Source organism: Aureimonas sp. SK2 (assembly GCF_029813115.1).
GTDB lineage: Bacteria > Pseudomonadota > Alphaproteobacteria > Rhizobiales > Rhizobiaceae > Aureimonas.
Genome location: NZ_JAPZDS010000009.1, coordinates 56,405 through 113,024, shown reverse-complemented (window position 1 = coordinate 113,024; position 56,620 = coordinate 56,405). Strand labels below are relative to the sequence as shown.

The 56,620-nt window shown below is 69.0% G+C and carries 50 protein-coding genes and 1 pseudogene (2 of these 51 cut by a window edge); 29 read left to right on the top strand and 22 right to left on the bottom strand.

What is annotated here, in order from left to right; translation table 11 throughout:
• Both otnC and otnI read left to right on the top strand, forming a co-directional pair.
• Positions 1–126, top strand: partial view of a 3-oxo-tetronate 4-phosphate decarboxylase gene (gene otnC, locus O5O54_RS12915; RefSeq protein WP_279482202.1) — the end only. The gene continues 522 nt to the left of window position 1, outside the view; the window shows 126 of its 648 coding nt (coding positions 523–648); its start codon lies beyond the left edge, outside the window; it ends in the stop codon at positions 124–126.
• A gap of 25 nt (positions 127–151) precedes the next feature.
• Positions 152–937: a 2-oxo-tetronate isomerase gene (otnI, locus tag O5O54_RS12910; protein WP_279482201.1), complete on the top strand. Its 786-nt coding sequence runs from the start codon at positions 152–154 to the stop codon at positions 935–937.
• A 268-nt stretch (positions 938–1,205) separates the two neighbouring features.
• Here the strand turns inward: otnI and O5O54_RS12905 are convergent, their stop codons facing one another.
• Both O5O54_RS12905 and O5O54_RS12900 read right to left on the bottom strand, forming a co-directional pair.
• A complete protein-coding gene (locus O5O54_RS12905; protein WP_279482199.1) occupies positions 1,206–2,147 on the bottom strand; it encodes a 3-hydroxyacyl-CoA dehydrogenase in 942 nt (313 codons plus the stop codon).
• Between the two features lie 36 nt (positions 2,148–2,183).
• The gene (locus tag O5O54_RS12900) at positions 2,184–3,608 is read right to left on the bottom strand and encodes an Nramp family divalent metal transporter (protein ID WP_279482198.1); all 1,425 of its coding nucleotides are present in this window, start codon (positions 3,606–3,608) and stop codon (positions 2,184–2,186) included.
• Positions 3,609–3,857: 249 nt separating this feature from the next.
• On the opposite strand from O5O54_RS12900, the gene O5O54_RS12895 reads away from it, so the two are divergent.
• The 9 genes and pseudogenes from O5O54_RS12895 to O5O54_RS12855 all read left to right on the top strand — a co-directional run bounded on the left by O5O54_RS12895 (position 3,858) and on the right by O5O54_RS12855 (position 11,857).
• The gene (locus tag O5O54_RS12895; RefSeq protein ID WP_279482197.1) at positions 3,858–4,562 is read left to right on the top strand and encodes a FadR/GntR family transcriptional regulator; all 705 of its coding nucleotides are present in this window, start codon (positions 3,858–3,860) and stop codon (positions 4,560–4,562) included.
• Positions 4,559–5,728: a PLP-dependent transferase gene (locus O5O54_RS12890; protein WP_279482196.1), complete on the top strand. Its 1,170-nt coding sequence runs from the start codon at positions 4,559–4,561 to the stop codon at positions 5,726–5,728. Before O5O54_RS12895 ends, O5O54_RS12890 begins: the two co-directional genes overlap by 4 nt.
• A gap of 35 nt (positions 5,729–5,763) precedes the next feature.
• A complete protein-coding gene (locus tag O5O54_RS12885) occupies positions 5,764–7,014 on the top strand; it encodes a sugar ABC transporter substrate-binding protein (protein ID WP_279482329.1) in 1,251 nt (416 codons plus the stop codon).
• A 142-nt stretch (positions 7,015–7,156) separates the two neighbouring features.
• Positions 7,157–8,017, top strand: a pseudogene (locus O5O54_RS12880) (carbohydrate ABC transporter permease); the annotation flags it as partial.
• Positions 8,018–8,020: 3 nt separating this feature from the next.
• Positions 8,021–8,863 (top strand): carbohydrate ABC transporter permease, encoded by an 843-nt coding sequence (locus tag O5O54_RS12875; protein WP_279482194.1) that lies wholly within the window; start codon positions 8,021–8,023, stop codon positions 8,861–8,863.
• 14 nt (positions 8,864–8,877) lie between these two features.
• Complete coding sequence (locus O5O54_RS12870) at positions 8,878–9,978, top strand: sn-glycerol-3-phosphate ABC transporter ATP-binding protein UgpC (RefSeq protein ID WP_279482193.1); 1,101 nt, start codon at positions 8,878–8,880, stop codon at positions 9,976–9,978.
• A gap of 141 nt (positions 9,979–10,119) precedes the next feature.
• Positions 10,120–10,422 carry a hypothetical protein gene (locus tag O5O54_RS12865; protein WP_279482192.1) on the top strand — a complete coding sequence of 101 codons (303 nt, stop codon included), beginning with the start codon at positions 10,120–10,122 and terminating at the stop codon, positions 10,420–10,422.
• Positions 10,423–10,627: 205 nt separating this feature from the next.
• On the top strand, positions 10,628–11,443 hold the full coding sequence (locus tag O5O54_RS12860; protein ID WP_279482190.1) for a cyclase family protein: 816 nt from the start codon (positions 10,628–10,630) through the stop codon (positions 11,441–11,443).
• A 246-nt stretch (positions 11,444–11,689) separates the two neighbouring features.
• Positions 11,690–11,857 carry a hypothetical protein gene (locus tag O5O54_RS12855; RefSeq protein WP_279482189.1) on the top strand — a complete coding sequence of 56 codons (168 nt, stop codon included), beginning with the start codon at positions 11,690–11,692 and terminating at the stop codon, positions 11,855–11,857.
• Positions 11,858–12,145: 288 nt separating this feature from the next.
• Here the strand turns inward: O5O54_RS12855 and O5O54_RS12850 are convergent, their stop codons facing one another.
• The 3 genes from O5O54_RS12850 to O5O54_RS12840 are packed head-to-tail and all read right to left on the bottom strand — an operon-like array spanning position 12,146 to position 14,993.
• Complete coding sequence (locus tag O5O54_RS12850; RefSeq protein ID WP_279482187.1) at positions 12,146–13,879, bottom strand: pilus assembly protein TadG-related protein; 1,734 nt, start codon at positions 13,877–13,879, stop codon at positions 12,146–12,148.
• A gap of 31 nt (positions 13,880–13,910) precedes the next feature.
• Positions 13,911–14,456, bottom strand: coding sequence for a pilus assembly protein (locus O5O54_RS12845; RefSeq protein WP_279482186.1), 546 nt, complete (start codon positions 14,454–14,456; stop codon positions 13,911–13,913).
• Positions 14,457–14,468: 12 nt separating this feature from the next.
• Positions 14,469–14,993 carry a pilus assembly protein gene (locus O5O54_RS12840; protein ID WP_279482185.1) on the bottom strand — a complete coding sequence of 175 codons (525 nt, stop codon included), beginning with the start codon at positions 14,991–14,993 and terminating at the stop codon, positions 14,469–14,471.
• 252 nt (positions 14,994–15,245) lie between these two features.
• On the opposite strand from O5O54_RS12840, the gene O5O54_RS12835 reads away from it, so the two are divergent.
• Complete coding sequence (locus tag O5O54_RS12835; protein WP_279482184.1) at positions 15,246–20,732, top strand: alpha-2-macroglobulin family protein; 5,487 nt, start codon at positions 15,246–15,248, stop codon at positions 20,730–20,732.
• Between the two features lie 2 nt (positions 20,733–20,734).
• Positions 20,735–22,810, top strand: a complete 2,076-nt coding sequence (pbpC, locus tag O5O54_RS12830) for a penicillin-binding protein 1C (protein WP_279482183.1) — start codon at positions 20,735–20,737, stop codon at positions 22,808–22,810.
• A gap of 1 nt (position 22,811) precedes the next feature.
• Here pbpC and O5O54_RS12825 read toward each other — a convergent pair whose 3' ends face one another.
• From O5O54_RS12825 to ribA, 5 genes are read right to left on the bottom strand one after another with little or no spacing between them, the layout of a single operon-like run.
• Positions 22,812–23,570: a dihydrofolate reductase family protein gene (locus O5O54_RS12825; RefSeq protein WP_279482181.1), complete on the bottom strand. Its 759-nt coding sequence runs from the start codon at positions 23,568–23,570 to the stop codon at positions 22,812–22,814.
• Positions 23,567–25,198 carry a sulfatase-like hydrolase/transferase gene (locus O5O54_RS12820; RefSeq protein WP_279482180.1) on the bottom strand — a complete coding sequence of 544 codons (1,632 nt, stop codon included), beginning with the start codon at positions 25,196–25,198 and terminating at the stop codon, positions 23,567–23,569. The genes O5O54_RS12825 and O5O54_RS12820 overlap by 4 nt, the downstream gene beginning before the upstream one ends.
• Positions 25,195–25,974 (bottom strand): FkbM family methyltransferase, encoded by a 780-nt coding sequence (locus O5O54_RS12815; protein ID WP_279482179.1) that lies wholly within the window; start codon positions 25,972–25,974, stop codon positions 25,195–25,197. Before O5O54_RS12815 ends, O5O54_RS12820 begins: the two co-directional genes overlap by 4 nt.
• Positions 25,971–26,771 (bottom strand): CDP-alcohol phosphatidyltransferase family protein, encoded by an 801-nt coding sequence (locus tag O5O54_RS12810; RefSeq protein ID WP_279482178.1) that lies wholly within the window; start codon positions 26,769–26,771, stop codon positions 25,971–25,973. Before O5O54_RS12810 ends, O5O54_RS12815 begins: the two co-directional genes overlap by 4 nt.
• Before the next feature lie 6 nt (positions 26,772–26,777).
• Positions 26,778–27,899, bottom strand: coding sequence for a GTP cyclohydrolase II RibA (gene ribA, locus O5O54_RS12805; protein WP_279482177.1), 1,122 nt, complete (start codon positions 27,897–27,899; stop codon positions 26,778–26,780).
• Between the two features lie 238 nt (positions 27,900–28,137).
• On the opposite strand from ribA, the gene O5O54_RS12800 reads away from it, so the two are divergent.
• From O5O54_RS12800 to O5O54_RS12785, 4 genes are read left to right on the top strand one after another with little or no spacing between them, the layout of a single operon-like run.
• A complete protein-coding gene (locus O5O54_RS12800; protein ID WP_279482328.1) occupies positions 28,138–29,061 on the top strand; it encodes a zinc-binding alcohol dehydrogenase in 924 nt (307 codons plus the stop codon).
• 27 nt (positions 29,062–29,088) lie between these two features.
• Positions 29,089–29,487: a 6-carboxytetrahydropterin synthase gene (locus O5O54_RS12795; protein ID WP_279482176.1), complete on the top strand. Its 399-nt coding sequence runs from the start codon at positions 29,089–29,091 to the stop codon at positions 29,485–29,487.
• Entirely contained in the window at positions 29,484–30,542 is a 1,059-nt protein-coding gene (locus O5O54_RS12790; protein ID WP_279482175.1) for a glycosyltransferase family 4 protein, read from the top strand. The genes O5O54_RS12795 and O5O54_RS12790 overlap by 4 nt, the downstream gene beginning before the upstream one ends.
• Positions 30,539–31,324 (top strand): hypothetical protein, encoded by a 786-nt coding sequence (locus O5O54_RS12785; RefSeq protein WP_279482174.1) that lies wholly within the window; start codon positions 30,539–30,541, stop codon positions 31,322–31,324. Before O5O54_RS12790 ends, O5O54_RS12785 begins: the two co-directional genes overlap by 4 nt.
• Positions 31,325–31,332: 8 nt before the next feature.
• Here the strand turns inward: O5O54_RS12785 and O5O54_RS12780 are convergent, their stop codons facing one another.
• Positions 31,333–32,298: a lysylphosphatidylglycerol synthase transmembrane domain-containing protein gene (locus tag O5O54_RS12780; protein ID WP_279482173.1), complete on the bottom strand. Its 966-nt coding sequence runs from the start codon at positions 32,296–32,298 to the stop codon at positions 31,333–31,335.
• A 448-nt stretch (positions 32,299–32,746) separates the two neighbouring features.
• On the opposite strand from O5O54_RS12780, the gene O5O54_RS12775 reads away from it, so the two are divergent.
• Genes O5O54_RS12775 through O5O54_RS12760 form a run of 4 tightly spaced genes read left to right on the top strand, consistent with a single transcriptional unit; the run spans position 32,747 to position 38,107 of the window.
• Positions 32,747–34,342, top strand: a complete 1,596-nt coding sequence (locus tag O5O54_RS12775) for a peptide ABC transporter substrate-binding protein (protein WP_279482172.1) — start codon at positions 32,747–32,749, stop codon at positions 34,340–34,342.
• A 57-nt stretch (positions 34,343–34,399) separates the two neighbouring features.
• The gene (oppB, locus tag O5O54_RS12770) at positions 34,400–35,323 is read left to right on the top strand and encodes an oligopeptide ABC transporter permease OppB (protein WP_279482171.1); all 924 of its coding nucleotides are present in this window, start codon (positions 34,400–34,402) and stop codon (positions 35,321–35,323) included.
• Complete coding sequence (locus tag O5O54_RS12765) at positions 35,316–36,482, top strand: ABC transporter permease subunit (RefSeq protein WP_279482170.1); 1,167 nt, start codon at positions 35,316–35,318, stop codon at positions 36,480–36,482. Before oppB ends, O5O54_RS12765 begins: the two co-directional genes overlap by 8 nt.
• Positions 36,483–36,484: 2 nt before the next feature.
• A complete protein-coding gene (locus O5O54_RS12760; RefSeq protein ID WP_279482169.1) occupies positions 36,485–38,107 on the top strand; it encodes an ABC transporter ATP-binding protein in 1,623 nt (540 codons plus the stop codon).
• A gap of 60 nt (positions 38,108–38,167) precedes the next feature.
• Here O5O54_RS12760 and O5O54_RS12755 read toward each other — a convergent pair whose 3' ends face one another.
• The 6 genes from O5O54_RS12755 to O5O54_RS12730 all read right to left on the bottom strand — a co-directional run bounded on the left by O5O54_RS12755 (position 38,168) and on the right by O5O54_RS12730 (position 45,132).
• Positions 38,168–39,670: a tripartite tricarboxylate transporter permease gene (locus O5O54_RS12755; RefSeq protein ID WP_279482168.1), complete on the bottom strand. Its 1,503-nt coding sequence runs from the start codon at positions 39,668–39,670 to the stop codon at positions 38,168–38,170.
• A 13-nt stretch (positions 39,671–39,683) separates the two neighbouring features.
• Positions 39,684–40,229: a tripartite tricarboxylate transporter TctB family protein gene (locus O5O54_RS12750; protein ID WP_279482167.1), complete on the bottom strand. Its 546-nt coding sequence runs from the start codon at positions 40,227–40,229 to the stop codon at positions 39,684–39,686.
• Positions 40,230–40,308: 79 nt separating this feature from the next.
• Positions 40,309–41,295, bottom strand: a complete 987-nt coding sequence (locus O5O54_RS12745) for a tripartite tricarboxylate transporter substrate binding protein (protein ID WP_279482166.1) — start codon at positions 41,293–41,295, stop codon at positions 40,309–40,311.
• A gap of 78 nt (positions 41,296–41,373) precedes the next feature.
• Positions 41,374–43,086: a dihydroxyacetone kinase family protein gene (locus O5O54_RS12740; protein WP_279482165.1), complete on the bottom strand. Its 1,713-nt coding sequence runs from the start codon at positions 43,084–43,086 to the stop codon at positions 41,374–41,376.
• A complete protein-coding gene (locus tag O5O54_RS12735; protein ID WP_279482164.1) occupies positions 43,083–44,036 on the bottom strand; it encodes a sugar phosphate isomerase/epimerase in 954 nt (317 codons plus the stop codon). The genes O5O54_RS12740 and O5O54_RS12735 overlap by 4 nt, the downstream gene beginning before the upstream one ends.
• A gap of 58 nt (positions 44,037–44,094) precedes the next feature.
• Positions 44,095–45,132, bottom strand: a complete 1,038-nt coding sequence (locus O5O54_RS12730; protein WP_279482163.1) for a 4-hydroxythreonine-4-phosphate dehydrogenase PdxA — start codon at positions 45,130–45,132, stop codon at positions 44,095–44,097.
• 192 nt (positions 45,133–45,324) lie between these two features.
• Here O5O54_RS12730 and O5O54_RS12725 point away from each other — a divergent pair, with 192 nt between their 5' ends.
• Entirely contained in the window at positions 45,325–46,023 is a 699-nt protein-coding gene (locus O5O54_RS12725) for a GntR family transcriptional regulator (protein WP_279482162.1), read from the top strand.
• A 4-nt stretch (positions 46,024–46,027) separates the two neighbouring features.
• Here O5O54_RS12725 and O5O54_RS12720 read toward each other — a convergent pair whose 3' ends face one another.
• A complete protein-coding gene (locus tag O5O54_RS12720; RefSeq protein WP_279482161.1) occupies positions 46,028–46,684 on the bottom strand; it encodes a hypothetical protein in 657 nt (218 codons plus the stop codon).
• Between the two features lie 25 nt (positions 46,685–46,709).
• Positions 46,710–47,414, bottom strand: coding sequence for a hypothetical protein (locus O5O54_RS12715; protein ID WP_279482160.1), 705 nt, complete (start codon positions 47,412–47,414; stop codon positions 46,710–46,712).
• Positions 47,415–47,544: 130 nt separating this feature from the next.
• On the opposite strand from O5O54_RS12715, the gene O5O54_RS12710 reads away from it, so the two are divergent.
• The 7 genes from O5O54_RS12710 (at position 47,545) to O5O54_RS12680 (ending at position 54,229) form a co-directional block, all read left to right on the top strand.
• Positions 47,545–48,516, top strand: a complete 972-nt coding sequence (locus tag O5O54_RS12710; RefSeq protein WP_279482159.1) for a sugar-binding transcriptional regulator — start codon at positions 47,545–47,547, stop codon at positions 48,514–48,516.
• A 110-nt stretch (positions 48,517–48,626) separates the two neighbouring features.
• The gene (locus O5O54_RS12705) at positions 48,627–49,058 is read left to right on the top strand and encodes a transcriptional regulator GutM (protein ID WP_279482157.1); all 432 of its coding nucleotides are present in this window, start codon (positions 48,627–48,629) and stop codon (positions 49,056–49,058) included.
• A 73-nt stretch (positions 49,059–49,131) separates the two neighbouring features.
• A complete protein-coding gene (locus O5O54_RS12700; protein WP_407061704.1) occupies positions 49,132–49,983 on the top strand; it encodes a PTS glucitol/sorbitol transporter subunit IIC in 852 nt (283 codons plus the stop codon).
• Positions 49,984–50,006: 23 nt separating this feature from the next.
• Positions 50,007–51,050: a PTS glucitol/sorbitol transporter subunit IIB gene (locus tag O5O54_RS12695; protein WP_279482156.1), complete on the top strand. Its 1,044-nt coding sequence runs from the start codon at positions 50,007–50,009 to the stop codon at positions 51,048–51,050.
• Between the two features lie 67 nt (positions 51,051–51,117).
• Positions 51,118–51,498, top strand: a complete 381-nt coding sequence (locus O5O54_RS12690; protein WP_279482155.1) for a PTS glucitol/sorbitol transporter subunit IIA — start codon at positions 51,118–51,120, stop codon at positions 51,496–51,498.
• Between the two features lie 32 nt (positions 51,499–51,530).
• Complete coding sequence (ptsP, locus tag O5O54_RS12685; RefSeq protein WP_279482154.1) at positions 51,531–53,465, top strand: phosphoenolpyruvate--protein phosphotransferase; 1,935 nt, start codon at positions 51,531–51,533, stop codon at positions 53,463–53,465.
• Between the two features lie 614 nt (positions 53,466–54,079).
• Positions 54,080–54,229 carry a lmo0937 family membrane protein gene (locus tag O5O54_RS12680; protein WP_279482153.1) on the top strand — a complete coding sequence of 50 codons (150 nt, stop codon included), beginning with the start codon at positions 54,080–54,082 and terminating at the stop codon, positions 54,227–54,229.
• 144 nt (positions 54,230–54,373) lie between these two features.
• On the opposite strand, the gene O5O54_RS12675 is transcribed toward O5O54_RS12680, so the two are convergent.
• The 3 genes from O5O54_RS12675 to O5O54_RS12665 form a co-directional block, all read right to left on the bottom strand.
• Positions 54,374–55,075, bottom strand: a complete 702-nt coding sequence (locus O5O54_RS12675) for an HAD-IA family hydrolase (protein WP_279482152.1) — start codon at positions 55,073–55,075, stop codon at positions 54,374–54,376.
• A 117-nt stretch (positions 55,076–55,192) separates the two neighbouring features.
• Entirely contained in the window at positions 55,193–56,590 is a 1,398-nt protein-coding gene (locus O5O54_RS12670) for an acetoin dehydrogenase dihydrolipoyllysine-residue acetyltransferase subunit (RefSeq protein ID WP_279482151.1), read from the bottom strand.
• A gap of 3 nt (positions 56,591–56,593) precedes the next feature.
• Positions 56,594–56,620: the 3' portion of an alpha-ketoacid dehydrogenase subunit beta gene (locus O5O54_RS12665; protein ID WP_279482150.1), read on the bottom strand. The gene runs 987 nt beyond the window's last position; only the last 27 of its 1,014 coding nucleotides appear in the window; its start codon lies off the right edge, out of view — the gene reads right to left on this strand; the stop codon is at positions 56,594–56,596.

Below are 56,620 nucleotides of genomic sequence, written 5' to 3'. Positions count from 1 at the left end.
CAGAGCGCCATGGAGGAACTGGAGGAAACGGCCCGGCTTGTGCTTCTCCTGCGGGGGCAAGCGGTGCGCACGCTCGGAGATGCGGAGATCCAGCCTCTGCGCGAAGCCTTCAACGCCATCTGGTAGCGACAGTCCCAGCAAGGAAGTCACGATGCCGCGCTTTGCCGCCAATCTCACCATGATGTTCAACGAAGTACCCTTCCTGGAGCGCTTCGCCGAGGCCGCTGAGGTCGGCTTTTCCGGCGTCGAGTTCCTGTTCCCCTACGAATGGGATGCGTCCGAGATCGCGGACGCACTGAAAGCCCATGGTCTGACGCAGGCCCTGTTCAATCTACCGCCAGGCGACTGGTCGGCAGGTGAGCGCGGCATTGCGGGGCTGCCGGGCCGGGAAGCCGATTTCGCCGACAGCGTCGAGACCGCGATCGACTACGCGAAAGCGCTCGGCTGCCAGCGTCTCCACGCTATGGCGGGCATTCTGCCTGAAGGCGCCGACAGGAATGCGCATTTGAATGTCTACAAGGCCAACATCGCCCATGCGGCGCATCGGCTCGCCGAAGAAGGGCTGACGCTTCTGATCGAGCCGATCAACACGCGCGATATGCCGGGCTACCTTCTGAACCACCAGCGCGAAGCGCATGCACTCGTGCGCGAGATCGGCGCGCCGAACCTCAAGGTCCAGATGGACTTCTACCACGCCCAGATCATGGACGGCGATCTGTGGCGCCTGTTCGAGGCTCACCGCGAAACCGTCGGTCACATCCAGATTGCCTCGGTACCGGAACGGCACGAGCCGGACCAGGGCGAGGTCAACTACCCCTGGCTGTTCGAGCGTCTGGACGCGGCGGGCTACGACGGCTGGATCGGCTGCGAATACCGCCCGCGCGCCGACACGCGGGCCGGGCTGGGATGGTTCCCGCGCGCGCAGCAGGAGCCCTGATCGAAACGCTACCGATCGTGCGGTAGATCCCGGTGCCGCTTGGGTGCGCGGGAGTTTACGGCGGCCGGCGGCCTTTGATCCCCATGCCGTCGGGCTACCGCCGCAGGACCTCGACTTCCCGGCATCGGCTGCCGCGCTTCGCCTTGCGGCTGATCCCTACAAGGCGCATTTGACGATCGACCGCCGCTCGGACCGGGAACGGGCCGACCTCTTGGGGGATCGAGGCTTCAGATGAAGCCTCGACGGCTCTGATCGGCGGAACGGGGGATCAGAGGTCCGTCGGCTTGCCGCCGCCGGCTGCGGCGTTTCCCAGCGCCTGCCGCTTGGCCTCCACAAGAAGCGTCAGGCAGCGGTCGCGCCATTGCCGCCGGGCGGCAAGGTCGTCGGCCTTCGTATAGAGCCGTCGTTGCCGCTCGACGTCGGCGACAAGGGTCTCACTCCAATCGCGCGGGTCGGCCTGCTCTTCGGCGAGCGTGCGATACATCGGCCCGAGGTTGCGGCAGTACTCCGCGATGCCCTCCCGCGCGTTGAGGTCGATCGTCTCGAACGGGCCCATGAAGAACCAACGCAGTCCAAGCCCGTCCGAGACGGCGCGGTCGACGTCGTCGACGCTGCAGATGCCGTCCTCGACCAGCCGGAACGCCTCGCCGAGAATGGCGCTCTGCAAGCGGTTTACGAGAAAGCCATTGATCTCGCGTGACAACCTGACCGGTGACTGACCCACGTCGCGCATCAGCGCGGCCGAGCGCTCCACGACGCTCGGGTCGGTCCAGGGCGCGGGCACGATCTCCACCAGCGGGATCAGATGCGGCGGGTTGATCGGGTGGACGACCAGGCAGCGCCGGCGGTGGGCCAGGGGCTCGGTGAAGGCCGAAGCCGGAAACCCCGATGTCGAACTCGCCACGATCGCGGTCGGCGGCACGAGCGTATCGAGGCGCTGATGGAGCGGGCGCTTGATCTCCAGCCGCTCGGGTGCGCTTTCCTGCACGTAGTCGCAGTCGGCGACCGCCCGTTCCAGGCAGTCGGCCACGGTTATCTTCGCCGTCATAGGGCCGCCGTCGGCGTCGAGCCGACCCCGGACGCTCTCGTGCGCCCGATCGGCTGCGCCGGGCGCCTCGTCGAAGAGCATCACCTCCAGTCCGGCCCGAGCGAAGACGAGCGCCCACGAGGCCCCGACGGTTCCGCAGCCGACGATCGCAATTCGTTTCATGGACGCCTCCGATATGAATGCGCGTCGGTCGCCATGCTAGCGCGCGACGAGCCCGAGGACGTTGGCGCCGGTGTAGATGCCGAGGAGCACGATCGCGACCGAGGAGATGGCGAGAAGGATGTTGAAGCCCCTGCCGCCCCGAATGGCGGGATCGGTCTCGGTGTTGCGCAGGTACCAGGTGGCGATCACGGCCGCGAGGAGGAAGATGCCGGTCGAGACGCCGCCGATCTGGATCATCAGGACGGGCGACTGGATGAACAGATACGCCGTACCCCAGACGATCGGTAGGCCGACCGTGAAGATCCGGATCCACTTCAATCGCTGTCGCGTGTTGCGCCAGTCCACCACGCCGAACTCGGCCAGGAGGTTGGTGTACATACGGGACCAGCTCGGGATCGAGGCCCAGAGCGTCGAGCCGAGAACGGCGACCGCGCCGACAAGGAAGAGCGTCCCCGCCCAGTCGCCGAGCGTGTCGGTATACATGCGCGACACGGTCCCGATCATGTCGTTGCCCGCCGGCACGAGCCCCTGCGGATGCAGCACGGCGGCACCCATGATGTAGAAGGCAAGCGTGCCGAACGTGTAGATGCACCAGGACACGAAGGCGTCCTTGTACATCACCGAGATCCAGCCCCGCGCGCGCCGCTTCCAAGCCTCCGACCCGTCGTTCGGGCCGACATAGCGGGCGTATCCCTTTTCGACGCACCAATAGGTGTAGAAGGTGAGTTCGTCCGCCCCGACGCCTGTGATGCCGAACATCGCGATGGCGATGCCGATCGCGCCGGCGGGAATGGCCAGCGTCAGCCCCGACAGCACGTCGTCGACCGAATAGGCGTAGGGCGTCGCGGGCAGGCCGAGCGCGATGACGATGGTGCCGATCGAGAAGACGACGACGAGAAGCACGGCGCCGCGTTCGATAAGCGAATAGCGATTCGAATACAGAAGGACGATCGAGGTGAAGACCGTGACGAGCGTCCAGATGGTGATCGACGTGCCGCCCAGGGGATCGCCGCCGATCGGCAGAAGGATCGACAGGGCCACGGCGGCCCCGCCGACGACACCGCCGATCTGCAGGATCTTGGTCAGCGCCATGATGGCCCAGAGCACGTTGATCCAGCCGACCCGGCCGAAATGCGGGGGCACCTTGTTGTAGCCGGTCAAGGCTGGTTGGCCCGTCGAGATGGTCCAGCGGGCGAGCTCGATCTGCACCGCGACCTTCACGAAGGTCGAGAAGATGACCATCCAGAGAAGAACGAAGCCCGTCCGGGCGCCGAGCGTCGTGGTGGCGATCAGTTCGCCCGAACCCACGATCGATGCCGACAGGATCAGGCCCGGCCCCAGATGTTTCAGCGAATGAGCCCAGCCGGTCGGGGGCTCCATGATGCCCTCGCTGGTCAGGTGATAGGGGTCGTCGCGATCGGCGACGACGTGCGCGGGCGCAGCGTTCGCGGTGGTGCTCATATGGTCCTCCCTGCGTCGCCTTCAGGCAACGTCGTTGCCATCGGCCTAGCACGCGGCTCACGTGTAGCTCGAATCAACCAAAACTGATTCCCTGCGACGGAACCCGCAAACCAGCTGCCTTCCTGCGCTTTTGAAGAAGTTGCAGACCGCTGAGTCCCGCCGACCCAATTCCAGCCGGTTGACTCCGCCAGCGCCACGATGTCTGCTGTCTGACAACTTTTGCCGAACTGGTTGTGGAAGGGATCGAACGTGACCGACGGGCTCGCCCGCCTGCCCCCTGCCAACCGCACGCGCGCCGCGATCGACATCGTCGCGAACTACATCGCGCAGGCCGGGCTCAAGCCGGCCGAGCGCCTGCCGACGGAACACGAGCTGATGGGTGCGCTGGGCATCGGGCGCTCGACGGTGCGCGAGGTCATGCGTCACTTCCAGGCGCTGGGCGTGATCGAGACGCGGCGGGGCAGCGGTTCGTTCCTGCGTCGGAGCATTTCGGCCGCGACCGTCCACCTTCCGCTTTCCTTCGATCCCGGACCGGTACGCGACGGCCTCCTGCGCACCCTCGACGTGCGGCGCGGGCTGGAGGTCGAGGCGAGCATGCTGGCCGCCGTCCGTGCCAAGGCGGCCGACATCGAAAGGATGCGCGAGACGCTGGAGGAGATGGAACGCGTCCACCTGGAAAAGGGGACCGCGGGTCGCGAGGATCTCGCCTTCCATCTTTCGATCTACGAGGCGACCCGCAACCCGCTTTTCGGCCAGCTTCTGGAGCAGATGCGGGAGGCCTTCGAGCTCTTCTTCGACAAGCCCTTCGACCGGCCGGACTTTGCCCGCCGCTCCTTCCCGTTCCACCGCGAACTCTTCGACGCCATCCAAGCCCGCGATCCGGCGGCCGCGCGCGAGAAGACGCTCGAAATCCTCGCCATCGTCGAGGAAGACATCAAGGACATGTCCCAATGATCGACGGGATGGACTGGCTCGACCATGCGGCCGGCATCGTCGCACACGATGCACCCAACGCCTATGCGGCGGTGGTGCCCCCCATCGTGCAGACGTCGCTCTTCACCTTCGAATCCTACGCGGAAATGGAAGAGGTCTATCGCGGCCTCAAGCAGCGTCCGGCCTATTCGCGCGGGTTGAATCCGACGACGCGCATCTTCGAGGAGAAGGTGGCAGCGCTCGAAGGCACGGAGGACGCCTTGTCCTTCGCCAGCGGCATGGCGGCGATCTCCTCCACGGTCCTGACCTTCGTTTCGCCGGGCGAGCGCATCCTGGCGGTCCGCAACGTCTATCCCGACGCCTACCGCCTGTTCGAGACCTTCGCCCGGCGCATGGGCATCCAGGTCGACTATGTCGACGGGCTGGACGAGACGGCCGTGAAAGCGGCGCTGCCAGGCGCCAGGCTCTTCTACATGGAGAGCCCGACGAGCTGGGTGATGGAGGCGCACGACGTCGGCGCGCTCGCCGCCCTCGCGCGCGACGCTGGCGTCATGACCGTCATCGACAATTCCTGGGCCTCTCCGGTCTTCCAGAACCCGATCGCGCTCGGCGTCGATCTCGTCCTGCATTCGGCCTCGAAATATCTCGGCGGCCATAGCGACGTGGTGGCGGGCGTGGTGGCGGGTCCGGCACCCCTTGTCGGGCGCATCCGGGGCGAGACGCATCCCTATCTCGGCGGCAAGCTGTCGCCGTTCGAGGGCTGGCTCCTGATCCGGGGCCTTCGCACGCTCCCCATCCGCATGAAGGCGCACGAGGCGTCGGGACTGGCGGTCGCCCAGCGCCTGAAGGCGCATGCGGCGGTCGAGAGCGTCGCCCATCCCGGTCTCGGCAACGCCCTGCCGCCTGGCCTGCGCGGCACGTCCGGCCTGTTCTCCTTCGTGTTCCGCGAGGGCATCGACATCGCCCGTTTCACGAACGCGCTCTCGACCTTCAGTCTCGGCGTCAGTTGGGGTGGGCACGAAAGCCTTATCGTGCCGGGCGCCATCGTCCGCGCTCAGGCGGCGCAGCCCAACTCGGCGGTCGCCTTCGGCATCCATCCGAAATCCGTGCGCCTGCATGTCGGCCTCGAAGGCACCGAGCTTCTCTGGGCCGACATCGAAGCGGCCATCGCGGCCGCCACGCTCTGACCCGACACCACGACAACCCAAGGAGGAATGGCATGATCAGGACGCTTCTCACCGCCACCATGCTGGCCGGCCTCGGCGCCGGCCCGGCGTTGGCCCAAACCCTCAAGTTGACGGAGGTGATCACCAGCCCCGAGCGCACGGCCACGCTCCGGGAGATCGTGAAGGGCTTCGAGGCCGAGAACCCCGGCGTCACGGTCGAGATCACGTCGCTGCCCTGGGGCCAGGCCTTCGAGCAGTTCGCGACCACCGTCTCGGCCGGCGAGACGCCGGACGTCGTGGAGATGCCCGACACTTGGCTGGCGCTCTACGCCAAGAACGGCGCGCTGGAGAATCTCGAGCCCTACCTGAAGGACTGGCAGTACACGGCCGGCCTGAACGACCGGGCGCTCCAGTTCGGCCGCGCGGTCGACAACACGGCCTATATGCTGCCCTACGGCTTCTATCTGCGGGCCATGTTCTACAACAAGGACGTGTTCAAGGCGGCCGGCGTCGAGGCGCCGCCGAAGACGCTCGACGAGTTCACGGCCGCCGCGGAGAAGATCAAGGCGGCCGGCAAGGCGGCCTACTGCCTCCGTGGCGGCCCGGGCGGGCTCAACGGCTGGGTGATGTTCGGCGCGACCGCGAACGGCGACAACACCTTCTTCAAGGAGGACGGAACCTCGACCTTCACCGAACCCGGCTGGGTCGAGGGCCTGACCTACGTGGTCGATCTCTACAAGAACGGCCATGCGCCGAAGGACTCCATCAACTGGGGCTTCAACGAGATCGTGGCGGGCTTCTATTCCGGCACCTGCGCGATGCTCGATCAGGACCCGGACGCGCTGATCGCCATCGACGAGCACTTGACGCCCGAGCAGTACGGCGTCGCGCCCATGCCCAAGGGTCCGTCCGGCAAGGCCTTCCCGACCATCGGCTATGCCGGCTGGTCGATGTTCGCCGCCAGCGAGCACAAGGACCTCGCCTGGAAGCTGATCGCGGCGCTGGAAGGCCCCGAAGGGAATCTCGCCTGGAACAAGCGCACGGGCGCCCTGCCCGTCCACAAGTCGGCCGAACAGGACCCGTTCTACGCGCAGGACAAGTTCAAGGGTTGGTTCGAACAGCTCTCCGATCCGAACGTCGTGCCGACCGTGATGCCGACCGACCTCGAGGAATTCGCCTTCTTCAAGGATTCGCTGGTGATCAAGACCAGTCAGGAAGCGCTTCTGGGTTCGATCTCGCCGGAGGACCTTGCCAAGCAATGGGCGGACTACCTCACCGCCGCCAAGAAGAAGCAGATGGGCAACTGATCCGCACCATCGCCTGCGGGAGGCGGCCCGGCCGCCCCCCACCTCTCCTCCAGACCTCGGCGAAGAGCCCATGACCGCCATAGGCCAGACAGGCGTCCCGCCTGCCCCGCAAGCCCTGCGCCGGAGCTGGACGACCAGCCTGCAGCCCTATCTCTATGCCGCGCCGGCCGTGATCCTGATCGTCACGGTGATGCTGGTGCCGCTGGTGGTCGGGATTTCCTACGCCTTCCGCGACATACGGCTGCTCAATCCGTTCAGCGGCGGCTTCGTCGGCCTCCAGCACTTCGTGACGCTCGCCTCGGACCGGAACTTCCGCCTGGCCCTCGGCAACACGGTGTTCTGGACGGTCACCTCGGTGACGCTTCAGTTCGTGTTCGGCCTGATCCTTGCGCTTCTCCTGAACCGCCCCTTCGCGGGCCGAGGGATCGCGCAGGCGCTCGTCTTCCTGCCCTGGGCCGTGCCGAGCTTCCTGTCCGGCCTCGATTGGGCCTGGCTGTTCAATCCCGTGGTCGGGCCGATTCCGCACTGGCTCACGGCACTCGGCCTGATGGACACACCGTCGAACATCCTCGCCGATCCCGACCTCGCCATGTGGGGACCGATCGTCGCCAACGTCTGGTGGGGCATACCCTTTTTCGCGATCACGCTGCTCGCCGCGCTCCAGTCCATCCCGCGCGACATCTACGAGGCCGCCGCGATCGACGGGGCGGGCGCGATCGAGCGCTTCCGCTCGATCACCCTGCCGTTCCTGGCGCCGACGATCGCGATCACCATTCTCCTCCGCACCGTTTGGATCGCCAACTTCGCCGACCTCATCGTCGTGATGACCAATGGCGGGCCGGCCGACCGGACGCAGATCGTCGCGAGCTACATCTTCACCACCGCATTCCGTCGCCTCGATTTCGGCTACGCCTCGGCCATCGCGCTCGTGTTGCTCATGCTCCTGATGATCTATTCGCTGCTCCTCGTGAGCCTGCGCCAGATGCTCCTGAACAGGTCCTGACCCATGGCCGCCGTCGCACACCGGCGCCTTGCCGGCACCATTGCCCACCGCACCGCCATCCTCCTCTATATCGCCGTCGCGCTGTTTCCGCTGTTCTGGCTGCTCAAGGTCTCGGTCACGCCGAACGCCCTTCTCTACAGCGAAGGGGTGCGGCTGTGGCCGTCGCGCACGAGCTTCGAACACTTCGCCTTCGTGCTCCGGAACAGCGATTTTCCGCTGTTCTTCCGAAACAGCTTGATCGTCTCCCTGTCGACCGCCGTGATCGTGACCCTGATCGCGGCCGGCGCCGGCTACGCGATGTCGCGCTTCCGGTTCCGCGGCAAGCTGTGGCTGATCGGGCTGATGCTGGTGACGCAGATGTTCCCGCTAGTGATGCTGATCGCTCCGATCTTCCGCATGCTGGCGCCGCTCGGCCTCACCAACAGCCTGACCGGCCTCGTCATCGTCTACACCGCCTTCAACGTGCCCTTCGCCGTCTTCCTGATGCAGTCCTTCTTCGACGCCATCCCGAAGGATCTCGATGAGGCGGCGATGATCGACGGTGCCAGCCGCTTCCAGGCCTTTCGCGAGATCATCGTGCCGCTGACGCTGCCCGGCATGGCCGCGACGCTCGGCTTCGTCTTCACGGCTGCCTGGAGCGAACTCCTGTTCGCGCTCATGCTGATCTCCAAGACGGATGCCAGCACCTTTCCGGTGGGGCTCCTGTCCTTCGTGTCCAAGTTCGGCGTCAACTTCGGACAGATGATGGCGGCCGGCGTCCTGGCGCTGATCCCGGCGCTCCTCTTCTTCCTCCTCATCCAGCGCTTCCTCGTGCAGGGCCTTACGGCCGGCGCGGTCAAAGGCTGAAGGGCACGAACGACATGGCCACGATCGATCTCAAAGCCGTCCAGAAATCCTTCGGACCCATCCATGTCCTGCAGCCGGTGGACCTCCAGATCAGGAGCGGCGAGTTCGTCGTCCTGGTGGGTCCGTCGGGCTGCGGAAAGTCGACGCTCCTGCGGATGATCGCCGGCCTGGAGGAGACCACGTCCGGTGACATCCTGATCGCGGGCCAGCGCGTGAACGACATGGAGCCCAAGGACCGGAACATCGCCATGGTGTTCCAGTCCTACGCGCTCTACCCGCACATGAGTGTCGCCGGGAACATGAGCTACAGCCTGAAGCTCCGGAAGACCGCGAAGGAACGCATCGCCAAGGCCGTGAAGGGTGCTGCCGAGACGTTGGGGCTTTCGAAGCTGACCGACCGCAAGCCGCGCGCTCTTTCGGGCGGCCAGCGCCAGCGTGTGGCCATGGGGCGCGCGATCGTGCGCCAGCCGCAGGCCTTCCTGTTCGACGAGCCCTTGTCCAACCTCGACGCCCGGCTCCGCGAGCAGATGCGGGCCGAGATCAAGAAGCTCCACCAGCGCCTTGGCGCCACCTCCATCTACGTGACCCACGACCAGATCGAGGCCATGACCCTGGCCGACCGGATCGTCGCGCTCGACGCCGGCCGCATCCAGCAGATCGGCACCCCGCTCGACCTCTACCAGCGCCCGGCCAACCGCTTCGTCGCCGGCTTCATCGGCTCGCCGGCGATGAACTTCGTCTCCGGCACCTTTCGAAAGGGCGACGAAGGACGGCCGCCGCATCTCGACGCCGGCCATGCCGCCATACCGCTCGCCGAACTCGGCATCGCCGACGGCCGAGCGCTGACGATCGGCATCCGTCCCGAACACATCGTCTTCGCCGATCCCGAGGCGACGGACGCGATCGACTGCGATGTGGAACTGGTCGAACCGACGGGCGTCGGGACCATCGTCCATCTGCGTTTCGGCGACGTCGCCCTGAAGGCCTACAGGCCCGGCTACGGCGATTGGAAGGCAGGCGGGCGCCTGCGCATCCTTGCCCCGGTCGAGCATATCCACGTCTTCGACGGCGAGACGGGAATGCGCATCGAGCACGGGGGAGAAGCGAGGGTTTGAGGGCGCCCGCTTCGGCTCACCCGCTCCAGCGTTAGTGATCGCGCATGCAACCCCGAGATGGGATGCGCATTCCCTGCCCGATGGGACTGTGTATCGGAGGCGGCCTCGCTGGGCTCCTCTGCCAATCGAGAGGGTTCAACTATGTCGACTTCCTACAGCCGTGACGAGCGCCCCGTCGACCGCGACGTGGATCGCACCGTCGTCGTGACCGATCGTGGCCGCAGCGGCGGCTCCGGCTGGTTCATCGCGGGGATCGTCGTCGTCGCCCTGGTGATCGGCGGCTTCTTCCTGTTCGGCGGCAATCTTGGCACGGGCGTCGGCTCGAGTGCGGGCGGCGGGACGACCAATATCACCGTCGATACGCCGGACATCAATGTCGGCTCCCCCGCGGCCCCGGCCGGCGGCGCGTCGTCGGGCTCCGCGACCCCGGCTCCGGCCAACTGATTTTCGCCACTCGCTCGGAAAAGGGGGTGCGACCGCGGGCGTCGCACCCCCTTTTTTTGCGCGCTACAGTCATTCCCTCCCTCACGCCATCCTTGGATCGCGACTGCCGAACGCGGAATTCGCCCGGAACGACCGCTTGCGGAAGCGAAAGCACCCAGCCTAGTCTTCGTGAGCGTCGGTTCCGGCATCATGGAGATGGATCAGCATGTGCCACCAGTGCGTCATCGAAAGCGTGAAGAGCTCCATGCTGTCCCGCCGGTCGTTCTTCTGGGGCGCGTCGGCCGCGGCCGGCGCATCGCTCGCCTCCGGCCTCGTCTCGCCGCGCCCCGCGCTTGCGCAGACAAGCGGACGCGTGGTCGATCTCACCCATGCCTATGATGGGCAGTTCCCGACCTTCGACGGCGCCCCCGGCATCGTCGCCGAGGAAGCCGTGAACTTCGACAAGAGCGGCTACCAGCTCTTCAAGCTCACGATCTTCGAGCACACGGGAACCCATATCGACGCTCCGCTGCATTTCAGCAAGGACGGCGCGAGCGTCGACGAGTTGGAGCCCCAGAGCCTCGTCTGCCCGCTCTGCATCATCGACATCACCGCGAAGGCGGCTGACGATCCCAACGCCACGGTGGAGGCGGAAGACGTCGAAGCCTTCGTCTCGGCCAATGGCGAGATTCCTGCGGGAGCGTGCGTCGCCATGCGTTCGGGTTGGGCCGGGAAGGTCGGCACCCCGTCCTTTCGCAACAACGAGGCGGGACAGTTCGCCTTTCCCGGCTTCGGCAAGTCGGCGACCGACCTTCTCGCTGAACGGAACGTCGCCGCCATCGGCGTCGATACGCTGTCGCTCGATCCCGGCAATTCGGCGGACTTCGCCGTCCACACGTCGTGGCTGCCGGGGGGCCGCTACGGCATCGAGTGCATGAACAACCTGGAGGAACTCCCGGTGACGGGGGCCACGGTGTTCGTCGGCGCGCCGAAGCACAAGGGCGGAACCGGTGGCCCGGCCCGCGTGCTGGCACTGGTCTGATCCCGCCTCGCAAGGCGTGTCGTTAGACTGTGAGACCGGCTTTCGCTACGCCCTTGCTTGCAGAAAATGCCCTGCAACAACAGACAGATCGCACACGACGCGGCGCGATCGCTGCGCGATCACGCAAATGCGTCATTGCAACACACGCCGTGATCCATCAATCTATCACAGTGGTCGCATGATATGGGCGACCCGAACCCAGGAGCCGTGCAGGACCCACGACCATTCGAACGAAGGGAACGCAAGATGGATACTCTGACGACCAGCGACATCGTCGCAACTCAGCCGAGGCCTGAAGAGGACGACGTCCTCTCCGCTTTCGCACTGGCTCCGTCAGAACCGGATCCGGAGATCGAAGAGCGGACGTTTGCCGACAGGCTGGAAGACTTCCTGAAACTCGCAAGAGCCCACTGATGCCCTGAGCGGAGGGGCTCCAGAGCCTCGGGCTCCCCCGCTCGCCCGCATCCCCCATTGCCGGCCAAAACCTCGGTCAAGCCGACCGTGGCGGTCGCTTATCGGACACGCTTCATGAGCTGCCGATCCCCCGCCCGACTGGCGCCGCTCTGGAGGGACGCCCCTTCGGCCGGCGCGGCGCGTCCGCCGAGGTGGCGGAAGCGGTTCCGTTCGCGTGTGGGCCGGATCGCGCTTCATGACGAAGGAGACGGTCGACGTCGATGGCGGCGCTGATTGTCCCCGAGACCGTCAGCGCGCGATGCGCAGGGCCGAGATTTCGTCGGTGATGGTCGCGAAGGCTCGCAGGAGATCGTTGGAGTTCTTGGCGTCGTAGTAGAGCTTGGCGCCCTTTCCGTCGATACCATTGGAAGCGCAGGCGCGCAGGCGCTCCTTGATCGGGCTGCCGTCCTTCAGGTCGAAGGCGATGGAGAAGATGACCACGCCGTCGCCACCGTCGTCGTTGGTGCCGTCCTTCTTGATGTTCTCGCAGGTGAGACTCATGGTCTCGTTCATGGCCGCAGTGATGCTGGAGATGTTGGCTCTGGGCGTGGTCGCCTTGGTGGCGTCGAACATGCGGCCCGTCCGGATCTTCTCCACCCCGCTCTTCGTCTCCATGAACTGACCATAGCCGTATGTGCCGAACTGCGAGCGGTTGGCGTTCGTCAGTTCGATCTGGTCGCCGTTCGTATACGAGGCGTTGTAGGTGTTCTCGCCGTCCGTCATGAGGACGATGACCTTGAGATTATCCTTCGTGCCCCGCGCGCGCCCTTCCGAGAAGGGTTCCCCGCTGGTGAGGGTGCGCCATCCCCAGGCTAGACCTTCGGCGATGTTCGTTCCGCCGCTTGCAATCATGCCTTGAACGGCGGCTACGGCGGTGGACTGCGTAGCCGTCAGCGGCGTGATGGCTGCGGTGGTGCATCCCCTATTGGGACCCTTGTCAGTATTGAAGTCGGCGTAAGCCGTAGCGTTCAGATACCGCGTTATGTCCCTTTGCGCTCGAAGCGCGTCATTGTCGTTCGCATACGCAGATATTGGGAGATAATCGTTCTTCTGAGATACGAGTGTTCCTCCCCAGTTGTATTCCGACGGAGCCAGGAAGGGCACGAAGAGCGTGGCGGGATCGATTACGGTCGGCGCGTCATCCGTGATCGCGTATCCCGAAGGACGCGATTGAACGCAGCCTTTCCACTTCCAGTTGGAATTGCGCAATCCGAGCTTTGTAAAAATCGTGAACTTGGACGTCGGCAGCGTCAATCCCGGCACCTTCCAGTCGAAGTCATCATGGTTGGAAGGGCTGAGGCCTGCCGTATCCATCCACGAGGGCGGCGGACTTTTTGCACCGACATTGACCGATGCGGCGAAGGGCACGACGGAAATTCGAACTGGATCTTTCGAGTTGGCTAGCGGCTGAGGCGCCAGCATCTGCTCGACAAGTTTCTGGGATGCGTCACGCAGAGTTGTGATCTTCGGTGTAACTCCGCCGAGCGGGGGGTTATTCATCGAGCCCGAATTGTCGAGCACCAGCGCCAGTTCGATCGAGCGGTTGGAGACGACGACCTCGCTGGTCACTTCCAGACGCCAGGTTTCGAGATTGACTTTCCCCTTCGTGACGAGCTTCACGGCGCTGCCGAAGAAGGTCGGCTCGTCGCGCGTCGCCTTCACGCTGAGGACGTTGTTGCCGTCGACCCGGCTAACGCCCTGATAGGTGAAGACGGTGTTGTCGCTGGCGTCGTGTCCCTCGTTCGAGAAGAACAGGGCCTTGGCCCACCGCTCAAGCTCGGCGGGGTCCTGCGTGCGGCCATATTCCTTGGCGGCCCCGAGCGCTGCCGCGTCCACGGAGCGCTGCATGCTCCATTTGGCGCCTTCGACATTGGCCGTGTCGACCGCCATGCCTGCCGTCACGATGACGACGGGGAGAAGCAGGCCGAACATCATCGCGACGTTGCCGCTTCTGTCGCGGCGCATGGAGGAGATCGGATTCACGACAGGTCCTCCATCGGATCGGGAGAGGCGATCATTTCCACGCAATCTCGGAGCCCTTTCGCGGCCGAAAGGCGAAGGTCCGCTCGAAGTCCAGCGCTCCGAACTCTCCGCCGAGCCCGATCAGCGGGACATAGCGGTAGGTGACCTTGGCGAAGACGAAGTAGGCGTTGGTCAGATCCTTGAGGTCGGGGGGAAGCGAATAAGGAGTGCCGCGGGTGGCCGCGACGGCGGTGCCCTTGCGTGACCAGTCGACGGTCGCCTTGCCGTTGGCGTCGGTCTTCACCGTGGTGATGGTGATCTCGGGCTTCCTGTCGCCGGGTCTGCCGACGATGGCGTCGGAGATCAGGAGGACGTTGCGCATGCGCGTGTCGTCCATTTCCGGCGAGCGGGCGACGATGCCGCCCACAGTCTCCGCGGCGTTGTCCACCCGCCGTTTCGTGATCAGCGCGTCCGAGGCCTCGAACGTGCCGATATAGAGAAGCAACATGACCGGGAGGATCATCGCGAACTCGACCGCGGCGGCGCCCTTGCGGTCGCGGATCAGACGGGGGCGGGACGACCGCTTGGTCTTCGACATCGCCGCCGGTCCTCAGCAATTGGCCTTGGTGGAAGTCGCGCCGCCGAACGGCTCGTTCAGGAAGGCCGCGGTGGCCCCGAGGACCGCGTTGCCCTTGGTGCCCTCCATCAGGCGGCTGAGCATCGCCGCGGTCCACGGCCATTCGTAATAGGCGCGGATCACCGTGATCGTGTCCTGGCCGCCGGGATTGAAGCAGAAATTGTCGCGATCGACCGCACCGTCGCGCAGCGTGACCGTCACTGGGATGGCCTGGCCTGCAGGAAAGGTGCGCACGTCCAGCGACAGCCGGTCGCAGGACATCAGCATGGAGATGTCACCGCAGATCTTCCGGCGGAACGCGTCGGCATCCGTGTCCGCCTTCTGGACGGCGCCGGTCATCACCTGACGCGCGGCGACGTTGACGGCATGGTTCAGCATCACGCCCGCAGTGGTGGCGAGGGCCGTCTCGATCATCGCAAAGAGCAGAAAGAAGAAGGGCAGCGCGACCAGCGCGAACTCCACGGCCGCGGCGCCCGACCTGTCGCGACGGAAACGCAAGGCCGACGCCCGCGCGCGGCCGATGATCGACTCGAGACTTGCTACCATGGATTGAAGGTGTAGGACGCGAGTTCCTAAAAGGGGTTTAAACTTCCGACTCGCATTCAACGCATGAAAGCTTTTCCCTCCCAGGACCAGCGGACGGCGATTTCTCTTCCCTGCAGCCGGGCCGAACCTCGCGGATCCGACACAACACCTATCCAAGGTACATAACAGGCTCTAGGCTCCCGTCGGGGAACGGAGGAGGCGATCATGGGCCGCACCGCAAGGATTCTCGCCGGCATTTTCGCCTGGGGTCTGATCGCGGCGGCATCCGACGCCCCGGTCCAGGCACAGATGCCCGAGCGAACGATCGTCCCTGCCCCCGATGCCGACTACTACGGCCATGACTTCGACATCCTGAAGGACGTCGACCAGAACCTGTGCGAGACGGCCTGCCTGTCGGACAATCAGTGCCAGGCCTTCACCTTCAACACGTCCAAGGGCTGGTGCTTCCTCAAAAGCGAGGCGGGCGAGCTTCGGGCGGCGCCCGGCGTCGTGTCGGGCCGCATCGCGGTCGCCGCCGCGCCCGGCGAGCTGGAAGAGCGCGAGCGCCAGCGCAGCGCCGAACTTGCAAAGCTTCCCCGCCTCGATCTCGACGCCGCACGCAGCGTCCGGCTCGGCCTTGCCGAAGAGGAGCGCGACGCCGCGATCCCAGCCGGCGAGGCGCTGTGGCCCTATGCCGACGCGGCGCTGGAGCGTCGGGACTACGCCGCCGCCATGGCGGCCTATCGCGAGGCGCTGCGACGCGATCCGTCCTCGGGGCGTGCCTGGCTCGGCCTCGCGCTCGCCAGCCTCTCCTTCACGTCGGACGACTATCAGGCCGCGCAGGACGCGAAGGCGCTACGGCAGTCCTCCGCCGTCAACGCCTATCTCACGGCGGGCGAAGACCGCGAAAAGGCGGCGGCCCTCGATTTCCTGGCCCAGGGCTTTGCAGCGGACGAGAACTGGAAGGAGGCGATCCGCACCTGGCGGGCGGCCCTCGCCATCCAGGAACGGCCGGACGCGCGCAAGAGCCTCGACGCGGCGCTCGCCGAACACGGCTTCCGTATCATGGGCAACACGGTCGACAACAACGCCTCGTCGCCCCGCATCTGCCTGACGTTCTCCGAGCCCTTGAACGCGTCGATCACATCCGGCGAAGCGGCGTGCGACTACGTTCAGGTGGAGGGCGGCGACACGCTGCCCGTCTCGGCCTCGGGCTCGCAGATCTGCGTCGAGGGCGTGACGCACGGCTCCCGCTACCGGATCGTCGCGCGCAAGGGCATCCCGTCGGAAAGCGGCGAGGTGCTCGCGAAGAACGTCGAGAGCTCCGTCTATGTGCGCGACCGCGACCCGTCCGTGCGCCTGTCGGGCAACGCCTATGTGCTGCCGGCCGGCGGCGAGGCCTCGATCCCGGTCACCAGCATCAACACCGACACGATCGAGGCTCGACTCCTGCGCGTCGGCGACCGGGCGCTGGCGCGCACGATCGGCGCCGGCCGCTTCCTGACGCAGCTCGAAAGCTACACGCTGGACGAGGTGAACGAGACCGACGGCGAGACGGTCTGGACCGGCGCCGTGGACGTGAAGCGCACCGCCAACGAAGAGGTGACGACGGCCATTCCGGTGGCCGCGATCCTCCCCGAGCGCAAGCCCGGCGTCTATATCCTGTCGGCCAAGGCCAAGAACGCGCGCGCCGGCGACGAGGCGCCCGCTACGCAATGGTTCGTCCTCACCGATGTCGGTCTGACGAGCTTTGCAGGCGCCGACGGGTTCCACGTCTTCGCCCGCTCGCTCGGCTCCGCCGAGCCGATGGGGGGCGTCAAGCTCGACCTCGTCGCCGTCAACAACGAGATCCTGGGCACCGCCGAGACCGACGCCGCCGGCCATGCGCGCCTCTCGCCCGGTCTTCTCAAGGGCACGGGCGGCGACCGGCCGGCGCTGCTGATGGCGACCCGAGCCGACGGCGACTTCTCCTTTCTCGACATGACCGCCGCGCCCTTCGACCTGACGGACCGGGGCGTCGAAGGCCGGGAACCGGCCGGCGCGCTCGACGTCTTCCTGACGCCCGAACGCGGCATCTACCGGGCGGGCGACACCGCCCACCTGACGGCCCTGATGCGCGACGGTCGCGGCGCGGCGGTGGAGGGCCTCTCCATGACCGCGATTCTCAAGCGGCCGGACGGCGTCGAGGACCGGCGCCTCCTGCTCCAGGCTTCGCAGGCCGGGGGCCTCGCCTTCGACCTTCCCCTCCCCGCCGGCGCGATGCGCGGGCTCTGGACGCTGGCGCTCCACACCGACCCCAAGCAGCCGGCGCTTGCCTCCACCTCCCTGCGCGTCGAGGACTTCGAGCCGGAGAAGATCGACTTCGACCTCGCCCTGCCCGATGCGCCGATCGACCCGGCCGCGCCGCCGAACCTCGACGTCGCCGTCCGCTATCTCTTCGGCGCGCCGGCGGCGGGGCTCGGCGTGTCCGGCGAGACGGTGCTCTCTGCCGCCGATGGCCTTGCCGCCTATCCCGGCTTCCGCTTCGGCCTGGCCGACGACGCGCCGACGCCGACGCGCCTTCCCTTCGAGGCGGACCCGACCGCCGAGGACGGCACGGCCACGATCGTCCTCGCCCCGTTCGAGCCGCCGGTGACGACGAAGCCGCTCCAAGCCTCCGTCCAACTTCGCGTGACCGACGCGGGCGGACGGCCGGTGGAGCGCTCGCAGATGCGTCCTCTCCTCGGCACCAAGACGCGCCTCGGCCTTCGCCCCCTCTTCGACGGCGCGGTCGGCGAGAACGCCGAGGCCGGCTTCGAGATCGTCGCGCTCGGTCCCGACGGCGCGCGGATCGGGCGCGAGAGCATCGGATGGGTGTTGAACAAGGTGACGACCGACTTCCAGTGGTATTCCGTCAACGGCCGCTGGAACTACGAGACCACGCAGCGCAAGGAGCGCGTGGGCAGCGGCACGCTCGCCGTGCCCGCCGACGCGCCGGCGCGCCTCACCGTCCCCGTCGCCTGGGGCAGCTACGAACTCGTGCTGAACGACCCCGCGCCGGACGCCCTGCCCACGAGCGTCGCCTTCGAGGCCGGCTGGTACGTCGCCCCGAGCTCGATGGAAACGCCCGACGTCCTCAAGCTCTCGCTCGACAAGCCACGCTACCGCGTCGGCGACACGGCCACGGTCCACATCGAGCCGCGCTTCGCCGGCAAGGCGCAAGTGCTGGTCATGGGCGAGCGCGTGGTCGCCAGCGTCTCGGCCGACATCCCGGCCGAGGGCGTGGACGTGAGCCTTCCGGTGACGCGCGACTGGGGGCCGAGCGCCTATGTCGCCGCCATTTTCTACCGCCCGATGGACCTCGCCGAGAAGCGCATGCCCGGACGGGCTCTCGGCCTTGCCCATGCCGGCGTCGAGCCGGGCGAGCGGGCGCTCTCGGTCTCGCTGTCGGCACCGGAGCGCATCGCGCCGCGCGACGTTCTGAACGTCGACGTACAGCTCGCCAACGTCCAGCCGGGCGAGACGGCCTACCTGACGCTCGCCGCCGTCGATGTCGGCATCCTCAACATCACTGAGTTCGCGCCGCCCTCGCCGCAGGACCACTATTTCGGTCAGCGGCGCCTCGGCGTCGAGATCCGCGACCTCTATTCCCGCCTGATCGACCGGATGCAGGGAGCGCCCGGCTCGGTGCGCTCTGGCGGCGACGCCGGGGCGGACGGCTCGCGCCCGCCGCCGATGGACGACCTCGTCGCCCTCTTCTCCGGGGTCGTGACGGCGGATGCGGATGGGCGCGCCACCGTCCCGCTCGAAATTCCCGACTTCAACGGCACCTTGAAGCTGATGGCCGTCGCCTGGTCGAAGTCCGGCGTCGGCGAGGCGGATGCGGACGTTCTGGTGCGGGATCCCGTGGTGGCGCAGGTCAGCCGGCCGACCTTCCTCAGCCCCGGCGACCGCTCGCGTATCCAGATCGACCTCAACCATGTGGAAGGGCCGGCGGGCCGGGTCCACCTCGCGCTCTCGGGCGGAGGCGAGGCACTGCGGATCGAGGCCAATGCCGAGGCCGACATCGAGCTGACCGAGGGCGGCCGCGCCCGGCTCCTCGTGCCGGTGGAAGCCGTCGCGCCGGGCGATGGCGCCATGGAACTCGCCGTCGTGACGCCCGACGGCGAGACGCTGACCAAGAGCTTCTCGCTTCCCGTCCGCTCCATCCAGCCGCGCGAGGTGAAGAAGAGTCGCTTCGAGATCGTGGCCGGAGGCTCGCTGGAACTCGGCTCCGACGTCGTCGCCGATTTCCAGCCGGACACCGGGCGCGCCACCCTGTCGGTGACCCGCTTCGGTGGCTTCGACGTCGCCGGCGTCGTGGCGGCGCTCGACCTCTATCCCTATGGCTGCACGGAGCAGCTCACGAGCCGCGCCCTCCCCCTCCTCTATCTCGACCAGACGGTGCTTGCCGCCGGCCTTCCCGGCACGGACGACGTGTCCGAGCGCGTGGCGACCGCGATCCGGGGCGTCCTCGCCAACCAGGATTCGGCGGGCAGCTTCGGCCTCTGGTCACCCGGCGGCGGCGACCTCTGGCTCGACGCCTATGTCACGGACTTCCTGACCCGCGCCCGCGAGACCGGCCACGACGTGCCGCAGGAAAGCTTCACCCTGGCGCTCGACAACCTCGCCAACCAGATCGCCTACCTGCCCGACCAGCCGGACTGGTCGAAGGCGGCCTATGCCTATTACGTGCTCGCCCGCAACGGCCGCGCGGCGATCGGCGACCTGCGCTACACCGCCGACAACGAGGCGGGCGGCTTCAAGACGCCGCTCGCGCAGGCGCAGCTTGCCTCCGCCCTCTCCTTCTACGGCGACGCGGCCCGCGCCGAAACGCTGATGCGACTTGCTGCGGCCCATGCCGCGAGCGGGACCGACGTCCCGGCCCGCGACGACTACGGCACTCCCTTGCGCGACGGCGCGGCGGTCGCGACCCTGGCGCTCGAAACGGGCGTCGGCGGCGTCGACCTTCAGCCGCTTCTCGCCAAGGTCGGCACGGAGCGGGCGGCCAAGCACTACACCTCGACGCAAGAAGACGTGTGGTCGCTGCTCGCCGCCCATGCGGCGCTGGCCAGCCAGCCGCCCGAGCTCGACGTGGATGGAGCGCCGCGCGAAGGCGGCTATTCGCAGACGCTCGACGCCGCCCGCCTCGCCACCCCGATCCGGATCCGCAACCGGGGCGAGGCGCCGGTCTCGGCGGCCGTGACGGTCGCGGGCGTGCCGCTGGTCGCGCCGCCGGCCGAGGCCTCAGGCTACGAGATCACCCGCGCCTACTACACACTGGAGGGTGAGGAGGCCGACCCCGCCGCCATCGCGCAAGGCGATCGGCTGGTCGCGGTGATCGACGTCCTGCCGGTGGACAAGGCGGCCGCGCGGCTGATGATCGACGACCCGCTGCCGGCGGGCCTTGCCATCGACAACCCGTCGATCCTGAAGGGCGGCGACGTCGCGGCGCTCGACTTCCTGGAACTCACCGGCGAGGCCGCGCATACCGAGTTACGCGCCGACCGCTTCCTGGCTGCTGTCGATAAGGCCGAAGGCTCCACCGAGCCCTACCGTTTCGCCTATATCGTGCGCGCCCTGTCGCCCGGCGAGTTCGTCCATCCCGCCGCCATCGTCGAGGATATGTACCGGCCCGAGCGGCGCGGGCGCACGGAGGAAGGGCACGTGTCGGTTGTCGGCCCGCTCCGCTGAAGATGGCACGGCGGCGGATCCTCGGCGCAGGGCTCGGGCTGACGCTCCTGCTGGCCGCCGCCCTCTCCGGCTGGTGGCAGTTGGAGCGCGCCGTCGCCTCGCGCGCGGCCGCGATCCGGGAGCCCGAGACCGGCTTCGTGGTGGAGGCGCGCGACGGCGCCCTGCTGCGCGCCTTCGCCGCCTCCGACGGGCGCTGGCGCATGGCGGCCGGCGTCGGGGATGTCGACCCCCGCTTCGTCACGATCCTGGAAGCCTGGGAGGACAAGCGCTTCCGCACGCATGGCGGCATCGACGCCTTGACGCTGGCGCGCTCCGCCCTCGATTCCCTGCACCACGGCCGGATCGTCGGCGGCGGGTCGACGCTGACCATGCAGGTGGCGCGCCTCGACGAGCGGCTGCCCACGGGCAGTTTTTTCGCCAAAGGCCGCCAGTTCCTCGGGGCGCTGGCGCTGGAGCGCGCGCTGTCCAAGGACGAGATCCTGGCGCTCTATCTCCGGCTCGCGCCTTATGGCGGCAATGTCGAGGGCATCCGCGCGGCGAGCCTCGTCTGGTTCGGCCACGAGCCGAAGCGGCTGACGGCCGGCGAAGCGGCGCTCCTCGTCGCGCTGCCCCAATCGCCCGAGCGCCTGCGTCCGGACCTTCATCCCGAGCGGGCACGGGCGGCGCGCGACCGCGTGCTCGACCGGATGGCCGAGATCGGCATCCTGCCGGCGGCCGACGTGGCCCGCGCCAAGCGCGAGCCGGTCCCGACGCGCCGCCGCGCGATGCCCATGCTGGCCGCCCATGCCGCGAGCGAGGCGCGCGAGCGCACGCTGCACGAGCGCCAGGGCCTGGGCAGCGCGCGGCTGACGATCGACGCGGCGCTCCAGGCCCGGCTCGAGGCCTATGCGCGGGAGAAGGCGGCGACCCTGCCCCGCCCGCAAAGCCTCGCGCTCGTCGTCGCCGATCACGCGACGGGCGAGATTCTGGCCTCGGTCGGCTCGCCCGATGTGTTCGATGCCGGGCGCCAAGGTTATGTCGACCTCACGAAGGCGCAGCGCTCGCCGGGCTCGACGTTGAAACCGCTGATCTTCGGCCTCGCTTTCGAGCGCGGCATCGCCCATCCCGAATCGCTGATGGAGGACCGGCCCACCTCCTTTGCGGGCTACACGCCCGGCAATTTCGACGGGCGGTTCGAGGGCACGCTCACGGCCCGCCGGGCGCTCCAGCTCTCACGCAACCTGCCGGCCGTGGAACTCCTCGTGGCCGTCGGCCCCTCGCGCCTCGTCAGCCGCATCCGGCGCACCGGCGCCAGCCTCGAACTCGGCAACCGCACCCTGCCGGGCCTCGCGATCGGGCTCGGGGGCCTCGGCATTTCCCTGGAAGACCTCGTGCGGGTCTATGCTGGCATCGCCAACGGCGGCCTCGCCAAGCCGCTGCGCATCGACGCCGGAACGGCCCTCGAAGCCGGACCCGTTAGGCGCATCCTGTCGGAACAGGCGGCGTGGTACCTCGCCTCGATCCTCGCCGGCGCACCCTCGACGGCCAAGGGACCGCCCGGCACGATCGCCTACAAGACCGGCACCTCCTTCGGCTATCGCGACGCCTGGACGCTGGCCTTCGACGGGCGCCATGTCGTCGGCGTCTGGCTGGGCCGGCCCGATGGCGCGCCGGTGCCGGGCCTCGTCGGCCAGGATGCGGCCGTCCCCGTGATGCGCGACGTCTTCGCGCGGATCGGCCCGCCCGCTCGGCTGTCCGGTCCTCCGCCCGGCATCCTCGCCGATACCGCGCGCCTCCCGCCCGCCATGCGCCACCTGTCGCCGAAGGGCACGGCGACGCGCGCCGACGCGCCCGAGATCGTGTTTCCGCCGAATGCCGCCCGGATCGAGCTCGGCCTCGCCGAGAGCGCCCCGGCCGCGCTCAGCCTCAAGGTGCGCAACGGTCGCCCGCCCTTCACCTGGTATGTCGACGGGCACGCGGCCCTCACCGGCTTGTTCGACCGTCAGGCCGCCTGGCGGCCGAGCGAGCCGGGCTTCCTGGACATCTCGGTGGTGGATTCCGCCGGCAGCGCCGCCACGACGCGCGTCTTCGTGGAGTAGACTATCGACCCCGGTCGAAGGCGCAGTCGAACAGGAGGTCGCTGCCGAGATCGACCGTTCGGCAGCGCGGGCGCAGGGCCTGCGAGAGATGCGAGATCGGCTGGAGCGACAGTCCGGGCGCGCCGGAGCCGATGATGATCGGCGCGATCGTCACATGGAGCCGGTCCACCTGGCCGCTTTCCAGGAAATGCCGGATCGTCGCCGCCCCGCCCTCGATCAGGAGGTGGTGCAGGCCGCGGTCGGCCAGCGCCGCGATCAGCGCCTGCGGGCAGAGGCGCCCGCCGGGACCGCGCGGCAGGCAGATCGTCTCGCACGGCGCGGGCGCGTCGCACTCCTCCGCCCGCACCAGAATGGTGATCCCCTCGCCCGAGAGGCTGCGCGCCCCGGCCGGCACGCGGCCGCTCGGATCGATGATCACCCGCACCGGCGAGGGTCCCGCGACCTCGCGCACGGTGAGACGGGGATCGTCCGCGACGACGCAGCCGGCGCCGACCACGACGGCATCGGACAGGGCGCGCAGGCGGTGGAGATGGGCAAAGCCGTCCGGACCGGAGATCGGCGCGGCGTCGCCGTCCACCGTCGCGACGCGCCCGTCGAGGCTCTGCCCGACCTGCGCGACGACGAAGGAGCCGCCGCTGCGGCGGGCCAGCGGCGCGTAGAGGTCCCAGGCCGGATCGCCGGCGAAGTCGTCCTCCGCCACGCCGCCGCGCATCCTCAGAAGAGCGTCCCAAACCGTTTTGGATACGGGAAGCGCAGTCATGTCGCCCCTCCCGCACCGCTCATGGCGCGCACGAAGCGCTCGCGGAAGGCGCTCATCGGAACGCTCGTCGCATTCGCGGCCGGAATCATGCCGTCCGTCCACCCCCAGCCGTCCAGCCGACGAAGAATGTCGGGGTCGTTCGACAGGACATGGACGGGCACGTCGCGCGAGGCGCCGGGACCGGTCACGAGTTCGGCCGGCTGATGGTCGCCCACCACCACGACCACGGCGCTGCGCGCGAAGCGCGCGACGAAGGAGCCGACGGCTTCCAGCGCGTAGTCGATCGACAGGCCGTAGTTCTCGCGCACGCGGTCGTGGTTCCTCCAGAGCACCTCCGGGGCCTCGCCACTCCGGGCCTGTTCGTCGAACACGCGGCCGTCGCCGACCGTCTCCCAGGGCACCATGTGCGGGATCGGCGTCCAGGGCGCGTGGCTTGAGATCAGCGCCGTCTGGAGCATGACGGGCTGCGCGGAGCGATCGAGGATCTCGCCGATCCGGTGGAGCGTGAACTGGTCGGGCATCGTCACCCAGTTGAACGGCAGGCCGCGATAGCCGAGATCCTTCGCGGCCAGCACCTCGTCGTAGCCGAACCATCGCGCCTCCGGCCAGGGCATAGTGATGGCCGGCATCACGGCGACCGTCCGCCAGCCGGCCTCGCGGAACAAGGCGTTGAGGCTCTCGCGGTCGCTCCCGATCAGGCTCTCGTAGCGGATCTGATTGTCGACTAGGAGGCCCGACAGGATCGTGCCGTGCGCGAGCCAGCTCTGCCCTCCGGCAATCGGCGAGCCCATCCAGCCGCTGCGCGCCGAAACGCCGGCTGCCGCCAGCTCCGTCTCGACCGATTGCAGCCGCGACAGCGTGCGCGGCGCCAACAGGGGATTCTCCAAAGCGCTTCGACCGTAGGATTCGACGAAGACAAGAAGGACGTCGTGCCCCTGGAGGGCCGACAGGAGAGCGTCCGGTCGCGCATCCTCAAGCGGATCGACCGCCATCTCGCGCGCGAATTCGGCCTGCGCGGCATAGGACCGACGCGCCGCCGCGAACTTCGCGCCGGCATAGGACGAGAACCCGGCCGACAGCGGCAGGGCGGCGGGCGTCACAAGGAGGAGCCCCGTGGCCGCCAGACCCGCCGCAAGGGCCGCGCCGGCCAGTTGTTTCCTCGCGCGGATGCCGAGCCGCCGAAGTCCCGCGAGCCCGTAGGACAGAAGCGCGACACCGGCGGCGAAGGCTGCCAGCGCGGCGCCGATGGCCAGAAGCGCCCGCCCGTCCCCGATCGTACCCGACAGGAGATGCCATCCGGCGACGAGGATCGACCGATCCACCACGGGATCGAACGGACGGGAAAAGGCGAGCAGCGTGCCCCAGTCGGCGAGCCTCAGGACGGTGATCGCCGCCACCAGCGCGAGCAGGAGCGCTGTCAGAAGGGCGAAGACGCGCCCCCTTGCCAGCGCCAGAAGACCGGCGATCCAGAACCACTCCACCGGAAAGCGGACGCTTCCGACGCCGGCCGGCCGGTCGGGAAGTGCGAGGGCGGCGAGAAGCAGGAGAAGCCCGAACGCGACGCGGGCCGCCGGCCACCCGCGGCTGGAAGCGCGCCCGGTCGGAGCCATAACGGCCCGCTGGCTCAAGCGCCGCTCTCCGCCAGGCGTGCGTAGACGTCGCCCGAGCGTCGATTGCGCGCCGCCTCCTCGCTCAGCCGCGCGCGGAATGCCGTGTCGGGCAGCCATTCCGGCAGCCGGAACTCCGCCTCCTCGCCGATCACGATGTTGAAGCGATAGGACCCGAGCTGGCCGAGCCTGTCGAGGCAGCGGAAGGCGAGGTCGAGCGTCGCGGGCGTGTATTCGAAGGCGATGCAGCGCAAGGGGCGCGACAGTCCGGCGAGAACCTCGGCCTCGTGCCCCTCGACGTCGATCTTGCAGAAGGCGGGCTCGCCGTGCTCGGCGATCAGGAGGTCGAGCGTCGAAACCTCGACCTCGGCCCGCCCGCCCCACTCGACGTTGCGAAAGCCCTCATCGCTCGCGACGCGGTCCCGCCATTCGCTGGACAGGGTCGAGACCGTCGGATGGCGGGCCGAAACGGCGAGTTCCGCCCGGCCGGGGTTGCTTCCGACGGCCCGGCGGTCGAGCCGGACGGCGCGCGCATCGAGCCGTTTCGCGAGATAGTCGGCAAACAGCGGCTGGGGCTCGAAGGCGACGACGCGCGCTCCCGCCCTCGCCATGGCCCGGCTGCGGCTCCCAACATGGGCACCGATATCGAAGGCGAGGTCGCCCGGCCGGATCAGGGTGCCGAAAAAGCGCTCCAGCGCTCGCCGCCGCCAGGGCTGCCCGTTGTAGACGAGAATGGACCGCCAGAGGCCGAGCGTCGCCGGATCGACGCCGAGGCGCTCCAGGAGCGACCCGCTCATGCCCGTACCCGCACGAGAATTCGGACATCCACCGCGAAGGACCACGCGAGGAGCGCCAGCGCCAGCGCCGCCAGCGCCAGCGCCGCCAGCGCCTGCGACAGCGGCGGCACGACCGGCGGCAGGAGGACGAGGCAGAGAAGCGCGATCTGGAGAACGCAGACGGTCTTGCGCCGGAGGGACGGCGGAAGCGGGCGGGCAAGCCGCGGGTCGAAGGCCGCGGCGGCGACGAAGGCGTAGCGCATCAACCCGATGGCGAAGACGAAGACGCCCGCTTTGCCGCTGGCGAACGCCAGGGCGCAGAGCATCAGGATGAGATAGGCGTCCACCTCCATGTCGAAGCGCTCGCCGAAGCGCGAGGCGAGTCCGGTGCGGCGCGCCAGAAAGCCGTCGATCCCATCCAGCGACAGCGCCAGGAGGACGGTCGCGGCCAGCGCCCATTGCAGGTGACTGTCGGCCGGTGTCAGTGCTCCGTATTCCCAGGCGGAGGCGCCGATCAGCGCCGCCATGCCGCCGCGCGCCGCTGTCACGATGTTGGCCGGGCCGAAGCGGTCATGCGGGTGGTCGTCGATGCGCCACACGACGAAACCGGCGACCGGCAGGAACAGCGCCAGCGACAGCGGCAGGAGCGGCCAGGCCATGACCGCCTGCGCGACGAGGACGCTCGCGGCCACCGTCATCGTCAGCGCCGTGGCGGCGAGCGTCGTGCAGGCGTGGGGGAGCGCGGCGGCCATGGGCCGGCGGGGAAGGGACAGATGCGGCGCCCCGCCCCGGGGCATGCGGATGGGGTCGAAGCGCATGGGGGATCAGCCGAGCTTGGCCGCGATTGCCGGCCAGTCGAGAAGGTGGCCGGCGCGCCGCGCCTTGGTGACGAGATAGCCCTGGTTCTCGGCGGTCACGGTGCCGATCACCGCGGTGCGGGCGCGCACCTCGATACCCGCGGCCTGGAGCGCGGCGATCTTGGTCGGGTTGTTGGTCAGAAGCTCGACGGAGCCGATGCCGAGCCCGCGCAGCATCGCCACCGCCGCCCCGTAGCGCCGCCCGTCGGGCTCGAAGCCGATCTGCGCATCGGCGTCGATCGTGTCGAAACCCTCGTGCTGCAGCGCATAGGCCCGCATCTTGGCGGCAAGGCCGGTGCCCCGCCCTTCCTGATCGAGATAAAGGAGCACGCCGCCGCCGCGCTGGGCGATAAGCTGCAGCCCCTCGCGGAGCTGGTCGCCGCAGTCGCATTTCAGCGAGCCGAAGAGGTCACCGGTGATGCAGGACGAGTGGATGCGCACGGGCACGGGGTGCGAGGTGTCCGGCTCGCCGACCACGATGGCGAGCTGGTCGCGCTGCGCGAGACCGCCGCGAAACACGACGAAGCGGCAGTCGGAGATGTCGCGCAGGGGAACGGGCGTCCGGGCGACCTCGGTGAACCGGCTCTCCTCGGCGAGCGCCGCGCGGATTTCGACCTCGTCCACAGACAGACAGCGGGCGAGCGAGGCGTCCTCCACGCGGGCCGGCCGCACCAGGAAGGCCGGCAGGAGGAGCGCGAGACGCGCGAGATCGGCGAGGCAGGCGAGTTCGGAAGCCGGACGCCAGGCGGCGTCGGTCCGAAGGTCCGGTGCGAAGGCGAGGCGCGAGAGATCGGCGAAGGATTGCCGCCCCGTTGCGAGGCAGACCGGACCGATCGTGGAGAGCCCAAGGGCGCGTGCCCGGTGCGCGCTGAGAAAGAGGCTGGTCTCGCCCGGCTCGGTGCCGAAGAAGCGATCGACATCGCCGGGCGCCGCCGCATCGACGGCGAGGACGGCGAAGCGGGCGTCGCCCGTGGCGACCAGCACCGGCCGCCCGTATCGCAACTCCGAAACGGCCCGCTCGGTGTTCACCTTCGCGGCGTCCGCAAAATCGTCGCCGCCGAACAGGATGTCGGAACTGCCCTTTTCCATCGCACGCAACTCCTCGGAACTCTCGCACAGGGGCCGATGATGGTCGTCCTATCAGCCGCGCGCCTGTTCATGACAGCTAGACGACGCCCGATCTTTATCCAGATTGCGCTCAGAACATCCGCGTGAAGCACGCGTTCGTCGAGGCAGACGCGAATGAGGAGCGGAAGAGATCGATACCCAGCAAACCATTGAGGATGCCGGGCTTGCGCTCTGGATCACGGATGCCGGCGAGGTGCAGATGCGTCGAAGCGTCGCCCTGGCCGATCCGAGCTTCGACTGCCGCGTGCGCAGCCTCTTCGGTGCGATCAGCCGCGGCACGGAACGGCTGGTCTTCGAAGGGCGCGTGCCGCCGGAGGAGTTCGCGCGGATGCGCGCGCCCCTCCAGGAAGGCGATTTCCCGTTTCCGGTGAAATACGGCTACAGCGCCGTCGGCACCGTGGAGAGCGGGCCGGACGCCTTGGTCGGCCGAACGGTGTTCTGCCTCCATCCGCACCAAGACCGCTTCGCGGCGCCGGCCGCCGCCTTGCGCCCCGTTCCGGCCGGCGTGCCCCCCGAGCGCGCGGTGCTCGCACCCTTCATGGAAACGGCGCTCAACATCGTCTGGGACGCCGGCATCGGCCCTGGGGACCGCGTCGGCGTGGTCGGTGCCGGGCTGATCGGCTCTCTGGTCGCCTATCTCGCCGCCCGCGTTCCCGGCACGGAGATTGCGCTTCTCGATCCGAACGCCGCGCGGCTGCGGCGCCTCGAGGGCTGGGGCTGCGAACTCGCTCCGCCGGACCGGGCGCCAAGCGATCTCGACATGGTCGTCCACGCGTCCGGCCACCCGGAGGGCCTTGCCGTGGCGCTGGCCTGCGCCGGCGTCGAGGCGCGCGTGGTCGAGGCGAGCTGGTTCGGCACGAGGCCCGTCGCCGTACCGCTGGGCGGCGCCTTTCATTCACGCCGGCTCTCCATCGTGTCCTCGCAGGTCGGCCGGATCCCGGCCGACAGGCAGGCCCGCTGGACCCATGCGCGCCGGCTCGATGCGGCACTTCGCCTCCTCGCCGACCCGCTTCTCGATCGCCTGTTTTCCGGGCAAAGCGATTTCGGCGACCTCGCCCGCGACTACGCCGCGATTCTGTCCGATCCCGACACGCTCTGCCACCGCATCCGCTACGCGGACTGACGTCCTCCTCCTTCGGAAAGCCCCTCCATGTACGCCGTCGAAGTCCGTGACCACATCATGATCGCCCATTCGCTGCCACGGCCGGTCTTCGGCCCGGCGCAAGGCCTGCACGGCGCGACCTTCGAGGTGGACGCCGCCTTCTTCAGCGACGACGTCGACGAGGACGGGCTCGGGGTCGACATGGGCCTCGCCATAGCGACGCTGAAAGAGGTCCTGGCGCCGCTGAACTATCAGAATCTGGATGCGCTGGAGATCTTCCGAGGCAAGGTCACGACCACGGAGGTCCTGGCGCGCCACGTCTTCGACATGCTCGCCGGCCGCATCCGCGCGGGTGCCTTCGGGGCCGGCGGCGCACGCATCCGGCGCATCCGCGTGACGCTCCACGAGAGCCACGTCGCGCGGGCCTGGTACGAGGGAGCGCTTTGAACGCGGCGCCGGAGCGCGATCTCGTCTTCGCCATCCCCGGCGATCTCGCGAGCCCCAGCGGCGGCTACGGCTACGATCGGCGCATGATCGCCGAGCTCGGCGCGCTCGGCTGGCGGGTGCAACTCCTCTCCCTGCCAGCCTCGTTTCCGATGCCCGGCCCCGGGGATCTGGCCGAGGCTGCAGCAGCCTTTGCGGGCTTGCCGGACGGGGCGCTGGCCCTGGTGGACGGGCTCGCCTTCGGCGCCCTGGCCGATCTCGCTCGGCGGGAAGGCAGGCGGCTGCGCCTCGTGGCGCTGGTCCACCATCCGCTGGCGTTGGAGGACGGGCTCGCCCCGCCCGTCGCCGAGGCCCTGCGCCATAGCGAGCGCGAGGCGCTGTCGCATGCGCGCGCGGTGGTGGCGACGAGCCCCGCCACGGCGCGACTGCTGGCGGTCGGCTTCGGGGTCGATACGGCGATCAGCGTCGCGCCGCCCGGCACCGAGCGTCCGGCCGTTCCTCCCGTACGCGGGGGCTTCCGCATCCCGATGATCCTGTCGGTCGGCGCGCTGATCCCGCGCAAGGACCATGCCCTCCTCGTGGACGCGCTGGAACGGCTTGCCGATGTACCATGGCGCTGCCGCATCGTCGGCAGCCGGACCGCCGATCCCGCCACGGCCCGGGCGCTCGCGGCCCGCATCGAAGCCGCGGGGCTGGAAGGCCGCGTAACCCTCGCTGGCGCCGTGCCCGATATCGGGGCCGAGTATCGCGGCGCCGACATCTTCGCGCTTCCCTCGCGCTTCGAGGGCTACGGCATGGCCTTCGCGGAGGCGATGGTCCATGGCCTGCCCGTGGTGGGCTGCGACGGCGGCGCGGTGGCGGACGTCGTGCCGCCGAGCGCCGGCATTCTCGTCGGCCCCGGCGACGCCGACGGTTTTGCCGGCGCGCTGGGCGCGCTTCTGGAGGATGCCTCGCTACGGCAGGCGCTGGCCGACGGCGCGCTGGAAGCCGCGGACGCGCTGCCGACGTGGGAGGCTTCGGCCCGCATCCTGTCCGAAACCCTGGAGGCGGTACGATGAGCGGCTTCGACACGACCTGGCTCGATCTGCGCGAACCCGCCGACCATGCCGCGCGGGACCGTTCGCTGCTCGACGCCGCGCGGGCTCACCTTCGCTCGGCCGGCAGCACGCCGCTCGCCGTCGATCTCGGATCGGGCACCGGTTCGACGCTGCGCGCCTTCGGAGCCGACGTGCCGATCCGCTGGCGGCTGGTGGACCACGACCCGCGCCTTCTGGAGGCCGCCGTCTCCCGGCTCGGCGGCTTCGGCGACGTCGAGCGGATGGAGGCCGACCTCGCCGATCTTTCGCCGGCCGTCGTGGCGGGCGCCCGGCTGATCACGGCCTCCGCGCTGTTCGACCTCGCCTCGCAAGCCCTGGTGGAGCGGGTCGCCGAGATCCTGGCGGTCGAGCGGATCGGGCTCTACGCCGCCCTGAACTACGACGGGCGGATGGAATGGGATCCGCCGCTGGAAGGCGACGTCGCCGTGCTGGGCGCCTTCAACGCGCATCAGACCGGCGACAAGGGGCTCGGTCCTGCGCTGGGACCCGGCGCCGCGCGGGCGCTGCGGATCGCTTTCGAAGCGCGTGGCTACAGCGTCCGGACGGTTCCGAGCCCTTGGCGGCTGGGTCCTGCCGACAAGCCGCTTCACGATGCGCTGCTCGGCGGGTTCGTCGGAGCGGTGAAGGAGACCGGTCAGGTCGAGGCTGCGCGGCTCGCCGAATGGGCCGAGGCGCGGCGGACAGGGACCACGGCCTGCCAGGTCGGCCACTGGGACGTCCTCGCGCTGCCGCCGGCAGGCTGAGAGGCTCGTCAGGCGGCCGCCCGCCGACCGGCCAGCGCATGGCGCAGGAGCACGACGAGGCCCGGCAGGGCGCCCGCCAGCGAGGCGATGCCGTAGACGACGCTGGCGGCAAAGGCCGCGTCCGGACGCAGCCCCGCGATCGGCAGGATCGCGGCGGCGGCGGCTTCGCGCAGCCCCCAGCCGCCGACCGACAGGGGCAGCAGCATGGACAGGAGCACCAGCGGCACGAGGAGCACCGTCGCCGCCAACCCCAGCGGTGTGCCGACGGCCGCGGCCGCCAGGGCGAACACCGCGAGATAGGACCCGACGACGCCGGCCGAAGTCGCACCTTGCACGCCCCAGGCGCCGCGACGCAGGAAGGTCTCGGCCATGACCGGTCGAAAGGCGCGCCGAAACCGGGCCGCCCGCTCGCCCATGAACCGCAGGATGCCGTAGGCCGCGAGCCCGAGGCCTCCCGCGAGGCCCAGCACGACGAGCAGGCCGAGCCCGCCGGGAGGCGCGACCCCGAAGACGACGGGCGCGAGGAGAAGGCCGAAACCGGCGACGGCGAACAGCACGATCTGACCGGACAGCCGATCGAGCACCACCGCCTGGCCGGCGCGGCCGGTCCAGCGCCCGTCCCCGCCCTCGCGGGCGGCACGCACCACACGCACCGCATCTCCCGCGACGCCGCCGGGCAGTACCTGGTTGAGGAGGGTGGCGAGGTAGTATTCCCCCACCGCGCGGCCGATCGGAAGCGGCTGGCCGAGGCGTTGCGAGATGAAGCGCCAGCGCAGCGCCGACAGGACGATCTGCGGCTGGACAGCGAGAACCGCCAGTGTGACGAAAAGGGGATCGGCCTGCGCCAGCCGCCGCACCACGTCTCCGCCTCCGAGGGCCGCAGCCACCAGCGCCAGGATGGCGAGCCCCGCAAGCGGCGGCAGAACGTTGTGCAACCGCTGGAGGGCGGGAGGAAAGGCGAACTGCGGGCGCAAGAACACTCCATCGGGCCGTGGGCCGCCCATCTCGCGGCATCCGGGACCGGGACGGGTGCGATCATGCTCCAAGCGCCCCGTGCCACAAGGCGGGACGAAGCACGCCCCTTGCCGGCGCGCAAGGACCGCCGCGAGCCCATCAACGTTGCGAGAGGAGCGTGCGACATCTTTGCCCCTCAGTCGCCAGCAACGGAAGGGTCGGGAAGCAGCTTGGCGTCGTTCGATGGCAATATATCGGCGCGACGCCGCAAGTCGAGCCCCGCCGTGGAGCGCACTCACGAGGCTTTATGTGCTCTCCCGTCCAAGTCGATCGCCGGGGACAACAGTCGAGCGGTGCGACTTGCCTCCGCTCGCGACGACGTGCTTGAACTTCGGTTTCCGCTCGACCGGTCGAGCCTGCGGCGATTCGCGGGTTCCCGGCGACCAACCGAAATGGAGACGTCACGCGATGACCCTTCGTCCGATCCGCGCCCTTCTCGGCGCCGCCCTCCTCTCCTCGACGCTGCTGGCGGGCACCGCCTTCGCCCAGACCCTGCATCGGGGCAACGCGGGCGAGCCGCAGACGCTGGACCAGGCGCGGACCTCGGTGAACATCGAGGCCTTCGTCCTGAAGGATCTCTACGAAGGCCTGACGATCTACGACCCGAACGGCAAGATCGTACCGGGCGCCGCCGAAAGCTGGCAGGTCTCGGACGACGGCACGGTCTACACGTTCAAGATCCGGGCGGACGCGAACTGGTCGAACGGCGACCCGGTGAAGGCGGAGGACTTCGTGTTCTCCATGCGCCGCATCCAGGACCCGAAGACCGCCGCGCCCTACGCCAACATTCTCTACCCGATCAAGAACGCCGAAAAGGCCAACAAGGGCGAAGTGCCGCTCGACCAGCTCGGTGTGCGCGCCGTGGACGACAAGACGCTCGAGATCACGCTGGAGCGGCCGACGCCCTTCTTCATAGAGCTTCTCGCCCACCAGACCGGCCTGCCCGTCCATCCCGCCACGGTTGAGGCTCAGGGCGACAATTTCGTCCGGCCGGGGGTGATGGTCTCGAACGGCGCCTTCAAGCTGACCGAGCAGGTCGCCAACGACCACATCACCGTCACCAAGAACCCGGAATACTGGGACGCGGCGAACGTGAAGCTCAACGAGGTGATCTTCTACCCGATCGACGACGCGGCGGCCGCGCAGCGGCGTTTCCAGGCCGGCGAACTCGACATGACCTTCGACTTCGCGGCCGACCAGCTCGACTTCCTGAAGCGCGAGTTCGGCGACCAGGTCCGCGTGACGCCCAAGCTCTCCACGGAGTACTACGCCTTCGACACCCGCACCGCGCCCTTCGACGACGTCAACGTGCGCAACGCGCTCTCCATGGCGATCGACCGCGAGTTCCTGTCGAAGGAGATCTTCCAGGGCGCGCGCCTGCCGACCCTTTCCTTCGTGCCGCCCGGCATTCCCGCCTACGAGACCCCGAGCGAGCCCACCTACGCCTCGCTGGACCAGCTCGACCGCGAGGACGAGGCGCTGCGCCTGCTCAAGGACGCGGGCTACGGCGAGGGCGGCAAGCCGCTCAACATCTCGATCCGCTACAACACCAACACCAACCACGAGCGTGTGGCCACCGCCATAGCCGACATGTGGCGCACACAGTTCGGCGCCAACGTGACGCTGCAGAACTCCGACGTGGCCTCGCACTACGCCTATCTTCAGGAAGGCGGCACGTTCAACGTGGCGCGCGCCGGCTGGGTGGCCGACTATGCCGACGCCGAGAACTTCCTGGCGCTGACGACGACCGGCAACAAGACGTTCAACTATTCCAAGTGGTCGAACCCGGATTACGACCGCTTGATGGCCTCTTCCTACGAGGAGCAGGATCCGGCCAAGCGCGCAGAGATCCTGCACCAGGCCGAGACGCTGATCCTCAAGGAACAGCCGATCGTCCCGCTCCTCAACTCGGCCTCGCTCTGGCTCGTCTCGAACAAGGTCTCCGGCTGGGGCGACAACGCCGCCGACGAGCACCTGTCGAAGTACCTCTCGGTCAACCGCTAACGAGCGGCGCGGCGGGCGGCCTGCGGGCCGTCCGCCCCTTTCGAGAGAACCTCCTCCATGACCCGTTTCGTCCTCGGCCGCCTCCTCAGCGCGGTGCCGACGCTGTTCATCGTCGTCACCATCTCGTTCTTCCTGATGCGCATGGCCCCCGGCGGGCCGTTCAACCTGGAACGCCCACTGCCGCCCTCCACCATGGCCAACCTCATGGCCACCTACCAGCTCGACCAGCCGCTGGTCGTCCAATACTGGACCTATCTCACCAACGTCCTGCACGGCGACTTCGGCCCGAGCTTCATCTACCGCGACTACTCGGTCGCCGAACTGATCCTCCAGGCCCTGCCCTATTCCGTGACGCTCGGCCTCTGGGCGCTCGGCTTCGCCGTGATCGGCGGCACGATCGCCGGCGTCGTCGCGGCGCTGCGCCAGAACGGCTGGGTGGACTATCTCGTGATGGGCGTCGCCACCGTCGGCATCACCGTGCCGAACTTCGTGGTCGGCCCGGTCCTGACGCTGATCTTCGCCATCACCTTCTCGCTCGTCCCGGCCGGCGGCTGGGGTGACGGCTCGTTCCGCAACCTCGTTCTGCCCGTGATCGCGCTGGGGCTTCCCCAACTCGCCGTGTTCGCGCGCCTCACACGCGGCTCGATGATCGAGGCGATGCGCACCGACCATGTGCGCACGGCGAAAGCCTACGGCCTGCCCTGGCGCTCGGTCGTCGTGACCCACGCCATGCGCGGGGCGATGCTGCCGGCCGTCACCTATCTCGCGCCCTGCTGCGCGGCGCTTCTCACCGGCTCGACGGTGGTCGAGACGCTGTTCACCATCCCGGGCGTCGGCCGCTACTTCGTCGAAGGGGCGCTCAATCGCGACTACACGCTGGTCATGGGCACGGTGGTGCTGATCTCGGTCTTCATCATCGGCTTCAACCTCCTCGTCGATCTCCTCTACGCCTTCCTCGACCCGAGGATCCGCCATGACTGACCTCGCCTCCACCACGCCCGATCCCGGCCCGCTTCCGGGCGATGCGCCCGCCGCCGTGCAGGATGTGCGGGGCCGCTCGCTCTTCCAGCTCGCGCTCCTGCGTCTGCGCCGCAACCGCGCGGCCATGGCCGGTTTCGTCATCCTGATCCTGGTCTCGCTGTTCTCCTTCCTCGGTCCGCAGTTCACCGACCACCGCTACGACCAGGTGTTTCAGTCCTACGTGTCGGTACCGCCCTCGCTGGAGGCATGGCCGCGCGAGGAGAACCTGCAAGGCGCGGTCGAGAACGTCGCCCAGCGCGCGCGCGTCGACCTCGTCGCCTTCGACGTGGAGGACGGCCGATACCTCGCGACCATCCGCTCGGACGAGCCCATCGACCCGCGTGTCCTGCGCTATTTCGATCGGGCCGGCGAACTCGGCACCGGTGCCGAGGTCGCGGAAACGCGCGAGGACGGACGAGAGCTGGTCGTCTCCGGCACCGTCGGGCAGACCTATTTCCCCTTCGGCACGGACGGCAACGGGCGCGACCTGATGGTGCGCACCATGGTCGGCGGGCAGATCTCGCTCGTGATCGGCGTTCTCGCCAGCCTCGTGTCGCTGGTCATCGGCGTCACCTACGGCGCGGTGTCGGGCTATGTCGGCGGCCGCGTCGACAACCTGATGATGCGCCTCGTCGAGATCCTCTACTCGCTGCCCTTCGTCTTCATGGTCATCATGCTGGTCGCCTTCTTCGGGCGCTCCTTCGTGTTGATCTTCGTGGCGATCGGCCTCGTGGAATGGCTCGACATGGCGCGCATCGTGCGGGGCCAGACGCTCTCCATCAAGCGGCGCGAGTTCGTGGCGGCGGCCGAGGCCATGGGCCTCACCGATCGCCAGATCGTCCGGCGCCACATCGTGCCCAACACGATCGGCCCGGTCGTCGTCTTCGTCACCATCGTGGTGCCGAAGGTGATCCTGCTCGAAAGCTTCCTGTCCTTCCTTGGGCTCGGCGTCCAGGCGCCGCTGACGAGCTGGGGCGCGCTGATCTCGGACGGGGCGCAGTCGATCCAGGCCGCGCCCTGGCTCCTGATCTTTCCGGCCATCCTGTTCTGCGTGACGCTCTTCGCCCTCAACTTCATCGGCGACGGCTTGCGCGACGCCTTCGATCCGAGGGACCGCTGACCATGACGGAAACGGTGCTTTCCATCCGCGACCTTCAGGTCGGCTTCGACACCGAGGACGGCACGCTCCAGGCCGTCAAGGGCGTGTCCTTCGACGTCGCTCCCGGCGAGACGCTAGCGGTCGTCGGCGAATCGGGCTCAGGCAAGAGCCAGACCATGATGGCCGTGATGGGCCTTCTCGCCGCCAACGGCCACGCCTCCGGCTCGGCGCGCTATCGCGGCGAGGAGATCCTCGGCCTTCCGCCCCGCCAGCTCAACCGCTATCGCGGCGCGAAGATCTCGATGATCTTTCAGGAGCCGATGACCTCGCTCGACCCGCTTTACCCCGTGGGCCGGCAGATCGGCGAGGTGATCCGCCACCATTCGGGCAAGCGCGGCTCGGCGGTGCGAACGCGGGTGCTGGAACTCCTGCGCCTCGTCGGCATCCCGGAGCCGGAGCGGCGGATCGACAGCTTTCCGCACGAGCTGTCGGGCGGCCAGCGCCAGCGGGTGATGATCGCGATGGCGCTCGCCAACGACCCCGAACTCCTGATCGCCGACGAGCCAACGACGGCGCTCGACGTCACCGTGCAGGCGCAGATCCTCCGGCTCCTCGCCGACCTGCAGAAGCGGCTCGGCATGGCGATCCTCCTGATCACCCACGACCTCGGCGTCGTCCGGCACTTCGCCGGCCGCGTCGTCGTCATGCGGCGCGGCGAGGTGGTCGAGGAAGGGGCGACCGAGACGATCTTCTCCACGCCGCAGCACGACTATACGAAGATGCTGCTCGCCGCCGAGCCGCAGGGCGGCAAGGCTCCGGTCCCCGAGACCGCGCCGGTCGTCCTCTCGGCAAGGGAGGTGGTGGTGGACTACGACCTGCGCGGATCGAAGGGCCTCTTCGCCAAGGGGCCGGACACGTTCCGTGCGGTGGATCACGTCTCGCTCGACCTGAAGAGCGGCCAGACGATCGGGGTCGTCGGCGAATCGGGCTCGGGCAAGTCGACGCTGGGGCGCGCCATCCTGCGCCTCCTGAAGAGCGAGGGCCGCTACCGCTTCGAGGGGCAGGACATCACCGGCCACGACCGGCGCCGCATGCGGCCCTTGCGGCGCGAGCTGCAGCTGATGTTCCAGGACCCGTTCGGCTCGCTGAGCCCCCGCCTCACCGTCGGCGAGATCGTCACCGAAGGCCTGCTCGTGCACGAACCGTCGCTCTCGGCGGCCGAGCGCTCGCGGCGCGCCGCCGCGGCGCTCGAAGAGGTCGGCCTGCCGCCGGAAGCGCGCAACCGCTATCCGCACGAGTTCTCGGGCGGCCAGCGCCAGCGCATCGCCATCGCCCGCGCGATGATCCTGAAGCCCAAAGTCGTGGTTCTGGACGAGCCGACATCGGCGCTCGACCGTTCGGTGCAGGTGCAGATCGTCGAACTCCTGCGCAAGCTGCAGCGCGAGCACGGCCTGTCCTATGTCTTCATCAGCCACGATCTCGCGGTGATCCGCGCGATCTCCGACCATATTCTCGTGATGAAGGACGGCAGGCTGGTCGAGGAAGGCGCGACGGAGACGATCTTTTCCGCGCCGCGCGAAGACTATACCCGCACCCTGATCGCGGCGGCCTTCGACGCCAAGCGACCGCGGGAACTCGCGGCCTGATATGCAAGAAGGGGGCACCGCATCGGCGCCCCCTTCTTCTTGTCTGCGGCAACCGCCCGGTTACACGGCCCGGGCGGGCTTCATCATCGAGATCGCCCTGGAGATCAACGGCCAGCCGAGGAGCAGGATCGCCAGCGCCATCAGCGTGCCGACGAGCCCGTTGGACCAGAAGATCGAAAGCGACCCGCCGGAATAGAGCATGGACTGGCGGAAGGCGTCCTCGGCCTTGTCGCCGAGCACCATGGCCAGCACCAGCGGCGCGATCGGATAGTCCAGACGCTTGAACACGTAGCCGACGATGCCGAAGGCCACCGCCATCATCACGTCGAACTCGGCGTTCGCGACCGTATAGGCGCCGATCAGGCAGACCACGATGATGATCGGGCCGATGATGCCGAAGGGGATGCGCAGGATCGAGGCGAAGAGCGGCACGGTGGCGAGCACGAGCACCACGGCGATGATGTTGGAGAGGTACATCGAGGCGATCAGGCCCCAGACGAAGTCGGGCTGCTCGACGAAGAGAAGCGGGCCGGGCTGAAGGCCCCAGATCATCAGGCCGCCCATCATGACGGCCGCCGTCGCCGAGCCCGGCACGCCGAGTGCGAGCATGGGCAGCAGCGCCGAGGTGCCGGCCGAATGGTCGGCCACTTCCGGCGCGATCACGCCCTCCGGCTCGCCCTTGCCGAAGTTCTTCCCGTACTTGCCGAAGCGCCGGCCGAGGCCGTAGCTCATGAAGGAAGCCGCGGTCGGACCGCCCGGCGTGATGCCCATCCAGACGCCGACGGCGGCGGAGCGGACGAAGGTCACCCAGTAGTGCGGCAGGCGGGCGAGCGCCTTGAAGATTTCGCGCACCTCGATCTTGGACGAGACGCCCTTGAACTTCAGCTCTTCCTGCACGGTGAGCAGCAGCTCGCCGATGCCGAAGAGGCCGATCACGGCGACGAGGAACGAAATGCCGCGCAGGAGGTCCGGCCAGCCGAAGGTAAGACGCAGCTCTCCCGACACCGTGTCCATGCCGACAGTTGCGAAAGCGAGACCCGCCAGAAGCGACACGGCGGCCTTCAAAGGATCGCCGCCGCCGAGCCCGATGAAGGAGCAGAAGGCGAGAAGGTAGATCGCGAAGAATTCCGGGCTGGAGAACCGGAGCGCGAACTCCGCGATCCAGCCGGCAAGGAGCGTGATGACGAGGACCCCCGTCAAGGCGCCGACGCCGGACGAGAAGAAGGCCGTCGACAGGGCTTCGGTCGCCCTACCCTGCTTGGCCATGGGGTAGCCGTCGAAGGTGGTGGCCACGGACGACGGCTCGCCGGGAATGTTGAAGAGGATCGAGGTGGTCGATCCGCCGAACAGCGCGCCCCAGTACATGGACGACAGGAGGATGATCGCCGACACCGGGTCCATGGTGAAGGTGAGCGGCAGGAGCAGCGTCACGCCGTTGGGCGCGCCGAGACCCGGCAGGACGCCGACCAGGATGCCGAGCAGCACGCCCATGACGATCAGCGCGACATGATAGAAGGAGAAGGCGACGGAGAAGCCGTGCATGAGATTGGCGATATCGGCCATGATGGCTGTCTCCTCAGTAGATGCCGAGCAGCGGCATGACGACGCCCTTGGCGAGCGGCACCTGGAACCAGAACTCGAAGGTGACGAAGAATACGGCCATCGTCGCGACCGAGATCGTCACCGCCTTCACCAGGCCGACCTTGCCGAGCGTCATCATCGAGAAGACGAGGAACAGCGCGCCGGAGAGGTAGACGCCGAGCCAAGGGATCAGCGCGGCCGAGACGGCTGTCGGCACGAAGACGGAGGCGATGCGCCCGAGCGCCCCGTCCTCCAGGAACCGCTCGTCGAGCCCGGTCGGCTCGTGAAGGGCGACGGCGCCGCCGGCCGCCTGCGCCTCGAGATTGGCCGGCGCGCGGCGGCGCCCCGTCAGCCCGTACTTCACGGCGATGACGAGACCGAGCACGACCAGGATGATCCCGATCCGAAACGGGAAATAGCCGGCCGCCGGACCGAAGTCGGTCCAGCCGATACCGTTCTCCAAGCTTCCATAGGCCGTGACGGACCCCAGGATGGCGGCCGAAAGCCCGGTCGCGACTTCGATGTGACGACGGGTGACCATCGCGCGTCCTCCTCCCCTTGCAGGACGGTTGTGCGGAAGGGGCGGCCGGTCGGCGGCCACCCCGTTTCCCGCATTCGCCTTAGTTGACGAGCCAGCCGTCGGCTTCGAACTGCTGGCGAGAGCGCTCGACGTCGGCGGCGATGTAGGACTTGAAGTCCTCGCCCGTCATGAAGCGGGCGGTCTGCGAGGTGTTCTCGAGATAGGCCTTGAACTCAGGCGTCTCGGAGACCTTCTTCAGGAGGTCGGTGTACCAGGCGATCGCCTCGGCCGGCACGTCGGCCGGGGCGAAGACGGTGCGCGGCATCTGGTAGGCGTCCACCTGCAGCCCCTGCTCGCGGCAGGTCGGGATGTCGTTCCACGACTGCGTCTCGGTGACCTTGGTCGTGTCGGCCATGCGCTCGTCCGACATCACGCAGAGCGGCTTGGCCTGGCCCGCGCGCCATTGGCCGACGTTCTCGGCCGGGTTGTTGGTGTTGGCGTCGATATGGTTGCCGGCGAGCTGGACGGCGGCTTCCGAGCCCGACTTGAAGGGGATGTAGAGGAACTTGGCTGATGTCGCGGCTTCGATGCGGCGCACCAGCGTCTGGTCCACGTCCTTGGACTGCGAACCGCCGAAGCGGATCTTGCCGGGGTTCGCCTTGCCCGCTTCCACGAGATCCATGATCGTGTTGTAGGGGCTGTCGGCCTGCACCCACACCACGAACTCGTCGACGGCCATGGTGGCGACCGGGATCAAGTCCTCGGACTTGTAGCCGAGGCGCGTCACCAGCGGCAGTTGCCACTCGTTGGACGTGCCGAAGATCAGCTTGTGCTCGTCGCCCTTCGAGCCGGCCCCGTAGATGAAGGCTTCCGCGCCCGAGCCGCCGCCCTTGTTCGACACCACGACGTTGGTGGGCGACAGGTTCTCCTTGGCGATCGCGGCCTGGATCTGGCGCGCGAACTGGTCGGTGCCGCCGCCGGCGCCGCCCGCCGCGATGAACTCGACGGGCTTGGTCGGAGCCCACTGCGCCACGGCGGGCGCGGCGAGAGCGAGGGTCACCAGGGCGGTGGTTGCGAAGAGCTTCATTGGATCATGCCTCCCAGACGGATCGTTGAAGGAAAGGAAGTGCCCTGACGGTCATCGTCCGGGCGATAGGCGGACCGGCTAGCCGGCGTTCAGAGCCTCCCCAACGGTCCGCGCGCAAAGTGCGAGCGACACCGCGCCGGCGTCGGGATGGCCGATGCTCTTGGCGGCGAGCGGGCGCGCGCGGCCGAGGCGGGGGGTCAGCTTGGCGGTCTCGTCGGCGGCCCGCGTCGCCGCCGCGGCGGCACGGCTCCACGCATCGCGCAGACGCGCCCCGCCCTTCACCTCGGCGTCGAGCGTGTCGACAAAGGGCACCAGCGCATCGACCAGCGTCTTGTCGCCGACACGGGCGCGGCCGAGCGTGGTGACGGCCTCGCGGGCGGTCGAGGCGGCGCGGGCGACGGCGGTCGCCTCCACCGGGGCCTCGTCGCCGAGCGCCGTGCCGAAGCCGCGCAGGAGCAGGCCCCAGATCGCGCCGGACGTGCCGCCGGCCGTGTCCGCCCAACGGTCGCCCGCATGGGCGAGGAGCGAGCCCGCCCCGGCACCGGCGGCCAGCGCCTTGCGCGCGGCTTCGGCGGCGGCCGCCGAACCGCGGCGCATGCCCTGCCCGTGGTCGCCGTCGCCGGCCACCGCGTCGATACGGCCGAGCTCGTCCTCGGCCTCGGCCAGCACCGCCGCCAGCCGCTCGACGATGGCGTAGGCCTTGGCTGCATCCTGGCGCGAGGCATCGGAAGCCGGCGCGAAGGAGAGCGCCTCGGCATTCGCCTCGACGGGCTTCTGCGCGGTTGGGCGCGGCTCCACGGTGCCGCGCCGGAAGGCGGCACCGTGCGCGGGCGCCAGCCAGAGCGGCTCCAGTTCGTCGTCGAGCCAGGTGATGGTGAGCGAGCAGCCGGCCATGTCGAGGCTGGTGACGAACTCGCCGACCTCGGGCTGCACCAAAGTCAGGCCGGCACCCCGCAGGCGACGGGCGACGTGGGTCCAGAGGACGAAGAGCTCCTCGTACTTGGTGGCTCCGAGCCCGTTGAGGAGCGCGGCCACGCGCCCGTTCGCGTGGGTCGGGCGCTCGGCCAGCAGCGGATCGACCAGAAGGTCGGCGAGCGCCTTGGCCGACACGGCCTTCTCGTCGCGGATGCCTGGCTCGCCGTGGATGCCGAGGCCGACGGCGACCTTGCCCGTCTCGACGGTGAAGAGCGGCGCGTCGGCGCCCGGCAGGGTGCATCCGGAAAAGGCGATGCCGAGGGACTGCGTGCGTGCGTTGGCATGCCGGGCCAGCCGCTCGACCTCGTCGAGGCTCATGCCGGCTTCCGCCGCCGCGCCGGCGATCTTGAACACCGGCACGTCGCCCGCGACGCCGCGGCGAAGTTCCGGCGTCTCCTTCGGCGCGCTCGCCACGTCGTCGGTGACGGCCAGCACCCGCACGTCGATCCCCTCGCCCCGCAGCCGCGTCGCCGCCGCGCCGAAGTTGAGGACGTCGCCGGCATAGTTGCCGAAGCCGAGCACGATGCCGGAACCGCGATGGGCCTGGCGGCAGATGCGGGCGACCGACTCCGTGGAAGGCGAGGCGAAGACGTCGCCGGCGACCGTCGCATCGGCCAAGCCGACGCCGACATAGCCGCCGAAGGCCGGGTAGTGGCCGGAGCCGCCGCCGATCACGAGCGCGACCTTGCCGGCCGGCGTCTGCGTCGCCCGCACAGCGCCGCCGCGCACATGGTGCACGAGATGGGCGTTGACGTCGCAGAAGCCTTCCAACGCGTCCTTAGCGAAGCGTTCGGGTTCGTCGTGGATGAGGGTCATGCCGTGGTCTCCGGTCGCGGAAGGATGCGGCGAAGATAGTCGCGATTGGTGGCGCTGACCGACAGGCCATCGCCGCCGTAGTGCTCGACCAGGAAGGGCGAGCGGAAGCCGTGGGCCAGCGCCATGCGGATGGCGGTGCGGTAATTGATCGTGCCGAATTCGAGGGGTGCCGGTGCGGTCATGATCGCGCCCGTCGTCTCGTCCTCGATGCGCGTGTAGTTCTTGACGTGCCAGAAGCCGGCGAAGGGCGCGATCTTCTCCATCATCGCTTGCCAGTGCTCGACCGGCCGGTGGAGGCGGATCAGGTTGCCGATGTCGGCATTGATCTTGACGTTCGGCAGATCGACTTCGGTAACGAAGCGCACCGCGCCGTCGGCCGTGCCGATCAGCGTGTCCTCGTACATCTCCAGCGAGATCTCGACGCCGAGATCGGCGGCGTGGCGGCCGAGTTCGCGCAGGCGCGTCACGGCGAGTGTCCAGGTTTCCGCATCCGTTGGGTTGCGATCGCCCTGGACGGTCCAGAACCAGAGCGCTTGTCTCTGTGCGTCCGTCAGCGGCCCGAAGAAGCCGAAGGAGACCGCACTCGCGCCGACCTTGGCAGCCGTGTCGAGCACGCGGTGACCATAGGCGACATGCGCCTCGCCCAAAGCCGGGTCGACCAGGTTCTTGCGGGCCGTCGAGATCGCGGGAATCGTGAGCCCGTGGCTGGCGACGACGCCCAGGAACTCGTCCAGCCGGGAGGGCTCGAGGTCGGCGATCCGCAGCCAGCCGTCGGTCGGATCGAGTTCGGTGAAGCCCGCATCCGCGACGTCGGCCAGCGTCGCCGACCATTCCTCGGCCGACTGGTCCTGCGTGGACCGGCCGTCCGGCAGGAGGCCGGGATACTGGATCATCGCGGCCGCGATCGGCCAGTTGGTTCGGTCGAGCTTTCGCTCGGCGCTCAAGGACATGCGCAATCCTCCCTGACGCATGCGGACGCTGGATGGCGGGCGGCTGGGCCGCCGCCCCTTATTCGGCGGCCGCGGCCAGCGTGCGGCGCTGGTTGGCCATGCGCACGGCCAGGCGGAAGGCCTCGCGCGTCGCGCCGAGATCGGCCTTGCCCTTTCCGGCAATGTCGTAGGCCGTGCCATGGGCCGGCGTGCAGAGCGGGAACGGCAGGCCGCCCATCATAGTGACGCCCTTGTCGAAGCCGATCAGCTTCATCGCGATCTGCCCCTGGTCGTGATACATGGTCAGCACCGCGTGCCAGCCTTCCTTGAAGGCGCGCAGGAAGACCGTGTCGGCGGGGAACGGCCCGTCCACCTCGTAGCCCGCCTCCTTGGCGGCGCGCACGGCGGGCTCGATGATCTCGATCTCCTCCATGCCGAAGGCGCCGCCGTCACCGGCATGCGGGTTGAGACCGTTGATCGCGATGCGAGGCCGCTCGATGCCCGACTGCTTGAGGCAGTCGTGGGTCAGCTTCACCTCGGCCAGGATCGCCTCGACCGAGAGGTGGTCGGAGACCTCCTTCAGCGGGATGTGCGAGGTGACGCGCGCGTTCCAGACCTTCTCCAGAACGTTGAACTCGCGGACCTTGCCCTTGAAGCCGGTGACGTCGACCACGAAGCGGATCTCGTCGTCGTAGCCGGGATAGGCGTGGCGCATCGCCTGCTTGTTGAAGGGCGTGAAGATCACGGCGTCGGCCTGGCCGGCATGGGCCATTTCGAGCGCCCGACGGAAGTTGGTGGTGGCGAAGGTGCCGCCCTCCAGCGTCGCCTCGCCCCGGCGCACGTCCTCGACCGCGAGGTTCTTGAGATCGATCATCACGGGACGGGACCCGTCGCCGATCGATGCGACATTGGCAGCCTCGCCGAGATCGAGGGTGACGCCGGCCTCCTGGGCGCCACGGTCGAGAATGCGACGGTCGCCGAACACCACGACGCGGGCGCGCTCGATCGTCTCCGGATCGGCCAGAAGCATGGCGGTCAGTTCCGGGCTGATGCCGGCAGGGTCGCCCATGGCGAGGGCCACGATCGGACGCTCAGTGCCGTTGGTCGCAGAAGCCATTCCCAATTCTCCCGAATGAAGCTTGGCGACAGGGCTAGCGCATCCGCACACACGCATCAAGCCTTTTTCATTTTGTATTCTGCATACAGCATTCGCGTTTGACGCATTGCCGCCTTTATGATGTCTGTGAGCGAGACGCCGCCGGCCCTGCCGCTGCGGCCATCGAATGCGTCACGCCACCGGGAGGGATCGATGAGCGATAGTGTGTCGGTGCCGCGCCCGATCGATCTTGCGGGCGCCCCGGATCTCGGCCGCATCTCGCGCACGTCGCTGCACGACACGATCGTCAACCGCCTGCGCGACATGATCATCGAGGGCGCACTGGAGCCCGGCACCCGCCTGCATGAGGGACAGCTCGGCGAAGCGCTCGGCGTGTCGCGCACGCCTCTGCGCGAGGCGATCAAGTATCTGGCAAGCGAAGGGCTGGTGGAGCTGGTGCCGAGCCGCGGCGCGGTGGTGCGGCGCTTCGACCGCAAGGATGTCCACGACATGCTGGTCGTGATCCGGGAGCTGGAGCACCTGGCCGGGCGCCTCGCCTGCGAGGCGGGAAGCGACGCGGGGATCGCGGCCGTCCGGCGCGCCCACGATGCGATGGTCGAACGCTATCAGGCGCGCGACCGCCTCGCCTATTACAAGCTGAACCAGGAGATCCACACGCGGATCGTCGAGCTGTCGGGCAACGCGGCACTGGCCCATGTCCATGCCGGGCTGCAGATGCGGCTGAAGCGCGTGCGCTTCATCGGCCACGAGGGTCCGGAGAAATGGGCGGCGGCCGTGGCCGAGCACGAGGAGATGATTGCGGCCCTGGAGAAGCGGGACGGCGAAGCGCTGGCCGAGATCCTCGCCCGCCACCTGTCACGCGCCTGGGATCGCGTGGCGGCGATGATCTGACGCCTCAGCCCCTCCCGGGCTTCTCCAACCGCTTGTCCCAGTCCAGCATCCGGCCCTTCAGCGCCGAGCGGAAGCGGGCCGCCTTCGGGAAGTCCCAGTTCGGGTCACCGCCGAGGAACAGGTCGAGGAACGGGATCGCAAGGTCAGGGTCGCTGGCAACGTTCTCGCGGAACGAAGCCCAGGACCGCAGCTCCAGCGCCTCCGCCGACAGATGGATCCCTTCGAGGTCCTGTTCGGCGAGAACCTTGTCGAGAACCGTGATGCAGAACTCGAAATAGAACACGCCCTCCGGCCAGAAGGCGACCAGCGCCTCCTCCGGCCGCACCAGGCCTCGCGCGGCGGACGGACCTTCGCTAGCGGTCACCGGCCGGTTGCGGATCAGACTCGCGAGAAGGATGCCGGCCGCGAAGTGGCTGAAGTCTCGGCGGTCGCGACCAGCCAGAACCCGCTCGGCGTCGAACCGGCGCACCCATTCCAGGAAGGCGCGGGTAAGGCTTCGCCGCGTCAGCGCGAGGTTCACGCCGTAGCGCGTGTTGAACTGGCCGAGCGCCGTGTCCACCGTGCGCGAGAAGTCGCCCAGCCGCCGGATCGAGCGCCGCAGTTCCTGGCGACCGCCGGAGGTGGGCGCATCGAAGCTTAACGTCAGGACGGGTTCGTTCACGAGGGCCGACCTTTCCGGTGATGGCTCAGGGAAGATAGGGGACGGTCGCGCGCCAGGCAGCGGCCAGGTCGGCGAAGCGCCCGTCGCGCAGCATCGCGCGCCAGTCCGCGCCTTCCGCCTCCACCACCCGCTGCGCCGCCAGGAGCGCGAGCTCGCCCGGCGCCCCGCTGTCGCGCCGCACCAGCACCGCCAGCCAGACGGTCAGCGCCATGCAGTCGTTGGCGGTAGCGCCCTCTTCCGGGTCCACCGGACCGAACGCGCTGGTCAGGCACGGACGTACGGCGCCCACGGCCGCAAGGCGACCGGCCGCTCGTGCGGCGAGGCACATGGTGTCGTCGTCTCCGCCGGGGACCGCCAGCGTCTCGGCGGCCATCGCGAGGCGCAGTTCCGACACGACGGCATCGTTCGGCCCGCCAAGCGCCAGAACCGTCCGGCAGAGCGCATAGAGGTCGGCGCTCTCGACCGGCGCCGCACCGGGCCACAAGGACGCGGCCAGCCGATCCAGCGCGCGTGTCGCATCGGCCGAGCCGCGCGGCAGGACGCGTCCGGCCACCCGCTCCGCCCGCGTCAGCACGCCGTCGGCGACCTGCGCCAGTCGCCGGGTCGGCTCGGGCGACCCGAGCAGCCGCGCCGACAGGGTTCCCGAAGCCGCCTCCAGGCGAATCGCCGTGCGAAGATCGCGGATCCCTTCCCGCAGGGGCAACGTCAGATTATGGGGATGAGGCAGCATGGGTCTCTCCACGTTGTCGCAACGAGTATCATACGATCGGCTGAAGCATGAGACGTTTTGCAGGCATTGCGCGCGAGTGTGACGGCAACGCGCGAGATCGTGTTCCGGCCGACGCGAAACGGGGCGGGCGATGAAGGGGCGGTCCAAGAACGGCGCCGAGGCGCCGGCCTCGGGCACGAGGGCCGACCGGATGCGGGTTCGCGCCGCCTGGATGTACTATGTCGAGGAGATGACGCAGAGCGACATCGCCGCCGCGCTCGACATCGGCCGCGTCAGCGTGGTGCGGCTTCTCGCCGAAGCGCGCGCCCGCGGCGAGGTGCGCGTGTCCCTGTCCGGCGCGCTGGCGGAACTGACGGCGACGGAGCGCGCGCTCGAGGCGCGCTTCGGGCTGCGGAGCGCCGTGGTCGCGCCCGCGCCGGGCCTCAGCGAGGATCCCTCGCCCGCCATCAGCGCGGCCATCGGCGCGGTCCTGTCCGATGCGGTCGGCAGCGGCATGTCGGTCGGCCTCGGCTGGGGGCGCACGCTTCTGGACTCCCTGCCCTTTATCGAGCCGCGAGCGCTGGAGGACATGCGGGTCGTCTCGCTGCTCGGCGGCATCAGCCAGGCCCATCGCTTCAACCCTGCCGAGTTCGTCTGGCGCTTCGCCCAGATCTTCAACGGCGACGCGTTCCTTCTCAGCGCGCCGGCCATCGTCGACAGTCTCGAGACCAAGACCGCCCTGGTGGATCGCTGCGGCCTGCGCTCCACCCTCGACATGGCTGCCAAGCTCGACCTCGTGGTGTTGAGCGTCGGCGGCATCGCGCGCAACGCCACGACCTTTCGCACCGGCTACATCGCCGAAACCGACCGCCGCTCCCTCGAAAAGGCCGGGGCAGTGGGGGACCTCCTGTTTCATTTTCTGGACCGCGACGGCGCCCTGGTGGAGCATCCGATCAACGAGCGGATCGTGTCGGCGGACATGGGGGCGATTCGGCGTGCGCCCGAGCGTATCCTCGCCTCGGGCGGACCGGATAAGATCGACATCCTGCGCGCCACGCTCGCCTTCCTGAGACCCACGGTTCTCGTCACGGACGAAACCACCGCTCGCCGCCTTCTCGACTGACCGCACTCGGCCGCTGTGGATCGAATTTTTGGAACATATTGACACGATACAAGTCAAATGTTCATTTGCCTCGACGGAACCGGGAGGCCAGCGTTCCGGAGGAGGATGAAATGACGGGATGGCAGGTCGCGCTGGCGCTTCTGGCGCTGGCATGGGCGCTCCAATGCGTCGGCACCGTGATCCAGGTACGCCGCTACCGCGACGCGTTTCGCGACCTCAGCAACTCGTCCGATGACGGCTGGTTGGGTGTCGGAAAGGGCGGCGGCGCGCTCAAGGGCGCGGCGATCGCGATGATCGTGGTGGCGCCCGACGGCACGGTGCGACGGGCGACCAGCCTGCAGGGCCGTACCGTCTTCGCCAAGGCGCGGCGCCTCGAGGAGCTCGAGGGCCGCTCGGCCTCCGACGTCCGCAGCGATGCGGAAGGGCGGCGGCGCGAGCCGCTCGCTGCAGCGATCCTCAGCGCCCTCGACCAGGTGGCGCAGGTCCGCTCGCGCCAGACTCTGAATGAGGAGCCTGGCCTCGGCGGCGCCCTGCCCGCCTGATCGGCGGGCCTTCGATTTTCCAGACAACCGAAACGTCGCAACGCCCGTTCGGGCACGGCTGGGAGGGCCGAGCATGCTGACGATGATGATGCTGGCGCAAGGAGCGGCGGACCTCGCCGCGCACGGCGCCGTCCACGCCCAGACCCTGGGCGACACGGCGCTGGTCGCCCCGCTGGCCGATCTCGCCGCCCATCACGGCGGGGGTGCCGCGGACGCGGCCCACGCGGGCGCGTCCCTTCTGGCCCAGGCGACCGATCCGGGCGCCGCCGGCACGGCGGCCGCCACCGCTCCGGCCTCGGGCGGTGGTGCGATCTCGGCCGACGAATACGCCCGGCGCGTGCAGCAGCTCTCCGCGTCCGGCAACCAGGAAGAGCAGCTCGGCTGGCTGGCGACGATCGGCCGCCACTTCATCGGCGTCTTCCAGAAGGGCGGCGAGGTCTTTCTCGGCTTCGTCACCGGCATCATCCCGACGCTGGTCGTGCTGATGACCGCCTTCTACGCCCTCACCGGCATGATCGGTGAGGAGCGCGTCCACGGGCTCGCCCAGAAGGCAGGCCGCATCGCCCTGACGCGCTACACCGTGCTGCCCGTGCTTTCCATGTTCTTCCTCACCAACCCGATGGCTTATACCTTCGGGACCTTCCTGGAGGAGAAGCACAAGCCGGCCTTCTACGATTCGGCCGTCTCCTTCTGCCACCCGATCCTCGGCCTCTTCCCGCACGCCAATGCCGGCGAGTACTTCGTGTGGGGCGGCGTGCTGGTGGCGCTTCTGGAACTCGAAAACCGGGGCGTCATCCCGGCCGGCTACCACATCAATCTCGCGATCTACTACTTCCTCGTCGGCGTGGTGGTGATCCTCCTGCGCGGCATCGTCACCGAGCGCGTCACGCGCTTCCTCGCCGCGCGCGAAGGCGTGACGCTCTAAGGCCTTTGGGGGGAGATCGACCGATGAACAAGACCTTCAAGGCCATTCGCGTCTCGCAGGGCAAGGGCGGCTGGGGCGGCCCGCTGGTGATCCAGCCGACGCCCGAACGCGACAAGATCGTGGCGGTGACCGGCGGCGGCATCCCGCCCGTCGCCCAGCGCCTCGCCGAGCTGACCGGCGCGACCGTCGTCGACGGCTTCCGCAACCCGCCGCTGGAATCGGAGATGGCCGCCGTCGTGATCGACTGCGGCGGCACCGCCCGCTGCGGCGTCTATGCCCGCAAGCGCATTCCCACCATCAACATCATGCCGGTCGGCCAGTCGGGTCCGCTCGCCCAGTTCATCACCGAGGACATCTACGTCTCCGGCGTGACGCCGGACGACATGGCGCCCGCCGACGGTTCCGCCGCCCCGGCCGGCCAGCAGACCGCCTCGCCCGCCGCCATGGGCCAGCCGACCGCCGCGCCGCGCTCGTTCGCCTCGCCTGCCGAAGCGACGGCAGCCCTCGGCGGCGCGATGCCGGCCTCCAACCAGGGCGGGCTGATCGGCGCGATCACCTCCGTCGGCCGCGTCATGGGCCGGGCGGTCGGCATCTTCTTCAATGCCGGCCGGCGCACGATCGACATGGTGGTGCGCAACGTCCTGCCGTTCATGGCCTTCGTGACCATGCTGATCGGCATCATCCTCTACACCGGCATCGGCGATCTCCTCGCCGCGCCGCTCGGGCCGCTCGCCAACAACATCCTCGGCCTCGTGGTCCTGTCGGCCATCTGCGCCCTGCCCTTCCTGTCGCCGATCCTCGGACCGGGCGCCGTCATCGCGCAGGTCATCGGCGTCGCGATCATCGGCCCGCAGATCGCCAACGGCACCATCGCCCCGGCGATGGCCCTGCCGGCGCTGTTCGCCTACAACGCACAGGTCGGCTGCGACTTCGTGCCCGTCGGCCTCGCGCTCGGCGAGGCGAAGCCCAAGACGATCGAGATCGGAGTGCCGGCCGTCCTGATCAGCCGCCAGATCACCGGTCCGATCGCTGTGCTGATCGCCTGGGGCGCGAGCTTCCTCCTCTGATCGCTCCGGCCGGGCGGCCCGCCCGCCCGGCCCCTTTCCAGCGGCCATCGTCCGCCCGAGGATTTCCATGACCCAATACCTCCGCACCCGCGTCACCGCCGTCGGTCCCGACGTTCCCGACCTTCTGGAAGGCGGCGTGCTGATCCTGTTCGCGGACGGCGCGCCGCCGGAGCTCGCCGAGGTGTCGGTGATGCACGCCGTCGAGGGCGAGCCGTCGACCGGAGCGCCCGCGCCCGGCGTGCCGATCCGTATCGGCTCCGTGGAAGCCCGCCTCACCGGCATCGGCGAGCTCGCCTGGGCCAAGGTGCGCGACATCGGCCATGTCGTCATCAACTTCAACGGCGCGGCCGCGCCCGAGCGCCCCGGCGAGCTGACCGCGAGCCCGGTCGACGGCGAGATGCTGGCCCGAGCGCTTCAGCCCGGCGCGACCATCGCCATCGGCGACTGACCCCAAAGACCTTCGACACCGGATTTCGAGCCATGATCGAGCGCTCCGTCGTCGTGCGCGTGCACGACGGTCTCCATGCCCGCCCGGCGACGCAGTTCGTGAAGCTGGCCAAGAGCTTTTCCTGCGAGGTCGAGATCCGCTGCAACGGGCGCGGCGCCAGCGCCACGAGCGCGGTCAAGCTGATGCTGCTCGGCGTGAAGGAGAACGACGAGGCGACACTTCGCGCCGAGGGCGAGGACGCCGCCGACGCCGTCTCGGCGCTCGCGACCTTTCTCCAGACGCCGGACGCCGGCGACATCGACTTGACGGCCACCGGCAAGCCCGCGGCCCCCGCCGTGACTCCGGCGTGCGCCTCGCCCGATCGCGGCGTGCCGGCCAGCGAGGGGACGGCGATCGGGCCGGCCTTCGCCTTCTTTCCCGCCGCGCTCGACATCCAGCCCTGCACGGTCCCGCCGGAAGAGCGCGAGGCCGAACGCCGGCGCTACCGCCAAGCCCTCGCCGGCACCGTCCAGTCCTTCCGCGACGCCAAGGCGCGGCCCGGCCTCAAGCGCGACGACGCGGCCATCATCGATGCGCTGGTGGAAGTGGCCGAGGACGCCGAGTTCATCGGTTCCGTCGAAAGCGGGATCGCGGCGGGGCAGGATGCGGCGAGCGCCGTGTCGGAGGCCGGCCGGACGATCGCGGCGAGCTTCGAGGCGCTGGCCGACCCGTATCTTCGCGCCCGCGCCGAGGACATCCGCTCGGTCACGCGCGCCATCACGCTCACCCTTCTCGGCCGGCGCGACATGACGCTCGCGGACATGCCAAGGGGTTCGGTCATCGTGGCGGACGAGATCGCCGCGCTCGACCTCGCCAAGGCGACGCTCGCCGACATCGGCGGGATCGTCTGCCGCAAGGGCGCGGCGACGAGCCATGTCGCGATCATGGCCCGCGCCCACGGCATTCCCGCCGTTCTCGGGTTTTCGGCCGACGAGGCGCGCCTGAAGGCGGTCCGGACGATCGCCCTCGACGGCTCCACCGGCGCGGTCGCGCTCGACCCCGACGCTGCTGAGGCCGAGCGTTTCCGGGGCGCGATCGCCCGCGAAGCCGCCGAGCGCACCGCACTGGAAGCCTATCGCACGGTCGAGCCGACGACCCGCGACGGCCGGCGCATCGAGATCGCCGCCAATCTCGGCTCGCTCGCCGAGATCGAGGCCGCGCAGAAGGCGGGCGCCATGGGCGTCGGCCTGTTCCGCACGGAGTTCCTGTTCATGGAACGCCGGACCCTGCCCGGCGAAGACGAGCAGGCCGAGACCTACACGACGCTTGCGCAGGCCTTCGCGCCGCACCCGGTGGTGATCCGGACGCTCGACATCGGCGGCGACAAGCCGGTCGCCGGCATCGACTTCGAGCACGAGGACAACCCGTTCCTCGGCTGGCGCGGCGTGCGCATGTGCCTGGAGCGGCCGGACGTCTTCAAGCCGCAGCTTCGCGCGCTCCTGCGCGCCAGCATCGTCGGCAACGTCAAGATTCTCCTGCCGATGATCGCCGATGTCGGCGAAGTGCGGGCGGTGCGCGCGCTGCTCGACGAATGCCGCGCGGAACTCGACGCCGGCGGCCAAGCCCACGGCGCGTTCGAGCTGGGCGTGATGATCGAGACCCCCGCGGCGGTGTTCGTCGCCGCCGAGATCGCGCGCGAGGTGGACTTCTTTTCCGTCGGCACCAACGACCTCACCCAGTACGTCATGGCCGCCGACCGCCTGAACCCGCGTGTCGCCAAGCTCAACCGCACGGAGCATCCGGCGGTGCTGGCCGCGATCCGCATGGCGGCGGGCGCCGCGCGCGAGGCCGGCATCTGGATCGGCGTGTGCGGCGAGGCCGCCGCCCGCCCCGACCTCATCCCCTTCTTCGTCGAGAACGGCGTCACCGAGCTCTCCATGAGCGCCGCCTCGATCCCCCGCGCCAAGAAATGCGTGACGGAGATCTGAGGAGGCGAGCGATCCGGCACGCCGGAAAATAGAGCCCCGCTTCGAGCGGCCGGGACTTGTGCCCCCTTGGTGGAAACCACGCATCGGGCCGCCGGAGGCGACCCTCCGTGGACGAGCGGAAGGTGCCCCGCCTCAGGCGACCCGCGCGGTGTTGTCGGCAGGGCAGGACGCGAGAGGCCCCGCCACCGTGCGTCTCCGCTTGCCGCGCCCCTTGCGCCTCGTCGCGCTTTCCCTCCGGTATCGACGAGCCTTTGAAGTGACCTGCTTCGTGGCCCTTGGCGGCGTTTCGGGTAGAAGCGGCGCGCCGGCGGCACGTCCCAGCGTGGCGACACCCGCCGAAACGGAGCCAAGGCCCACCGGAAGGGCCGGGCTTCCTTCGCCGTGGACGTCGTCGCGCTCGGGTCGCGGCCGGAACACGCTCTCCGGAGGTCGACGAGTCGGAAGAAGCGGCCACCGGGCGCCGGACGTGGGTCGCCGCCCGGTGGCGGCAGATCATGCGCCTTGTCCGCCGGATCGGCGCGTTGGATTTCGGCCGACGATTAGGATCGGCGGGAACGCAACCCGGTCACCTCACGTTTTCGAGAGACTGCTGAGGTCGCAATCGAGGAACTGTCATGCTGTGGACGATCGCCGTCATTCTCTTCGTCCTCTGGATCCTTGGGGGATTTGTCTTCCATGTTGCCGGAGGGCTTATTCATCTCCTGCTGGTGATCGCCGTGATCGTCGTGGTCTACCAGTTGGTCACGGGCCGCCGGCGCATCTGAGATTGCGCCTCGCGGTCGAGCTTGTCCGCCGATGATCGCGACGACGTGCCGCCGAGACCATGGTGCGCGGCGTGACAGCGACGGATCGCAACAAAGCTCTAGTCCGTATGGGCGGTTGGAGAAAAACCTGCGGGCGGAGCGGAATTAACCCCGAGACGGATCTCGTTGAATCTCCATCCGGCGGCCTCCGCGCACCATTTCCGCGGCGATCTCGTCGTAGGTACGGGCCACGAAATCGGCGCCGGCATCGCGAAGCGCATCGCCAGTGTTGGCGAGGAGATGGGCGCCGCCGAGAAAGCCGTAGGCGACCATGCCGGCGGCCTTGGCGCCCATGATGCCGAAGCGCGAATCCTCGATCACCAGCGAGCGCGCAGGGTCGAAGCCCATGCGGCTCGCCGCGTGAAGCACGAGGTCGGGCTCCGGCTTGCCGCGCTTCACGTCGTGCGAGGAGAAGATCGCATCGTCGGAAAAGAAGCGGTCGAGCCCGGTCACCTTGAGGCTGTGGCGGATGCGCTCGTGGTCGGAGGAGGACGCAACGCAGCGCGGCAGCGTCGAGGCTTCCAGGAAGGCGACGATGCCGGGGGTCGGGGCGAGTTCGGCCGTGAAGAGTGCCTTGGTCTCCGTCCAGAACTGCGGGTGGTATTCCTTCGCCAGCGAGCGCCCGGTCCGGGTCTCGATGGAGGCTAGGATGTCGGCGAACTTCATGCCGACAACGGCATTGACCATGTCGGCCGAGACGTCGATGCCGGCCTGGCGGTAGACCGACTGCATGGCCCGGCGGGCGAGGACCTCGCTGTCGACCAGAACGCCGTCGCAGTCGAAGATGATGCCGTCGAATTCCGCCATGCCGGCCTCCCCGCAGGTCCATTCCAGAGCCGAACGCGCTTCCGGCCGGCCCGGTCGCCCGAACCGGCCGGAAGGACGGTCCTTCGGGTCGGGACGGAACCGTCCCCGCCCAAGCCGTCAGCGTGTCAGCTCGCGCAGCAGGCGGGCGACGTCGCCCTTCTGCTCGATCTGCGGCATATGTCCCGTGCGCGGGAAGAGATGCAAGGCGATCCGCCCGGGCAGGCCGGCAAAGTGACGTGCCGGCACCACACGATCTTCGGTGCCCGCGACGATCTTCACCGGCATGGACAGGCCGGCGAGGAGGTCGCGGACCGACACGTATTGCGCGCCGTTGGAGAAGAGCGTCGAGCCCAGCTTGGTCTGCGCCTCCGCCTGGCGGCCGTCGGCGCGCCCGCGCGCGGTCGCCCGCACGAGGCCGTCGGAGAGGACCGCGGGGTCGGCCACCAGATGGCGCAGCCAGGCGCGGACCGGCGCCTCGTCGGTCGCGCGGGCGAAGCCTTCGGTGAAGCCGGTGTCGATGTCCGGGCCGAAGCCGGCCGGCGACAGGAGCATGAGCGAGCGGACGTCGGTCGCCGTGCCCGAGGCCACGGCTGCCGCGACGGCACCGCCGAGGGAGTGGCCGACGAGGTGGCAGGTCCCGACGCCGAGCGCGATCAGCGTCTCCTCGACGCCGGAGACCAGCGCGTCGAACCCGTCCGCTTCCTGGGCCAGCGAACCGCCGTGGCCGGCGAGGTCGATGCCGAGAACCGGTCCGCCTTCCGTCATCTCGCCGAGCAGCGGACGCCAGCTCGCCGATTCCGAGCCGAAACCGTGGATCATCACGACGGGCACGCCCTGCCCTTCGCGCAGGCGCACGACCGCAAGCGGCGTCGCGGCATCCGCCATGGACGCCGTCTGGCGTGGCGCCGGGACAGGTTCGGGCGCGCGGGCGGCGACGGGCTGGGGCCGCTCGCCGGCCGGTGCGGGCGCGGCCGGCGCCCCGCCGCGCGACGAGGCGGCCTGTTCCACGTCCTCGCGGCCGATGCGGCCAAGCGGTCCCGTGCCGGACACCGAAGCGAGGTCGATGCCGCGTTCGCGGGCGATGCGGCGGGCGAGCGGCGTCGCACGAACGCCCCGGCGCTCGCCCTCGGCGGGTTTGGCGCAGCATGACTTCCCGCCGTTGGCCGCTGCCGTGGCAATGTCCGTCGAGGCGGGTTTGGAATCCGTCTCGACATCCGGATCGGGCCCGCCCTTGACCTCGGACGCTGCCCCGGTGGGCCGCCCGTCGAAGGCCTCGCCTTCGGCGAAGATCCAGGCGACCGGCGCACCGACGGCGATGTCGACACCTTCCGTGCCGGTGACGTTGCGCAGCGTTCCGCTGGCAGGCGCATCCACTTCCATGGCCGCCTTGTCGGTCTCGATCTCGAAGAGCGGCTCGCCCTTCTTGATGGTGTCGCCTTCCTTGTAGAACCAGCGCGAGATCTGGCCGGTCGCCATGTCCATATCGACCTTGGGCAGGATCACTTCGGTCGGCATGGCTCAGCGCTCCCGGCGGGCCAGCTTGCG

Excerpts from the sequence above, each read along its gene's own strand:
- O5O54_RS12715 (WP_279482160.1), bottom strand. The coding sequence starts at position 47,414 with ATGCTGCCTCATCCCCATAATCTGACGTTGCCCCTGCGGGAAGGGATC.
- O5O54_RS12725 (WP_279482162.1), top strand. The coding sequence starts at position 45,325 with ATGAGCGATAGTGTGTCGGTGCCGCGCCCGATCGATCTTGCGGGCGCC.
- O5O54_RS12775 (WP_279482172.1), top strand. The coding sequence starts at position 32,747 with ATGACCCTTCGTCCGATCCGCGCCCTTCTCGGCGCCGCCCTCCTCTCC.
- O5O54_RS12865 (WP_279482192.1), top strand. The coding sequence starts at position 10,120 with ATGTCGACTTCCTACAGCCGTGACGAGCGCCCCGTCGACCGCGACGTG.
- otnI (WP_279482201.1), top strand. The coding sequence starts at position 152 with ATGCCGCGCTTTGCCGCCAATCTCACCATGATGTTCAACGAAGTACCC.
- O5O54_RS12675 (WP_279482152.1), bottom strand. The coding sequence starts at position 55,075 with ATGGCGGAATTCGACGGCATCATCTTCGACTGCGACGGCGTTCTGGTC.
- O5O54_RS12700 (WP_407061704.1), top strand. The coding sequence starts at position 49,132 with ATGCTGACGATGATGATGCTGGCGCAAGGAGCGGCGGACCTCGCCGCG.
- O5O54_RS12750 (WP_279482167.1), bottom strand. The coding sequence starts at position 40,229 with ATGGTCACCCGTCGTCACATCGAAGTCGCGACCGGGCTTTCGGCCGCC.
- O5O54_RS12765 (WP_279482170.1), top strand. The coding sequence starts at position 35,316 with ATGACTGACCTCGCCTCCACCACGCCCGATCCCGGCCCGCTTCCGGGC.
- O5O54_RS12705 (WP_279482157.1), top strand. The coding sequence starts at position 48,627 with ATGACGGGATGGCAGGTCGCGCTGGCGCTTCTGGCGCTGGCATGGGCG.
- O5O54_RS12860 (WP_279482190.1), top strand. The coding sequence starts at position 10,628 with ATGTGCCACCAGTGCGTCATCGAAAGCGTGAAGAGCTCCATGCTGTCC.
- O5O54_RS12735 (WP_279482164.1), bottom strand. The coding sequence starts at position 44,036 with ATGTCCTTGAGCGCCGAGCGAAAGCTCGACCGAACCAACTGGCCGATC.
- O5O54_RS12795 (WP_279482176.1), top strand. The coding sequence starts at position 29,089 with ATGTACGCCGTCGAAGTCCGTGACCACATCATGATCGCCCATTCGCTG.
- O5O54_RS12710 (WP_279482159.1), top strand. The coding sequence starts at position 47,545 with ATGAAGGGGCGGTCCAAGAACGGCGCCGAGGCGCCGGCCTCGGGCACG.
- O5O54_RS12785 (WP_279482174.1), top strand. The coding sequence starts at position 30,539 with ATGAGCGGCTTCGACACGACCTGGCTCGATCTGCGCGAACCCGCCGAC.
- O5O54_RS12835 (WP_279482184.1), top strand. The coding sequence starts at position 15,246 with ATGGGCCGCACCGCAAGGATTCTCGCCGGCATTTTCGCCTGGGGTCTG.
- pbpC (WP_279482183.1), top strand. The coding sequence starts at position 20,735 with ATGGCACGGCGGCGGATCCTCGGCGCAGGGCTCGGGCTGACGCTCCTG.
- O5O54_RS12845 (WP_279482186.1), bottom strand. The coding sequence starts at position 14,456 with ATGTCGAAGACCAAGCGGTCGTCCCGCCCCCGTCTGATCCGCGACCGC.
- O5O54_RS12855 (WP_279482189.1), top strand. The coding sequence starts at position 11,690 with ATGGATACTCTGACGACCAGCGACATCGTCGCAACTCAGCCGAGGCCT.
- O5O54_RS12730 (WP_279482163.1), bottom strand. The coding sequence starts at position 45,132 with ATGGCTTCTGCGACCAACGGCACTGAGCGTCCGATCGTGGCCCTCGCC.
- O5O54_RS12875 (WP_279482194.1), top strand. The coding sequence starts at position 8,021 with ATGGCCGCCGTCGCACACCGGCGCCTTGCCGGCACCATTGCCCACCGC.
- O5O54_RS12755 (WP_279482168.1), bottom strand. The coding sequence starts at position 39,670 with ATGGCCGATATCGCCAATCTCATGCACGGCTTCTCCGTCGCCTTCTCC.
- O5O54_RS12810 (WP_279482178.1), bottom strand. The coding sequence starts at position 26,771 with ATGCGCTTCGACCCCATCCGCATGCCCCGGGGCGGGGCGCCGCATCTG.
- O5O54_RS12890 (WP_279482196.1), top strand. The coding sequence starts at position 4,559 with ATGATCGACGGGATGGACTGGCTCGACCATGCGGCCGGCATCGTCGCA.
- O5O54_RS12905 (WP_279482199.1), bottom strand. The coding sequence starts at position 2,147 with ATGAAACGAATTGCGATCGTCGGCTGCGGAACCGTCGGGGCCTCGTGG.
- O5O54_RS12670 (WP_279482151.1), bottom strand. The coding sequence starts at position 56,590 with ATGCCGACCGAAGTGATCCTGCCCAAGGTCGATATGGACATGGCGACC.
- O5O54_RS12900 (WP_279482198.1), bottom strand. The coding sequence starts at position 3,608 with ATGAGCACCACCGCGAACGCTGCGCCCGCGCACGTCGTCGCCGATCGC.
- O5O54_RS12695 (WP_279482156.1), top strand. The coding sequence starts at position 50,007 with ATGAACAAGACCTTCAAGGCCATTCGCGTCTCGCAGGGCAAGGGCGGC.
- O5O54_RS12825 (WP_279482181.1), bottom strand. The coding sequence starts at position 23,570 with ATGACTGCGCTTCCCGTATCCAAAACGGTTTGGGACGCTCTTCTGAGG.
- O5O54_RS12745 (WP_279482166.1), bottom strand. The coding sequence starts at position 41,295 with ATGAAGCTCTTCGCAACCACCGCCCTGGTGACCCTCGCTCTCGCCGCG.
- O5O54_RS12870 (WP_279482193.1), top strand. The coding sequence starts at position 8,878 with ATGGCCACGATCGATCTCAAAGCCGTCCAGAAATCCTTCGGACCCATC.
- O5O54_RS12760 (WP_279482169.1), top strand. The coding sequence starts at position 36,485 with ATGACGGAAACGGTGCTTTCCATCCGCGACCTTCAGGTCGGCTTCGAC.
- O5O54_RS12680 (WP_279482153.1), top strand. The coding sequence starts at position 54,080 with ATGCTGTGGACGATCGCCGTCATTCTCTTCGTCCTCTGGATCCTTGGG.
- O5O54_RS12740 (WP_279482165.1), bottom strand. The coding sequence starts at position 43,086 with ATGACCCTCATCCACGACGAACCCGAACGCTTCGCTAAGGACGCGTTG.
- O5O54_RS12815 (WP_279482179.1), bottom strand. The coding sequence starts at position 25,974 with ATGAGCGGGTCGCTCCTGGAGCGCCTCGGCGTCGATCCGGCGACGCTC.
- ribA (WP_279482177.1), bottom strand. The coding sequence starts at position 27,899 with ATGGAAAAGGGCAGTTCCGACATCCTGTTCGGCGGCGACGATTTTGCG.
- O5O54_RS12690 (WP_279482155.1), top strand. The coding sequence starts at position 51,118 with ATGACCCAATACCTCCGCACCCGCGTCACCGCCGTCGGTCCCGACGTT.
- oppB (WP_279482171.1), top strand. The coding sequence starts at position 34,400 with ATGACCCGTTTCGTCCTCGGCCGCCTCCTCAGCGCGGTGCCGACGCTG.
- ptsP (WP_279482154.1), top strand. The coding sequence starts at position 51,531 with ATGATCGAGCGCTCCGTCGTCGTGCGCGTGCACGACGGTCTCCATGCC.
- O5O54_RS12800 (WP_279482328.1), top strand. The coding sequence starts at position 28,138 with ATGCGTCGAAGCGTCGCCCTGGCCGATCCGAGCTTCGACTGCCGCGTG.